Origin of the sequence: Sphaerisporangium aureirubrum (genome assembly GCF_042658925.1) — a bacterium.
In the GTDB taxonomy this organism is placed as follows: Bacteria; Actinomycetota; Actinomycetes; order Streptosporangiales; family Streptosporangiaceae; genus Sphaerisporangium; species Sphaerisporangium aureirubrum.
Map to the genome: position 1 here is coordinate 1 of NZ_JBHSRF010000058.1, position 56,747 is coordinate 56,747.

At 71.8% G+C, this 56,747-nt stretch carries 51 protein-coding genes (1 of these 51 running past the window's edge); 22 read left to right on the top strand and 29 right to left on the bottom strand.

Annotated elements, in window-relative coordinates:
- The 8 genes from ACFP1K_RS28995 to ACFP1K_RS29030 all read right to left on the bottom strand — a co-directional run.
- Window positions 1–322 (bottom strand): Clp protease N-terminal domain-containing protein (locus ACFP1K_RS28995; RefSeq protein ID WP_380759148.1); only part of this gene is annotated, 322 nt, incomplete at its 3' end.
- A 31-nt stretch (window positions 323–353) separates the two neighbouring features.
- Window positions 354–1,418 (bottom strand): SRPBCC domain-containing protein, encoded by a 1,065-nt coding sequence (locus ACFP1K_RS29000; protein ID WP_380759150.1) that lies wholly within the window; start codon window positions 1,416–1,418, stop codon window positions 354–356.
- 135 nt (window positions 1,419–1,553) lie between these two features.
- A complete protein-coding gene (locus ACFP1K_RS29005; protein WP_380759152.1) occupies window positions 1,554–2,198 on the bottom strand; it encodes a DUF6073 family protein in 645 nt (214 codons plus the stop codon).
- Between the two features lie 33 nt (window positions 2,199–2,231).
- Window positions 2,232–3,563, bottom strand: coding sequence for a HEAT repeat domain-containing protein (locus ACFP1K_RS29010; protein WP_380759154.1), 1,332 nt, complete (start codon window positions 3,561–3,563; stop codon window positions 2,232–2,234).
- A gap of 252 nt (window positions 3,564–3,815) precedes the next feature.
- Window positions 3,816–4,676 carry a helix-turn-helix transcriptional regulator gene (locus ACFP1K_RS29015; RefSeq protein ID WP_380759156.1) on the bottom strand — a complete coding sequence of 287 codons (861 nt, stop codon included), beginning with the start codon at window positions 4,674–4,676 and terminating at the stop codon, window positions 3,816–3,818.
- The gene (locus ACFP1K_RS29020) at window positions 4,673–5,506 is read right to left on the bottom strand and encodes an SRPBCC family protein (protein ID WP_380759158.1); all 834 of its coding nucleotides are present in this window, start codon (window positions 5,504–5,506) and stop codon (window positions 4,673–4,675) included. Before ACFP1K_RS29020 ends, ACFP1K_RS29015 begins: the two co-directional genes overlap by 4 nt.
- Window positions 5,493–6,812 carry an SDR family NAD(P)-dependent oxidoreductase gene (locus ACFP1K_RS29025; RefSeq protein ID WP_380759160.1) on the bottom strand — a complete coding sequence of 440 codons (1,320 nt, stop codon included), beginning with the start codon at window positions 6,810–6,812 and terminating at the stop codon, window positions 5,493–5,495. The genes ACFP1K_RS29020 and ACFP1K_RS29025 overlap by 14 nt, the downstream gene beginning before the upstream one ends.
- 47 nt (window positions 6,813–6,859) lie before the next feature.
- Entirely contained in the window at window positions 6,860–7,654 is a 795-nt protein-coding gene (locus ACFP1K_RS29030; RefSeq protein ID WP_380759163.1) for an AfsR/SARP family transcriptional regulator, read from the bottom strand.
- Between the two features lie 274 nt (window positions 7,655–7,928).
- On the opposite strand from ACFP1K_RS29030, the gene ACFP1K_RS29035 reads away from it, so the two are divergent.
- Complete coding sequence (locus tag ACFP1K_RS29035) at window positions 7,929–9,263, top strand: MFS transporter (protein WP_380759165.1); 1,335 nt, start codon at window positions 7,929–7,931, stop codon at window positions 9,261–9,263.
- Between the two features lie 80 nt (window positions 9,264–9,343).
- On the opposite strand, the gene ACFP1K_RS29040 is transcribed toward ACFP1K_RS29035, so the two are convergent.
- The 4 genes from ACFP1K_RS29040 to ACFP1K_RS29055 are packed head-to-tail and all read right to left on the bottom strand — an operon-like array spanning window position 9,344 to window position 12,634.
- Window positions 9,344–10,192 carry a class I SAM-dependent methyltransferase gene (locus tag ACFP1K_RS29040; RefSeq protein WP_380759167.1) on the bottom strand — a complete coding sequence of 283 codons (849 nt, stop codon included), beginning with the start codon at window positions 10,190–10,192 and terminating at the stop codon, window positions 9,344–9,346.
- Complete coding sequence (locus ACFP1K_RS29045; RefSeq protein ID WP_380759169.1) at window positions 10,189–10,821, bottom strand: hypothetical protein; 633 nt, start codon at window positions 10,819–10,821, stop codon at window positions 10,189–10,191. Before ACFP1K_RS29045 ends, ACFP1K_RS29040 begins: the two co-directional genes overlap by 4 nt.
- A complete protein-coding gene (locus tag ACFP1K_RS29050; protein WP_380759171.1) occupies window positions 10,818–11,585 on the bottom strand; it encodes a DUF6182 family protein in 768 nt (255 codons plus the stop codon). The genes ACFP1K_RS29045 and ACFP1K_RS29050 overlap by 4 nt, the downstream gene beginning before the upstream one ends.
- On the bottom strand, window positions 11,582–12,634 hold the full coding sequence (locus ACFP1K_RS29055; protein ID WP_380759172.1) for a hypothetical protein: 1,053 nt from the start codon (window positions 12,632–12,634) through the stop codon (window positions 11,582–11,584). The genes ACFP1K_RS29050 and ACFP1K_RS29055 overlap by 4 nt, the downstream gene beginning before the upstream one ends.
- A 675-nt stretch (window positions 12,635–13,309) precedes the next feature.
- Between ACFP1K_RS29055 and ACFP1K_RS29060 the strand changes: the two genes are divergently transcribed.
- From ACFP1K_RS29060 to ACFP1K_RS29070, 3 genes are all read left to right on the top strand, one after another.
- Window positions 13,310–14,395, top strand: a complete 1,086-nt coding sequence (locus tag ACFP1K_RS29060) for a sensor histidine kinase (protein WP_380759174.1) — start codon at window positions 13,310–13,312, stop codon at window positions 14,393–14,395.
- A gap of 61 nt (window positions 14,396–14,456) precedes the next feature.
- On the top strand, window positions 14,457–15,143 hold the full coding sequence (locus ACFP1K_RS29065; protein ID WP_380759176.1) for a response regulator transcription factor: 687 nt from the start codon (window positions 14,457–14,459) through the stop codon (window positions 15,141–15,143).
- Between the two features lie 1,126 nt (window positions 15,144–16,269).
- Complete coding sequence (locus tag ACFP1K_RS29070; RefSeq protein ID WP_380759179.1) at window positions 16,270–16,611, top strand: VOC family protein; 342 nt, start codon at window positions 16,270–16,272, stop codon at window positions 16,609–16,611.
- Between the two features lie 317 nt (window positions 16,612–16,928).
- Here the strand turns inward: ACFP1K_RS29070 and ACFP1K_RS29075 are convergent, their stop codons facing one another.
- Window positions 16,929–17,852 carry an aldo/keto reductase gene (locus ACFP1K_RS29075; protein WP_380759181.1) on the bottom strand — a complete coding sequence of 308 codons (924 nt, stop codon included), beginning with the start codon at window positions 17,850–17,852 and terminating at the stop codon, window positions 16,929–16,931.
- A gap of 289 nt (window positions 17,853–18,141) precedes the next feature.
- On the opposite strand from ACFP1K_RS29075, the gene ACFP1K_RS29080 reads away from it, so the two are divergent.
- Entirely contained in the window at window positions 18,142–18,867 is a 726-nt protein-coding gene (locus ACFP1K_RS29080; RefSeq protein WP_380759184.1) for an SIR2 family NAD-dependent protein deacylase, read from the top strand.
- A 126-nt stretch (window positions 18,868–18,993) separates the two neighbouring features.
- Window positions 18,994–19,308, top strand: coding sequence for a WhiB family transcriptional regulator (locus ACFP1K_RS29085; RefSeq protein ID WP_380759187.1), 315 nt, complete (start codon window positions 18,994–18,996; stop codon window positions 19,306–19,308).
- A 378-nt stretch (window positions 19,309–19,686) separates the two neighbouring features.
- Here ACFP1K_RS29085 and ACFP1K_RS29090 read toward each other — a convergent pair whose 3' ends face one another.
- Window positions 19,687–19,971, bottom strand: a complete 285-nt coding sequence (locus ACFP1K_RS29090; protein WP_380759189.1) for a MoaD/ThiS family protein — start codon at window positions 19,969–19,971, stop codon at window positions 19,687–19,689.
- 952 nt (window positions 19,972–20,923) lie between these two features.
- Complete coding sequence (locus tag ACFP1K_RS29095; protein ID WP_380759191.1) at window positions 20,924–22,015, bottom strand: WD40/YVTN/BNR-like repeat-containing protein; 1,092 nt, start codon at window positions 22,013–22,015, stop codon at window positions 20,924–20,926.
- Between the two features lie 292 nt (window positions 22,016–22,307).
- On the opposite strand from ACFP1K_RS29095, the gene ACFP1K_RS29100 reads away from it, so the two are divergent.
- From ACFP1K_RS29100 to ACFP1K_RS29115, 4 genes are read left to right on the top strand one after another with little or no spacing between them, the layout of a single operon-like run.
- The gene (locus ACFP1K_RS29100) at window positions 22,308–23,363 is read left to right on the top strand and encodes a polyprenyl synthetase family protein (RefSeq protein ID WP_380759194.1); all 1,056 of its coding nucleotides are present in this window, start codon (window positions 22,308–22,310) and stop codon (window positions 23,361–23,363) included.
- Window positions 23,363–24,832 carry a phytoene desaturase family protein gene (locus tag ACFP1K_RS29105; RefSeq protein ID WP_380759196.1) on the top strand — a complete coding sequence of 490 codons (1,470 nt, stop codon included), beginning with the start codon at window positions 23,363–23,365 and terminating at the stop codon, window positions 24,830–24,832. The genes ACFP1K_RS29100 and ACFP1K_RS29105 overlap by 1 nt, the downstream gene beginning before the upstream one ends.
- On the top strand, window positions 24,829–25,728 hold the full coding sequence (locus ACFP1K_RS29110) for a phytoene/squalene synthase family protein (protein ID WP_380759198.1): 900 nt from the start codon (window positions 24,829–24,831) through the stop codon (window positions 25,726–25,728). Before ACFP1K_RS29105 ends, ACFP1K_RS29110 begins: the two co-directional genes overlap by 4 nt.
- On the top strand, window positions 25,725–26,759 hold the full coding sequence (locus tag ACFP1K_RS29115; RefSeq protein WP_380759200.1) for a phosphate acyltransferase: 1,035 nt from the start codon (window positions 25,725–25,727) through the stop codon (window positions 26,757–26,759). The genes ACFP1K_RS29110 and ACFP1K_RS29115 overlap by 4 nt, the downstream gene beginning before the upstream one ends.
- A 5-nt stretch (window positions 26,760–26,764) precedes the next feature.
- On the opposite strand, the gene ACFP1K_RS29120 is transcribed toward ACFP1K_RS29115, so the two are convergent.
- A complete protein-coding gene (locus ACFP1K_RS29120; RefSeq protein ID WP_380759202.1) occupies window positions 26,765–27,505 on the bottom strand; it encodes a spheroidene monooxygenase in 741 nt (246 codons plus the stop codon).
- On the opposite strand from ACFP1K_RS29120, the gene ACFP1K_RS29125 reads away from it, so the two are divergent.
- Entirely contained in the window at window positions 27,480–28,076 is a 597-nt protein-coding gene (locus ACFP1K_RS29125) for a glycerol-3-phosphate acyltransferase (protein ID WP_380759204.1), read from the top strand. The genes ACFP1K_RS29120 and ACFP1K_RS29125 overlap by 26 nt on opposite strands.
- Before the next feature lie 7 nt (window positions 28,077–28,083).
- Here the strand turns inward: ACFP1K_RS29125 and ACFP1K_RS29130 are convergent, their stop codons facing one another.
- Genes ACFP1K_RS29130 through ACFP1K_RS29140 form a run of 3 tightly spaced genes read right to left on the bottom strand, consistent with a single transcriptional unit; the run spans window position 28,084 to window position 31,509 of the window.
- Window positions 28,084–29,232 carry a glycosyltransferase gene (locus ACFP1K_RS29130; protein ID WP_380759206.1) on the bottom strand — a complete coding sequence of 383 codons (1,149 nt, stop codon included), beginning with the start codon at window positions 29,230–29,232 and terminating at the stop codon, window positions 28,084–28,086.
- Entirely contained in the window at window positions 29,229–30,695 is a 1,467-nt protein-coding gene (locus ACFP1K_RS29135; protein WP_380759209.1) for a phytoene desaturase family protein, read from the bottom strand. Before ACFP1K_RS29135 ends, ACFP1K_RS29130 begins: the two co-directional genes overlap by 4 nt.
- A 34-nt stretch (window positions 30,696–30,729) precedes the next feature.
- Window positions 30,730–31,509, bottom strand: a complete 780-nt coding sequence (locus ACFP1K_RS29140; RefSeq protein ID WP_380759211.1) for a carotenoid biosynthesis protein — start codon at window positions 31,507–31,509, stop codon at window positions 30,730–30,732.
- Between the two features lie 223 nt (window positions 31,510–31,732).
- Here ACFP1K_RS29140 and ACFP1K_RS29145 point away from each other — a divergent pair, with 223 nt between their 5' ends.
- From ACFP1K_RS29145 to ACFP1K_RS29155, 3 genes are all read left to right on the top strand, one after another.
- Window positions 31,733–32,383 (top strand): ABC transporter permease subunit, encoded by a 651-nt coding sequence (locus ACFP1K_RS29145; protein WP_380759213.1) that lies wholly within the window; start codon window positions 31,733–31,735, stop codon window positions 32,381–32,383.
- 96 nt (window positions 32,384–32,479) lie between these two features.
- Window positions 32,480–34,465, top strand: coding sequence for a cellulase family glycosylhydrolase (locus tag ACFP1K_RS29150; RefSeq protein WP_380759215.1), 1,986 nt, complete (start codon window positions 32,480–32,482; stop codon window positions 34,463–34,465).
- Between the two features lie 1,969 nt (window positions 34,466–36,434).
- On the top strand, window positions 36,435–37,508 hold the full coding sequence (locus ACFP1K_RS29155) for a low temperature requirement protein A (RefSeq protein WP_380759217.1): 1,074 nt from the start codon (window positions 36,435–36,437) through the stop codon (window positions 37,506–37,508).
- Here ACFP1K_RS29155 and ACFP1K_RS29160 read toward each other — a convergent pair.
- The 3 genes from ACFP1K_RS29160 to ACFP1K_RS29170 all read right to left on the bottom strand — a co-directional run bounded on the left by ACFP1K_RS29160 (window position 37,468) and on the right by ACFP1K_RS29170 (window position 39,723).
- Window positions 37,468–38,595 (bottom strand): sensor histidine kinase, encoded by a 1,128-nt coding sequence (locus ACFP1K_RS29160; protein WP_380759219.1) that lies wholly within the window; start codon window positions 38,593–38,595, stop codon window positions 37,468–37,470. The two genes, ACFP1K_RS29155 and ACFP1K_RS29160, sit on opposite strands and share 41 nt — an antisense overlap.
- Window positions 38,592–39,254, bottom strand: a complete 663-nt coding sequence (locus tag ACFP1K_RS29165) for a response regulator transcription factor (RefSeq protein WP_380759221.1) — start codon at window positions 39,252–39,254, stop codon at window positions 38,592–38,594. The genes ACFP1K_RS29160 and ACFP1K_RS29165 overlap by 4 nt, the downstream gene beginning before the upstream one ends.
- A 61-nt stretch (window positions 39,255–39,315) precedes the next feature.
- Complete coding sequence (locus ACFP1K_RS29170) at window positions 39,316–39,723, bottom strand: winged helix-turn-helix transcriptional regulator (RefSeq protein WP_380759223.1); 408 nt, start codon at window positions 39,721–39,723, stop codon at window positions 39,316–39,318.
- A gap of 86 nt (window positions 39,724–39,809) precedes the next feature.
- Between ACFP1K_RS29170 and ACFP1K_RS29175 the strand changes: the two genes are divergently transcribed.
- Both ACFP1K_RS29175 and ACFP1K_RS29180 read left to right on the top strand, forming a co-directional pair.
- Complete coding sequence (locus tag ACFP1K_RS29175; RefSeq protein WP_380759225.1) at window positions 39,810–40,625, top strand: NAD(P)H-binding protein; 816 nt, start codon at window positions 39,810–39,812, stop codon at window positions 40,623–40,625.
- A gap of 70 nt (window positions 40,626–40,695) precedes the next feature.
- Window positions 40,696–41,046: a hypothetical protein gene (locus tag ACFP1K_RS29180; RefSeq protein WP_380759227.1), complete on the top strand. Its 351-nt coding sequence runs from the start codon at window positions 40,696–40,698 to the stop codon at window positions 41,044–41,046.
- A gap of 54 nt (window positions 41,047–41,100) precedes the next feature.
- Here ACFP1K_RS29180 and ACFP1K_RS29185 read toward each other — a convergent pair whose 3' ends face one another.
- The 7 genes from ACFP1K_RS29185 to ACFP1K_RS29215 form a co-directional block, all read right to left on the bottom strand.
- Window positions 41,101–41,676: a dihydrofolate reductase family protein gene (locus ACFP1K_RS29185; protein ID WP_380759229.1), complete on the bottom strand. Its 576-nt coding sequence runs from the start codon at window positions 41,674–41,676 to the stop codon at window positions 41,101–41,103.
- A 159-nt stretch (window positions 41,677–41,835) separates the two neighbouring features.
- Window positions 41,836–42,783 (bottom strand): DNA polymerase domain-containing protein, encoded by a 948-nt coding sequence (locus ACFP1K_RS29190; RefSeq protein WP_380759231.1) that lies wholly within the window; start codon window positions 42,781–42,783, stop codon window positions 41,836–41,838.
- Window positions 42,784–42,864: 81 nt separating this feature from the next.
- Window positions 42,865–44,076 carry a globin domain-containing protein gene (locus ACFP1K_RS29195; protein WP_380759233.1) on the bottom strand — a complete coding sequence of 404 codons (1,212 nt, stop codon included), beginning with the start codon at window positions 44,074–44,076 and terminating at the stop codon, window positions 42,865–42,867.
- Window positions 44,077–44,106: 30 nt separating this feature from the next.
- Window positions 44,107–44,535 carry an RrF2 family transcriptional regulator gene (locus ACFP1K_RS29200; RefSeq protein WP_380759235.1) on the bottom strand — a complete coding sequence of 143 codons (429 nt, stop codon included), beginning with the start codon at window positions 44,533–44,535 and terminating at the stop codon, window positions 44,107–44,109.
- 168 nt (window positions 44,536–44,703) lie between these two features.
- Entirely contained in the window at window positions 44,704–45,858 is a 1,155-nt protein-coding gene (locus ACFP1K_RS29205; protein WP_380759237.1) for an endo-1,4-beta-xylanase, read from the bottom strand.
- Window positions 45,859–46,111: 253 nt separating this feature from the next.
- Window positions 46,112–46,768 (bottom strand): M15 family metallopeptidase, encoded by a 657-nt coding sequence (locus tag ACFP1K_RS29210; protein ID WP_380759239.1) that lies wholly within the window; start codon window positions 46,766–46,768, stop codon window positions 46,112–46,114.
- Window positions 46,769–46,843: 75 nt separating this feature from the next.
- Complete coding sequence (locus ACFP1K_RS29215) at window positions 46,844–49,846, bottom strand: AfsR/SARP family transcriptional regulator (RefSeq protein ID WP_380759241.1); 3,003 nt, start codon at window positions 49,844–49,846, stop codon at window positions 46,844–46,846.
- 155 nt (window positions 49,847–50,001) lie between these two features.
- Here ACFP1K_RS29215 and ACFP1K_RS29220 point away from each other — a divergent pair, with 155 nt between their 5' ends.
- From ACFP1K_RS29220 to ACFP1K_RS29245, 6 genes are all read left to right on the top strand, one after another.
- A complete protein-coding gene (locus tag ACFP1K_RS29220; protein WP_380759243.1) occupies window positions 50,002–51,408 on the top strand; it encodes a CHAP domain-containing protein in 1,407 nt (468 codons plus the stop codon).
- A gap of 243 nt (window positions 51,409–51,651) precedes the next feature.
- Window positions 51,652–52,008 carry a hypothetical protein gene (locus tag ACFP1K_RS29225; protein WP_380759245.1) on the top strand — a complete coding sequence of 119 codons (357 nt, stop codon included), beginning with the start codon at window positions 51,652–51,654 and terminating at the stop codon, window positions 52,006–52,008.
- A gap of 437 nt (window positions 52,009–52,445) precedes the next feature.
- Complete coding sequence (locus ACFP1K_RS29230) at window positions 52,446–53,051, top strand: DUF4956 domain-containing protein (protein ID WP_380759247.1); 606 nt, start codon at window positions 52,446–52,448, stop codon at window positions 53,049–53,051.
- Window positions 53,048–53,878 (top strand): polyphosphate polymerase domain-containing protein, encoded by an 831-nt coding sequence (locus tag ACFP1K_RS29235; RefSeq protein WP_380759249.1) that lies wholly within the window; start codon window positions 53,048–53,050, stop codon window positions 53,876–53,878. The genes ACFP1K_RS29230 and ACFP1K_RS29235 overlap by 4 nt, the downstream gene beginning before the upstream one ends.
- Window positions 53,869–55,932: a CotH kinase family protein gene (locus ACFP1K_RS29240; RefSeq protein WP_380759251.1), complete on the top strand. Its 2,064-nt coding sequence runs from the start codon at window positions 53,869–53,871 to the stop codon at window positions 55,930–55,932. Before ACFP1K_RS29235 ends, ACFP1K_RS29240 begins: the two co-directional genes overlap by 10 nt.
- Before the next feature lie 97 nt (window positions 55,933–56,029).
- Window positions 56,030–56,747, top strand: the 5' portion of a protein-coding gene (locus tag ACFP1K_RS29245; RefSeq protein WP_380759253.1) for a protein NO VEIN domain-containing protein. 812 nt of this gene lie beyond the right edge of the window; only the first 718 of its 1,530 coding nucleotides appear in the window; it begins with the start codon at window positions 56,030–56,032; its stop codon lies off the right edge, out of view.

Sequence of the window (56,747 nt, forward strand, 5' to 3'; positions counted from 1 at the left end):
TGTGCTCGGTGCCGATGTAGTTGTGACCCAGCTGCAAAGCCTCACGAAGCGACAGCTCAAGGACCTTCTTGGCCCGCGGGGTGAACGGAATGTGCCCGGACGCCGCCGACTGCCCCTGGCCGATGATCTCCTCGACCTGCTGCCGCACACCGCCCAGACTGATCCCAAGACTCTCCAGGGCCCTGGCCGCGACGCCCTCCCCCTCGTGGATCAACCCGAGGAGGATGTGCTCGGTACCGATGTAGTTGTGGTTGAGCATCCGGGCCTCCTCCTGGGCCAGGACGACAACCCGCCGCGCGCGGTCGGTGAACCTCTCGAACATCTCGTCGCTCCGGCCCAGGCCGCATGCCCGCTCAGGTGGACCAGCCGTGCGGCCCCATGGGCGCGCCGGCCGGGGGACCGAACATCGACTGGGCGCGGCGGAACGCCAGCACCCAGAAGTTGGTGAGCAACCGCCGTTCCGGCAGCGGCTCGGCGATGCGCAGGCCCTCCCAGGAGTGGTGGAAGACCTGAAGGAGGCTGCGCCCGAGTCCCGCGGGCTCGATCCACAGCCGCCCGCCCAGTTCCTCCGACCACGACGGCCGGGCCAGCGTGAACTCGATGTAGGGCATGTAGGACGGGAACTCCTGCGCCGCGTCCACCGACTTGGTGACGGTGACGCGCACCGTGCCGCTGGCGTCGCCCATGACCACCGTCATCGTGTCGCCGACGGTCAGCGAGCCCGCCGAGCGCTGCAGCCAGTGCTTGACCGCCCCGGGGTTGGTCAGCGCCTCCCACGCCTCGAAGGCGGGGATCGGCAGCTCGGCCTGGAGGTAGGGGCCCATCCGCCGCCACGTCCACCGGTTGTCGGTGCCGCTGCGCAGGTACGCCGCGAGCTGCTCCAGGATGCCCGGCCACCCCATGCCGTTCCAGGAGCGCCAGTCGGACGGCGGGTTGACGGCCTCCTCGGTCACCATCACCGTGGTCGCCCCCGGGCCGCGGTCGCGCACCTCCCAGGTGACCGACGTGGCGGGCCCGATGCCCACCCAGCGCCACAGGTAGCGCAGGGTGCCCGCCCTGCCCCCGGACGGCGCGGTGACGGTCTCCGCGCCGCACAGGAAGAACTCGCCGTCCTCGAAGTCGAGGATCGACTCCTTGCCCGCCTTGGCCCAGCGTCCGTTGGGCTTGGCCAGCCACTTGCCGAGGGCCTTGGGGTCGGTGAGCGCGGTCCACACCTCGTCCACGGGGTGCGGCACCGTCACCTCGCTGACCAGCCGTTCCCAGCGGTCCTGGGCGACGGGGCGGGCCGTCACGCTGTGCAGCGGGGGGAGCGCGGCGCCGCTGATGTCGGGCATGGCGAACCACACCGCCTGGGGCGGCGCGGAGGCGGGCGCGTGCCGTCCGTTGGGGCCGGACTGCGTGGTCGGTGGGGCGGGCATCACATCGTCCAATCGTCAGGCCGCGACGGCGCGGCGGGGGGCGGCGGGCGGATGAGGCGGCGGCCGGCGCGCGGTCGCGGGTCGCGGGCGGGCCGGGCGTTGGTGGGTCGCCCGGCCCTCCAGCGATGGCGGGTGTTACATGCTCTCCTTGTCCAGGTATCCGCCCATGTTGAAGCGGAGGCTGGTCAGGTAGGCCACCGGCTCCCGCTCGGGGTGCGCCATGTCGGACAGCGGCAACATGCGGTAGATCTGCCCCTTGCCCGGGGCGCCCGCCGGCGGGATGGACCGCACGTCGTCGATCGTCAGGATGATCGGCTCCTTGTTGAAGAGCTTCATGCCCATCTTCGGCACGTCGAAGATGCATCCCACCGCCATACGGCACGCCTTGGCCGACGGCCCCTCGCCCGCGTACGGGTCGAACGGCGTCCGGATCTGCCCGGCCGACAGGCAGGTCGGGTTGAGGGTCACGGTGATGGTGCCGAGCTCCTCGGAGTGGCCGACCATCTTCATCTCGATCAGGTTGGTGTAGACCTCGGCGCCCGCCCACTCGGAGTCGGTCGGCTCGGACCGCACCACGCGGACCCAGCCGTCGAAGGCGACGGTGTACTCGCCCACGCCCGGCACCGCGAAGGTGTCGATGGAGTTGATGCCGAGGTTGTCGATGCCGGGCTCGGGGGGCGTCCATGGGACGACCGGCGTGCCGGCGTACTTGTTGGGGACGCCGTCGAGGTTGACCTTGGGGCCGTAGACGATCGTGGGTTCGCTGGTTGCCGCAGACATGGTGATTCCTTCTATGTCAGAGCTCTGGGGGACTCACGGAAGCTGGTGCTTGGTGTGGTCGCAGCAGGTCAGCCCTGCCACGTCCGGCACACCGTCCATGTCGGTGTCGATCTCGCCCTCGGTGGTCGAGAAGACGTCACGGGAGTTCAGGTCGATCTTGCCGTCGCCGTCCCAGTCGTTCAGCTTGCCCTTGAAGGTGCCGAGGATGAACGCGTTCGTCATCGGCCCGACCTCGGGGTCGTGCAGGGTCGACAGGACGCCGTTGCCGGGGAGCAGGATCTCCTCCAGCGACTTGCCGGCCACCCGGGCGAGGTTCACGTAGCCCCAGCCCTGGAAACGGCCGCGCACGTAGCGGATCGCGGGCGACTCCCTGATCTGGAAGGTCGGCTCCAGGTACCACGTGCCGTGGCGGGCGAAGCCGATGTTCGCCTGGCGGATGCCCTCGGAGGGGTCGTCCGCGTGCCCGGACTTGAAGAACGGCCGGGGCACCAGCGACTCGAAGAAGAAGTTGCCGCGGTCGCGGCGGGTCCGGTCGGTGAAGCCGCGGAACAGGTAGTTGTCCACGTGCGGCGAGCCGTCGGGGTGCAGGCCCTCGATCGTCTTGGCGATGACGAGCTTGCGCTCGCGGGTCTCCACGTTCGGGCAGGCGTGCGCCTGGCCGTAGATCCGCGCCAGGCCCTGGGGGGCGAGGGAGATCTTGCCCCAGTGCTGGTTGGAGTCGTCCAGCCGGACGTACAGGTCGCAGTGGATCAGCAGGAAGATGGTCTCGTCGAAGGTCCGGCCCGGGGTGAGCACCGCGGAGCGGCCGTCGAACGTCGGGTCACCGGTCTGCAGTTCGCTGATGAACAGCTTGGACCACTCGGCGATCTCGGGGTCCGAGTCCTTGAGGAACCCGGCCAGCGCGGAGACGGCCTGGGGGCCGCCCAGCTTCTCGATCGCCCACAGCGCGTCCCAGCGGACCTGCCGGTCGGTGTCGTGCTTCACGGCCTCGACGAGCAGCTCGATCGCGTCCGGGTGGTCGCGGTCGGCGTACTCGAACAGGGCCTGCTCCCGCAGCGCGGGGTCGGGGTGCTTGAGTGCCTGCTCGCGCAGCACCGCGTTGGTGCGGTTGTCCAGGCGGACGGCGACGCGGTCGAGCGCGTACCCGAAGTCGCTGGACCACGCCGCCGGGTCGCCGGCCACAAAGCGCGGGTCGACGTTGCTCAGGGTCGCCCGGTAGGCGAAGTTGAGCGCCTTGCTCTGCTCGTTCTCGAGGTCGTCGAGCAGGATAGGCGGAGTGCTGGACGACGTGAGGGCATCGCTCCACGTTCCCGGCGCATTCTCCGCCAGCGTGGCAGGCGATTTGTTGCACAGGTCGATCGCCATCGCACGTCCTTCCCTTCTAATTGCTGACCATGTGCTCTTCACACTAAAAGCCCTGCGCCCACGCGACTTCTCACGATTTGCGGCTTATTTGTGCTGTGATCAGCAATCTGGAAGAAGAAAGCTCGAAATGAGATTGCTAGAAGTGGTAATCGGTGGAGTATGCCGTCGAGAAACACATCCCGAATAGGCATGCGTTAATCCACCTTTCCCGCGTCGCGGCCGGTGTTCTCACGGAACCGGAGGCCGCCTTCTTCAGGAGATGCGTCGGTGCGACGAGCGCGGCGCCCCGCCGGTTCCCGCCAGCAGCGGGAAGGCGGTGAGCACCGAGGGGTCGGTGATGCGCTTCTCGCGCAGCGCGATGAAGAACTCGTCGGGAGGGGTCCCGCCGCGGATCTGGACCGGCTCGGGCGCCGCCCCGACGTACAGCCCGGCGGACGCGCTCTCGGTCAGCACCTCGAACACCGTGGCGTCGGCGTCCACGCTCACCGCGAGGGCCGCGTACGACCCCTTGCGGGCCACCGGGGGCAGCACGATACGCCCCGGCGGGGCGATGACCGCGCACGACTTCGGGATCTCCTGGGCGATCGCGGAGGTGAACAGCCCGACCACCGCGATGCCCGCGGAGTGGTCGGGGCGGCTGCTCAGCCACCCGCACACCCCCCGGCCGTCCGGCTCGGGCTTGGGGAGCTGGTCGAGCAGGACCCGCACCGGCACGTCCGCCAGCGGCGCCGCGCACGTGCGGAACCGGCCGGGCGGCATGCCGACCAGGCGGTTGAACTGGCTGGTGAAGGTGCCGAAACTGGAGTATCCGACGGTGATGCTGATCTCTGTGGCGCTGAGGTCCGTCTCCAGGAGCAGTCGTTTGGCCTCGGACATGCGCATGGCCGTGAGGAATCGTCCCGGCGTCGCTGCTGTCATCATTCGGAACACCCGGTGGAAGTGGAACGGACTCATGAGCGCGGCCCGCGCGGCGTCGTTGAGCTCCTGGGGCTCGCCGAGATGTTCGCGCATGGCGACGATGGCCGACTTGATGGAACGTGCCCTGATCTGTGCCGTCGTCTCCGGCGGCGGAGCGCTTGGTGCGGTGGGGGACGTCGCCTGCGAGTGGATCATCGGGCCCTTTCCGTCTCCTTGTCGAGGTTGCCCATGGTGGCCGCCCAGGTCGCGGCGAACCGTGCGCGCAGGCCGCGGGCCCGCTCGTCCGACAGCCCGAGCCCGCGCCACCCGGTGTGGCTGAAGCCGAGACGCTGCACGTCACCGGCCGTGCGCAACCGGACCGCGCAGTCGGTGCGCCCGCCGCTGCCGGGCACCAGGACCTGGAAGGTCAGCTCCTGCTCGCCGTCGTTGTGCCAGTCGGCGATCTCGAACCGGCGCGGGCCCTCGTCGTCCACGATGAAGAACCAGCGGGGGCCGAAGCCGTCGGTGGCCACGGGCAGCCATCGCTGCACGTTGCGCGGGGCCAGCAGGTTCCGGCCGAGCGGAAGGTCCACCGAGCCGTCGATGTCGCCCCGCCAGTCGTACCGGCTCTCCGCGCCGGTGGTGAGGTGGACGCGCAGCCGGCTGAAGAAGTCGCACCAGCCCTCGACCAGCTCGAGGACCCCGGCGTCGTCGCGCCGCGGCTCGTGGTCGGTCACGGTGATCTCGCACCCGGTGCCGGTCCTGCGGACCTCCCACCGCACCTGGCTCTCCGGCCCGGTGCCGAGGAAACGCCACCGGAACTCCACCACTTTGTTCGCGACCAGGCGCTCGGTGTGGATGACGAAGTAGTCGCCGTCCCCGAAGTCGACCCTGGTCACCTCGCCCGGCCGCAGCGGGGCGTCGGCGGCGCCGAACCACTTGCCGAGTCCGGCGGGCTCGGTGATCGCGGCCCAGGCCGCCTCCACCGGGCGGTCCACGCGGACGCTGACCACGGCCGTCCCGCGGCCCTGTTCACGCTCGCTCATGACGGCTCTCCTTTCTCGACGTGATGGCGTCCGGAGACTCCTCGCTGATCAGTACGTTGGTGCCGGGGCCGCGCCAGGCGAGCAGCCGCTCGACCGCCGCCAGCCCCTCGGCCAGCCTGATGGGTGCGTACCCGGCCTGCCGGGCGACGGCGACCGCCCCGCTCTCCGCGGCCACGCCCGCCCCGTCCCAGATCGACCACTCCGCGGTGAGGTACCGCGGGCCGGGCGCGGTCGCCGCCAGGCGGTCGACCTCACGCCGCAGCAGTTCGTTGGCCAGGGCGTACGCCCCGGCGTTGCCGTGCGGGACCCGGGCCAGGATCGACCCGAAGGCCAGCACGACCTTCAGCCGCCGCGGGTCGGCGGCGCTCAGCACGGCCCGCAGGCCCTCCACCTTGGGGGCCGCGACGCGCATGAGGTCGGGCAGCTCGATGCCCCGCACCGGGCCGCCCTCGATGGTGCCGGCGCAGTGCACGATCGCCGAGATCGGCCTGCTGCGGGTGACCCCGCGCAGCACCGCGCGCACGGCCTCGGGGTCGGTCACGTCGACCGGCAGGTGGACGAACGGCAGGCCGCTGGTGCGCAGGCCCGCCAGCCGGCCCTGGGCCTGCGGCGTGGTGGGGTCGACGTGGTCGAGCAGCACGGGCTGGACGCCGAGCCGTTCGGCGAGGCGCCGGGCCACGGTGCGGCCGAGGCCGCCGAGGCCGCCGGTCACCACCACCAGGTCGCCCTCGTCCAGCGGCGGCCGGTCCTTGGGGAACGCCTTCTCGGTCCACGAGGTGGTCCAGGCCAGGCCGTCGGCGTCGATGTCCACCTCGTGCAGGCCCGCGTGCCCCGCCGCGGCGGCGGCCATGGCCAGGTCGCGGGCGGCGAACGCGGCGGCGCCGGACGCCCCGGGGGGCATCTCGACGGTGAGAAGGTCCAGCCCGCGCGACTCGCGCCGCAGCGTGCGCAGCAGGCTTCCCCCGCCGGCGCCGCGGTGCAGCAGCACCAGCGGGCCCGCGCCGGGGAAGACCTGCCGCGTGGCGGCCAGCAGGGTGGCCGCGCCGTGCCTGGTGAGCCGGTCGGGCAGGACGAGGGCGATGCCGCCCGCGGGGGAGCCCCAGCCCGTCAGGGCCGCGGCCAGGGGGTCGTCCAGGGGAAGGTCGGGCGGGGCGAGGCGGGTCCACGGCCGCCGGCGGCCGAGGACCGGCATGTGGCCGGGGAGCCGGACCGGGACCCGCGCGGGCGCCCACATGCGGAGCCTGCGTACCCCGTGATGGTCACCGGCCGCCCCCGGCGGGCGGAGTGGCGAGGCGAGCAGCCGCATCGCGCCTCCAGCGTCGACCTTGTCTTGTCAGAGAATGACCTACGCGGTTAGCGGATGCTTAGCGGCAGGTCGGCACGGTCTCCGTGGCCGTTCGCGCTGAGAACCTCGGCCTGTAGCCGCTCGGCCTCCGCGGAAGGTTCCAGGCCGAGCTCGCGCTTCAGGATCGCCCGCAGGTTCTGGTACGCCTGGAGCGCCTCGCTGCGCCGGCCGGCCCGTCCGAGCGCGGTGATCAGCTGGTTGTGCAGCCACTCGTTGAGGGGATGGGCCGACACCAGGGACCGCAGCTCGCCGATCATCTCCCGGTGCAGCCCGAGGGCCAGATCGGCGGAGATGCGCAGTTCGAGGGCCCGCAACCGGTCCTCCTCCAGCAGCGCGACGTGCGCCTGGAGCATGGAGCCGTGCCGGACGTTGGCGAGCGGCGGGCCGCCCCACAGGTCCAGGCCGCACCGCAGCGACCGCGCCGCGTCGGCGAACCGGCCCTGCTCCAGGTGGGTGCGGCCCTGCAGGACCAGCCGCTGGAACACGTCCGCGTCCAGCGCGCCGGGCTCGACCCGCAGGACGTAGCCGTGCGCCACGGTGGGCAGGGTCGCCTGCCCGGACGCGCCGAGCGACTTCTGCAGGACGTTGGTGCGCAGCCGGTAAATGTAGGTCTGAACGGTGGTCACCGCCGTTTTCGGCGGTGCGTCGTTCCAGAGCTCTTCGAGAAGCAGATCGAGGGGGACCACCTGATTGGCCCGCATGAGGAGGAGAGCGAGAATTTGTCGCACCCGTGGCGCCGTCGGAGTGCAGACTCGATTTCCGGTCTTCATCTCCAAGGCCCCGAGCGCCCTGAATTCGATCATTTTGATTCTCCGTTGACGGCGAATCTCAAGGGGCGTTTGCTCCGTCGGGCTCGCAGGTGATTTCGAGGCTAGTCAGCCGCGAAGTAGTGGACAAGGCAACATACGATAAATGACTCCAAAGTCCGGCCCCGATGATCGAATGTTCCGCCTTGGGTATCGAAGGGATGATCGGCGTATCGAAAGTTGTATTTCTCCGCGCTTCCCGGGGTGAGTGACTGTTGAGGTCCGAAACACCAGTCCCGGCCGGCCGCCGGGTAAGCACCAAGGAGCCCCCATGTCGCTGAGGGGTCACCGTGCCGGAAACGTGATCGAAGCCCCCGCACCGCGGGACGGCGCCCGGTGGGGGCGTGTGGAGGCCGCGGGGGTGGTGGGCACCGTCGTGGAGTCCTACGACTTCGCGTTGTTCGGGCTGGGCGCGGCCCTGCTGTTCGGCGACCTGTTCTTCCCGGCCGCGAGCCCGGGGACGGGGCTGCTGGCGTCGCTGGCCACCTTCGCCGTCGGCTTCTTCGTACGGCCGCTCGGCGCGTTCGTGCTCGGCAACCTCGGCGACCGGGTGGGCCGCGCGCCGATGATGGTGCTCACCCTCGTGCTGATGGGCCTCGCCACCGTCTGCATCGGGCTGCTGCCCACCTACGAGTCGGCGGGCCTGCTGGCACCCGCGCTGCTGGTGTTCCTGCGGCTGGTTCAGGGGTTCGGCGCCGGGGCCGAGTACGTCGGCGCGATCCTCGTGGTGGCCGAGTCGGGCGGCGCCCGGTCGCGCGGGCTGCGGGCCAGCCTGCCCGGGACCGGGTTCTTCGTCGGCGTGCTGCTGGCGACGCTCGCGTTCACCCTCGTGTCGCTGATGCCGGCGGCGGAGTTCGCCGCGTGGGGGTGGCGGCTGCCGTTCCTCGCCAGCGTCGTCACGGTGCTCGTCGGGCTGTACTTCCGGCTGTCCATCGGGGAGACCCAGGCTTACCGGGAGTTCCGCGCGGCGGACCGGCCGCCGCGGTTCCCCATCTGGGAGGTGCTGCGCCGCCGGCCGCGCAGCGTGCTCGTCGCGACGTTCGCCAACGGGCCCATGGTGGCGTTGTACTACCTGGTCCAGGTGTTCGTGTTGTCGTACCTCACGCAGGTGCTGAAGATGCCGTCCGCGCTGGGGCTCACCGCCAACATCGTGGCGACCGTCGTGGCCATCGTGACGGTGCCGCTGTTCGGCGCGCTGTCGGACCGGGTGGGACGGCGGCCGGTGTGGTTCGGCGGCTCCGCGCTGCTGGTCGTGTTCGCGTTCCCGCTGTTCGGGCTCGTGCAGACCCGTGAGCCGGTCCTGGTGGTGGGGGCGCTGGCGCTGGTGGCCGCCGGGGTCGCCGCGATGGTCGCCGCGCAGTCGGCCCTGTTCGCGGAGCTGTTCGAGACGCGGTACCGGTTCAGCGGGTTCGCGCTCGCCAGGGAGTCCAGCGCCGCGCTCATCGCGGGCCCGGCGCCGTTCGTCGCCGCCGCGCTGCTCCAGCGCTCCGGCGGCGCCACCTGGCCGATCGCGGTCATGGTCGTCGTGCTCGGCGCGGTGGGCTTCGCCGCCATCCTCTTCGCCCCGGAGACCCGCCACGTCAGCCTGACGCGGCCGGCGGGCTGACGCGGCCGGCGGGCCGACGCGCCTCGCGGGCCGGCCGCGGGCCGCACGCCGGGGCGGTGCGGTGTGCGCGGCCGTCCGGGTCAGGTGCGGGTGCCGTCCACGAACAGCAGGCGGACGGTGCGGGACGCCGTCTCGTCGGCGTCGCTCCAGCGGCCGAAGTGCGCGCCGGGCTGCCCGGGGCGGATCACCTCGGCCTGGAAGCCGTACTCGGCCCAGAGCGCGGCCGGGTCGTCCACGCCGAACACCCACGGCGCGCCCCAGCCGCGGAACACCCCGAGCAGCGGCTGGAGCGCCGGGGCCCGCAGCGTCGAGGCGGCGGCCACGTTTGCCGCCATCGTGGCGCCGGTCGCGGTCAGCGTGGAGATCCGCCGCAGCAGCGCCCGCACGTCCACCTCGTCCAGGTAGTACAGCAGGCCCTCCAGCACCCACGCGGACGGCCCGCCGGGGTCGTACCCGGCCGCGAGCAGCCGGTCGCCCCAGTCGTGCTCGGCGAGGTCCGCGCCCACCAGGTGGTGCCCCGCGCAGCGCGGCGCGGCGCCGAGCCGGGCGAGCACCTGGTCCTTGGCGGCCAGCACCTCGGGGTAGTCCACCTCGTACACCTGGATGCCGGGCGGCCACCCGAGCCGGTACGCCCGGGTGTCCATGCCTGCCGCGCAGATCACCACCTGCCGGGCACCCTCCCGGGTCCGGGCGAGCAGCCGGTCGTCGAAGAAGCGCGTGCGGATCGCGTTGAACGCCGAGAGCCTGGGCACCCCGGCGCTGCGCCGGAAGAACGCGCCCATCTCGTCGGCCAGCGCGGCCCCGTCCACGCCCGCCAGGTGCTCGGCGTACGGGTCGGTGTAGAGCCGGTCCGCCCGCTGGGTCTCGGCGGCGCGCAGCGCGGCGGTGACCAGCGACGTCCGCGAGACGTCGCGCAGCGCGTCGCTCATACCGGCTGCTCCGCCCGCACACCCGCCTTCAACGCCGCCTCCACCTCGTCCACCATCGAGGCGAGGCCCGCGGTGGCGTCCACCATCGTCAGCGGCACGCCGGCCGCCGCGGTGAGCAGGTGCTCGCGCAGGTCACGCTGGTAGCGCACGAACGAGGCGCGCGTCGCCCGCCTGCCGTAGTGCTCCAGGGGGTTGAGGTCCGCGCCGTTGTGCGTCCGCTCCCACGTGTGCTCGGGCTCGGCGTCCAGGAACACCACGCGGGCCGGGCGGGGGAGCTCCAGCCACGAGGACAGGATGTCCAGCGTCAGCAGGTCCGCCATCTGGAGCTTCGCCATCAGCTTGTAGTAGTAGGAGTCGACGACCACCGGGCCGCCGTTCGCCGCCAGCAGCTCCACCTGGTCGCGCAGATGCACGATCAGGGGGTTCAGCACGGCCATGGCCATGGTGCGCGAGTAGCGGCACCCGAGTTCGGGCAGCACCTCGCCGAGCCACAGCAGGCGCAGCGCGCCGAGCACGGGGAACCGTTCGTCGTCGCTGGCCACCACGTTCCAGCCGCGCGCCGACAACGCGTGCAGCACCGTGGACTTCCCGGCGTAGTCCGCGCCGAGGAGAACGTTGAACTCCGTCATGCCGCCCTGCCTTTCCGAGCGTGTGCGGGGGCCGTGCCGCGAGCGGGGTCGGCTCCCTGGGGGTGTGCGGAACGCACGGATGGGGACGGGACGGACGCGGTTTCCTCGCGGGTGAGCCAGGTCGCCGGGCGCAGGTGGTCGCCCGCGTCCGCGGCGGCCACCACCCGGGCGTACTCCGGCAGGCCGGTCAGTTCCTCGATGCCGGTGACGTGCCGCAGGCGCAGCCGGTCGCCCGGTCGCAGGATGCCGCGCAGCACGGCCTCGGCCAGGGTGTGGTGGACGTCGACCAGGTAGCGGTCGACGCTGCCGGTCGCGGGCACGTACAGGCGGTGCGCCGTGCCGGTCGGCGGGCCGCCGGGCACGTCCAGGTCGACGAGCCCCGGCAGGCCGGGCGGGGTGGTGCCGCTGAACGCCCGCAGCAGGCGCCGCAGGCCGACGTGCGCGGCCGGGTCGCCCGGTGCGGTCCAGGCCAGGCGGCCGTCCGGGCTGACGTGCTGGAACGCGAACCGCTCGCGCAGGTTCGCCGGGTTGCCCGCCAGGAAGACGGTGCGGGTGTACGTCCGCATCCAGGTGTCCGCCTGCCGCCGGTCCAGGCCGGTGACGAAGCGCAGGGCGCCGGTGACGAACGCCGCCGGGTCCAGCGCGGACAGCACCACGATCACCGACAGGTCCGGCACGGCGGGCAGCCCGCTGGTGCACGCGGTGAGCCGCTCGTCGCGCAGGCGGCGCAACAGCGCCTGGCATTCCTCGTGGACGACGGTCATGTGTACACCGTGCCGAGCAGGTCCCGCAGCGGTACGGGACGGTGGCGGGCGAGCAGCGAGCTGGTCAGCCGGTACGGGTCCACGTAGCCGTCCATTCCGGCCAGGCCACGCAGGAAGACGCGCAGCTCGGGCGACGAACCGGGGGAGGGCGGCCCGGCCTGGTCGAGCATGCGCGCGGCACGGTTCAGCTGCCGTCGCAGGTGGTCGGGGTCGAACGACTGCTCGCTGCCCTTGCCGAGGCCGGCGATCAGGTACAGCCGCATGCCGAGCCGGAACGCGGGCACGCCGAACTCGGGCACGAACCGGTCGATCAGCGCGCCGAGCGTGCAGCCCTCCCAGCCTCCGTGGCGGGTGGAGCGCGACAGCCCGGCGATCGGCACCCGGGTGACGGCGATACGGCTGACCCGGACCCCGAAGCGGTCCAGCGTGCGGGCCAGCAGCCGGTAGTCGGGGGCCATCTCGGCGTCGGAGGCCAGGATGACGTGGTCGTGCCGCTCGGCCACCAGCAGCAGCTCGCGCAGCGCGCACATCAGGAAGTTGGGCCGTCCCTGCGCGTCGACGATCTGCCGCAGCGGCAGGCCGTTCGCCGACAGGTCCAGATAGACCGGGCCGCCCCACGGCCGCAGGTCCAGGCCGATGCCGGCGTCCAGGAGCCGCGCCACCACGTCCTCCTGCGGCAGCGAGCCGGCCTTGTGACGGCCGAGCCTCTGGTCGAGTAGCCCGATGACGCGGTACTGGTCCTCCCACAGGCTCAGAAGGCGCAGGGTGACAGGGTGAAGCCAGCCCTCTCTCTCGACCCGCTCGGCGTACGGCCGCAGGGACTGCGCGGTCGCGGTCGACGGAGCGGCGTGGGAGCGGACGTAGAGCGCGCCGATCTCCCCCTCGGTCATGCCGTCGTAGGAGGTGCCGGGGACGACCCGGTCCAGGAACTCCCAGAAGCCGAGGACCTGCTGGGTCAGCGCGAACGTGCGGTGACTGTACAGGCAGGTCACCTCGCCGAGGCAGGCGGTGGCGCGCTGGAGGACGTCCATCCAGAGGAGGAACTTCACGTGGCTAGGCGTCAGCGGCTTCGTCGGCGTGACGGTGACGGGTGCGAGGAGCGTAGATGAGCGCTTGGCCGGGGAGGGAGAGGAGCGGTCCGGGGCCACCGGAGAACGCCTGAGACCCTCGGCCAGGGCAGGTCGCATAATGACCTCCCGATTGACGATGTGTCGATTCCAACGGTCAATGGGAATTGGCCAGGAGTTTTTCGGTGTCCTGGCCGTTTCCCGGACCGTTCGGTGGGACTCGGCGCTGGCGAGGTCAGAATTGTGGGACGTCCTACTTTCCCTCGCCGGACGCCGCAATATTGGGTTCTATCGGAAGACCGAAAATCGAGTCCGGCGCTGTCTGGGCTATGGTGTCAGAGCACGGAAGCGCAGGTCGTGGGGGCGCCTGGCCAGGGCGTACACCCAGCGATATTCGATCTATTTGGGGCTAAACTCACGGTATTGATCCACAAAGGCCGTTTCAAGGCGGGTCATCCGAAGGTGTGCGCTGGGATATCGAAAGATGTACTGATGTATCTTGATCGTGCCAACTGTCTGGATCGTTGGCACCTGTTGTATGGTGTCGCAGGGTGGGTTGGCAAGCAGTCTACGGCCGTGTGGTATGTACCCCTTTCTGGCGTGACATGCCCGGATTACTGTGGGGAGTAAGTGTCACGCGCTTCGCGGAGGGGACCCGTGGCCGAAGGATCTCGACGAGGGGCGGACGCCGCGCACGCTCTCGCGGCGTGTCTTGAGTCCCAGCGTGCGGCGATCCTGGCCGGATACGAACGTGACCTCCCCGCCATGAGCAACATCATCGCCGGCGACCCGCTCGCGGCCCAGCAGGTGATGACCCACGCCGACCAGATACTGACCGACGTCGTGGAGAGCCTGCGCTGCGGTGAGGTCCGGCTGGACGACAGCCACAAGCGCATGTCCTACGAGAGCGGCGTCACCCGGGCCGCCAGCGGCATGCACCCCCGCGAGTCCCTGCGTACCGCGGCGGGGTTCTTCACCGCCGTCGTGAACGCCGTCAACCGCAACATCGAGGACGACGAGCACACCGCCGCCCTGTTCAGCCTGGTCTCCCTCGCCCTCAACGAGAGCACCCTCATGCGCCTCGGCGGGGGCCTGACCACCTACTCCGGCTACCTCCTCAACAAGATCCACGAGTCGCACATCGAAGAGCGGCGCCGGATCGCCCGCGAGCTGCACGACCGGGTCGGCCTCGGTCTCAGCGTCGCGCAGCGCCAGCTGGAGGCGTACGAGTTCTACGAGGACAAAGAGTCCGCCCAGGCGCTGAACCGCATCACCACCGCCCAGCAGGGGGTGCGCGAGGCCATGCAGAGCCTGCGTGCCGTCACCTCGGACCTGCGCCTGCAGGAGCCGTTGAAGAGCCTTGAGAAGGCCCTGCTCAACTACCTCGAGACACTGCCGCCGGGCATCGGGTACCGGCTGTACGTCAACGGGGACGAGACGTGGGCGCCCGCGTCGGTCCGGGACGAGTCGTTCCTCGTCATCCGGGAGGCCATCCGCAACGCGGTCGCGCACGGCGAGGCCGAGATGATCCTGGTCAGCATGGAGATCGCGCCGCACGAGCTGCGCGCCGCCGTGGACGACAACGGCACCGGGTTCGACGTCGACCAGGCGCCCGGCTCCGGCGGCATGGGCCTGTCCACCATGCGGGAGCGCGCGGAACTGATGGGAGGCACAGTAACGATCATGTCCCGGCCCGGCCGGGGCACCCACGCGGAACTCGTCATACCTCTTCCAGGACGCTGAACATGAACGATTCGGATGGCCGCACCACCGTCCTCGCCATGCCTGTCCCGGGACGCTGAACATGAACGATCCGGAAGGGCCAACCACTGTCCTCGTGGTCGACGACCACGCCCTCGTCCGCGAGGGACTGAAGGAGATCCTCGACGCCCAGAGCGACATGGTCGTCGTGGGCGAGGCCGGCACCAGCCACACCGCGGTCGCCCTGGCCGTGGAACGGCAGCCGCACGTCGTGCTGCTGGACATCGAGATCCCCGGCGACGAGGTGACCACCACCGTCACCCGCATCCGCCAGCTCTGCCCCGGCGCCCAGGTGATCATCCTCAGCATGTACGACGGCCCCCACCTGCTGAAGAGCCTCCTCACCGTGGGGATCCGCGGCTACCTCCTCAAGAGCGTCTCCCGCGAGGAGCTGCTCTCCGCCATCCGCAGCGTCCGCTGCGACGACGGCCGCGTGGTCCTGGCCGTCTCCCGCGAAAGCCTCGCCCAGGTGGAAGGCCAGACCACCACCGTCCTCTCCGACCGAGAACGCCAGGTCCTGGAGCTGACCGCCCAAGCCCTCAGCAACACCCAGATAGCCGCCCGCCTCTCCCTCACCGAAGCCACAGTCAAACGCCACCTCCGCAACATCTTCGTCAAACTAGGCGCCGTCTCCCGAATAGACGCCGTAAACAAAGCCGTAAGCGCCTCCTTGATCAAACCCCAAGACCGAATCCCCATCCCCCACCGCCACCGCCCCCCCGACCGCTAACCCCCCACCCCTCAACCACCGCCACCCCCTCCCACCCGAGACCCTCAACCGTCGTCCTCAACCGTCGTCCTCAACCTCGGCCCCGACGGCCGCGCCCGACCGCCGCCTCCAATCTCCACCCCCGACCACCGTCGCCCAACCGCCCCTCTAGACCACCGTCTCCCCAGCCGCCACCTACCTCACCGTCCGGCTACGGCGCCCCGTCACCACACGGCGCCCCTCCCGGGTAACGGAATTCGGCGCCGGGTCGGCGGGAAATGGTACGGCGAACCCGGCGCCGCCGTACGGCGGCCAAGCGAAGATGTGGCTCGCACACGGGCACGGTCCTCGCCGAGGGCGCGCTCCGCGCGAAAAGCCGCAAGGGCTGTTCCTTTGCGGGGGCCCGCCCCCACACCCCCGGCCCTGCCGGGCTCACCACACCCGCCGCCCATCGGCAGTGCCATGTCCACACACGGCACCGAACGATGTGCCACCGATGCCACGCCCTGACGACCTCGCATCCCGGACGGTGTCTCTCGTGAGGGTGTCTCTCGTGAGGGTGTCTCTCGTGAGGGTGTCTCTCGTGAGGGTGTCTCTCGTGAGGGTGCGTCCCCTGACGGTGCGTCCCTTGACGGTGCGTCCCCTGACGGTGCGTCCCCTGATGGTGCAACTTCTGACGGGCATCCACTCCCACTCGTCGACAGCGTCCCCAACCTGGCACCGTCCGACCGCCGATGTCCGGCGCCGGGTCGGCGGGAAGTGGTACGGCGAACCCGGCGCCGCCGTACGGCGGCCAAGCGAAGATGTGGCTCGCACACGGGGCACGGTCCTCGCGGGAGGGCGCGCTCCGCGCGAAAGCTGCAAGGGCTGTTCATTTGTGAGGGCCCGCCCCCACACCCGCCGCCCTGCCGGGCGCACCGCACCCACCGCCGTCCAGTACGGCAGTCGCCGTTCGCTAGCTGGCTGACGTCCCCTGGCCTGGGGGAATCTGTGGCGATCTTGATGAGGGTGCGCAGGTCTCACCCCTAGGTACCGGGAACGTCTTGCAGCTTTAGTTCGGGTACGGAGGCTCACCACGGCGGGACGCCACCGTTAGCTGAGCCCGGCGACGCGACCCAGAGCGGGAGGAAGTTCGTATGATCGCGGCATGGCCCTCTACTTGTTCGCAGGAATTCCGGTCTCCGGATTCGCGGAGGCCCTGAAGTGGTATGAGCAACTGCTGGGCTCCCCGCCGACGTTCTTCCCGAACGACACGGAGGCCGTGTGGGAGCTCGCGGAACATCGGTCCATGTACATCGAGCACCTGCCCGAGCGCGCCGGTCACGCCATGCACACGATCATCGTCGACGACTTCGACGCGACCATCGCGCGGATCGCCGAGCGGGGACTCGACCCCGTGACACGGGAGACCTACTCCAACGGCGTACGCAAGGCCATATACCGCGACCCGGACGGCAACGAGGTCGGTTTCGGCGGCGTTCCCGCGTAGCCGCCCGGGCTGCGGTGGGGTGGGCGGCCGAGGAGACGCTCAGCCCGCGGCGTTCCCTCGTAGTAGGCAGGGCTGCCACGGCAGCCCACGGGCTGCTTCCGCCCTACGGGTCGACCTTCACCGGGACCTGCGGATGGCGTCCGCCGACCCACGGGCGTTGGTCGAATCATGGACGTTGGTCGAACGGCCACGGGCGCGACCCACTGGCCACGGGTATGACCCACTGGCGTCGGCCGAATCACTGGCGCGGGCGAATCACTGGCGGCCGCCGAATCACTGGCCACTGCCGAACCACCTCGGGTCGGACCGTCGTGCCGCTAGTGCGTGACCGAGTGGTCGGGGAAGGCGGCGGCCAGGGCGTCGCCTATTTCGGGGGGGAGGTGGACGTTGGTGGCGGCGGCGTTCATTTCGAGGTGGATTCGGGAGCGGGTGCTGGGCAGGACCACCACGTCGTCGCCGCGGCTGAGGAGCCAGGCCAGGGCCAGGCGGCTCAGGCCTACGTTGAGCTGGGCGGCGTAGGTTTCGGCGGTGGGGAGGAGTCTCAGGTTTCTGGCGAGGCTCTCGGTGTGGAAGCGGGGGTCGGTCAGGCGGTGGTCGCCGGCTTCGAACTGGGCGGGGGAGAGGATGCGGCCGCTGAGGAAGCCGCGGCCCAGGGGGCGGCAGGCGGTCAGGGCGACGCCTAGTTCACGGGCGGCGGGGAGCAGGCGTTCCTCCACGCGGCGGTTCCAGAGGGAGTACTCCGAGAAGACCAGGGAGATGGGGTGGATGGCGTGGGCGCGGCGTAGCTGGGTGGGGGAGGGCGCGCACAGGCCGACGCGCCGTACCTTGCCGTCCGCCACCAGGCCTGCCAGGCGGCCGATCGCCTCCTCGACCCGGGCCTGGCCCGCCAGGTGCAGGGAGTAGACGTCGATCCGGTCGGTGCGCAGCCGGCGCAGCGACGCCTCCACCGAGCGCTCCGGGCGGTCCGGCCGGCCGCAGGACACGAGGAGCACCTCGTCCCGCCGGCCGTTCACCGCCTTGCCCACCATGCGTTCGACCGTGTTGCGTCTGCTCTCCAGGCCGGGCACTGAGATATCGATCATGCTCACGCCGAGTTCCACGGCGTGCTTGATCGTCCGGAAGGACTCCGCCGGGTCCGCCTTGCCGTACGCGCCTGCCAGGGCCAAGGAGCCAAGGCCGATAGGCGGCGAGACCAGCCCGCTTCCTCCGACCTTTTTGACCAGCATGTCCCAACGCCGCATCGCATCGCGCGGGGACGACGGCCCACAGCGGCCGCCGGCTCGGCGTGGCCGGCGAGCGTGCCCTCCGCGAAGCGGGCACGCGCGGCGCCTGGTCCCGATCGAACCACGTGACGTCCACCCGCGGCGGAAGCGGATATGCGGCGCTCCCGCCCCGTCGCCGCTTAAAAGTATTGAGCCCGCACCTCGCCGCCCGCTCGCGCAGCGCTAGCGCGTGGAGCCGTCCCGCACCACCGCGGCGCCCACGAGGTGAAACACCGCGAAACGCCGGTCCGGCACTAAACTCGGCGGGGTGAGTGTGACGGTGCTGACCGGTGCGGGGATCTCCACCGACTCCGGTATCCCCGACTTCCGCGGGCCGAACGGCCTGTGGCGCAGGAACCCCGGGCACGAGAAGCTCGTCACCTACGACATCTACATGTCCGATCCGGCGATCCGCCGCCGGTCGTGGCTGCACCGGCGGGACAACCCTGCGTGGCGGGCCGAGCCCAACGCCGCCCACCGTGCCCTGGCCGCGCTGCCCGGGGCGTGGATCATCACGCAGAACATCGACGGGCTGCACCAGCGCGCGGGTTCGCCGCCGGGGCGCGTCCTGGAACTGCACGGCAACATGTTCGGCGTGCTGTGCACCGACTGCGACGACCGCTCCACCACCCGCGAGGTGATCGGCCGGGTCGAGGCCGGTGAGGAGGACCCGCGCTGCCGGGCCTGCGGGGGAGTGCTGAAGACCACGACGGTGATGTTCGGGGAGTCCCTCGACCGGGACGTGTTGCGGGACGCGGTCACGGCGGCCGAGCGGTGTGCGGTTTTTCTTGTCATCGGGACGTCGTTGCAGGTGCAGCCGGCGGCGTCGCTGGCCTCGGTGGCCGCCCGGGGCGGGGCGCGGCTGATCATCGTCAACGCCGATCCGACGCCGTACGACCACCTGGCCGACGAGGTGATCCGCACCCCTATCGGGGAGGCCGTCCCCGCGCTGTGCGCCACCCTCGCGGAGGGAAAGCCGAGGTCAGCGGAGTGACAGTGGGGTGGGCAAATTGTCAGGAGCGCGGTAAAACGGCCCCATCTTTCGCCAAATATGGTGTTTAAACCGGCAGTAGAGGGCACGCGACTCTACCAACCGGTATCCCCGACCTCAGGGATGATCATGGCCTTCCAGACCTCTGTACTTCCGGCCGTCTCCTGGCTGCGCCGTGCCGCGTGCCGTACCGAGGACCCGGAGCTGTTCTTCCCCATCTCCGCCACCGGCCCCGGCCAAGCCCAACAGGACAGAGCCAAAGCCGTCTGCGCCCGCTGCCCCGTCCGCCCCGCCTGCCTCGACTACGCACTGACCACCGGCCAAGAACACGGCATCTGGGGCGGCACCGCCCCCGAAGAACGCCGCCCCACCCCCAACCGCCGCACCCCCCTCCACAGCACCCCCCGCCCCATGACCGCCCACGAACACCGCCACGCCGGTTGATCCACACCCGGTGACCCCGCCGGCGCGGCATCGGCTGCAGACGCGCCCGTGAGCACCTCCGGTCACGACACCCGGGCGCGCCGCCGGTGAGTACCCCCACAAGCGCGCTGCCGATTAGGCCCATGAGTGCGCCGCTGGTGTGGGTTCCCCTACGAGCGCGGTACGGGTTGGAACCCAGCGAGTGCGCCCCCCAAGCGCGGTACCGGTCAGGCCCGTGAGTGTGCCGCTGGTGTGGATCCTCTACAAGCGCGGTACGGGTAGAGGCTCGTGAGTGCGCCGCTTGTGGATACTCCCAGTCGCGCCGTACCGGTCAGGCCCGTGAGTGCGGCACTGGTGTGAATACCCCTGCGAGCGCGGTGCCGGTGGTCGTCCGGAAGGTCAGCCGCCCGCCACCGAGGGGATGATGTGGATCTCGGTGCCGGGGGCGACGGGGGTGGCGGGGCCACTTAGACGGCGGCATTCCTCACCGGAGACGTAGAAGTTCACATACCGCCGCAACTGGCGGCGCTCGTCCCGTAACCGGCGGTCGAGCAGGGGGTGGCGCGCGGCCAACGCGTCCAGCACGGCGGTGAGCGTGGCTCCCTCGTCCACGTTGACGTCCAGCCGTGAACACCCGTCGGCTTCGGCCCGTAGCACGCCTGGTAGCAGTACGGTCACCAGCATCGCCCCTCCTCGTTGCCTCGACTACGAATCTGCGTACGGCCCTCCGGCCGTGACGAAGGACCACCACGCGGGCCGCCGTGGTACGGCGCCGAATTCGCCGTACCACTCCCCGCCGACCCGGCGCCGGTCGAAGGGCCATACCCAGCACGGCCCGGATCCGGTGCCCTCGTGCGGAGCCCGACCCGGCGGCGCTCGTCGCGTAACCGGCGGTCGAGCAGGAGGTGGCGCGCGGCCAACGCGTCCAATACGGCGGTGAGCGTGGCTCCCTCGTCCACGTTGACGTCCAGCCGGGGACACGTGCTGGCTCCCGTCCGCAGCACGCCCGGTAGCAGTACGGTCACCAGCATCGCCCCTCCTCGTTGCCTCGACTACGAATCTGCGTACGGCCCTCTGGCCGTGACGAAGGACCACCACGCGGGCCGCCGTGGTACGGCGCCGAATTCGCCGTACCACTCCCCCCCGACCCGGCGCCGGTCGAAGGGCCATACCCAGCACGGCCCGGATCCGGAGCCCTCGTGCGGAGCCCGATCCGGTGCCGGTTGAGAACGCCATGCCCAGCGCGGCCCGGGCACGGGGCTGGGTCCGGTGTATCCGGGTGCGGAGTCCTCGTGCGGTGTCCTCGTGCGGTGTCCTCGTGCGGTGTCCTCGTGCGGTGTCCTCGTGCGGTGTCCTCGTGCGGTGTCCTCGTGCGGTGTCCTCGTGCGGTGTCCTCGTGCGGTGTCCTCGTGCAGTGCCGGTTGAGAACGCCGTGCCCAGTGCGGCCCGGGCACGGGCTGGGGCCGGAGTCCCCGGGGGCGGTGCCCTCGTGCGGACGCCGACCCGGTGCCGGTTGAGGACGCCATGCCTAGCGCGGCCCGGGCACGGGCTGGGTCCGGAGTCCCCGGTGCGGAGTCCTGGTGCGGAGTCCTTGTGCAGGCTGGGTGCGGAGCCACTGTGGGGGGTGGGGGGTTGATTAGGTGATTGTGGCGGCGCGGAGGGAGAGGATGTCGGGGAGGTGGGTTAGTAGGGGGTGCCAGGTGTCGCCGTCGTCGGGGCTGGTGTAGAGCTCGCCGGAGCGGGAGCCGAAGTAGAGGCCGGTGGGGGTGGCGTCGTCGGCGCATAGGGCGTCTCGGAGGACGGTGGACCAGAAGCCGGTGGGGAGGCCTTTGGTCAAAGGGGTCCAGGTGGTGCCGGCGTCTTCGGAGCGGTAGACGCGGCAGCGGCCGTCCGGGGGGAAGCGGGTGTGGTCGGCGGTCAAGGGGAAGGTGTAGACGACGCCGGGGCGGCGGGGGTGGACCAGGATGGGGAAGCCGAAGTCGCTGGGCAGGCCGTCGGCGATGGACTGCCAGTGGGCGCCGAGGTCGTCGGTGCGGTAGACGCCGTGGTGGTTCTGGAGGAAGAGCTGGGCGGGGCGGTCGGGGTGCTGGGCGATCTTGTGGACGCACTGGCCGAACTCGGGGTACGGGTCGGGCAGGAAGTGGGCCTGGACGCCGGAGTTGGCGGCCTCCCAGGTGCTCCCGCCGTCGGCGGTGCGGTATACCCCGCCGGTGGACATCGCGACCGTGACGTGTTTGTCGTCCACCGGGTGCGGGAGCACCGAGTGGACGGCCATGCCCCCGCCGCCGGGGGTCCAGCGCTCACGGTGCGGGTGGTCCCACAGGCCCCGCACCAGCTCGTAGGTGACGCCGCCATCGGTTGACCGGAACAGCGCGGACGGCTCGGTCCCGGCGTAGACGACGTCGGGCAGCCCGGCGGGGCCGGGCGCGATCTGCCACACCCGGGTGAGCGCGGTCCCGGTGTCCTCGGGGAAGGCGACCGGCGCGCGGCCCGGCTCCCGCCAGGTGGCGCCGAGGTCGTCGCTGGTGACCACGCTCGGCCCGAAGTGCTCGCTGGTCACCGCGGCCAGCACCCGGGGCACGCCGCGCCGCGTGTCGATGGCGACGGCGTGGACGTCCGTCGTGTGGTGGTGCGGCCCCGACACCTCCCACGTCGCCTGCCCGGCGCCGCGGACCGCGAGCCACAGCCCCTTGCGCGTGCCGATGGCGAGGAGCACTTTCGGTGTCACTTCTGCCTCCTGACGTGCGATGTCGTCCCCCACCCCTCGCGGCGGGTGAGGCTGCGGAGGAACTATCGCAGAGCCCACCGACAGTTCCACGCGACCGCGCCACGGCCCCGCGACGACTTCCCGGCACGCCGTACCCAAGAATCCGTCAAACAGGCGCGGGCCCACTCCGGCCGGAAGCCGTCGCGGACGATCGTGGTGCTTGGGCGCGCCAGACGGCGATCCCTCCCGTATCGGTGCATCCGAGGCGTCACCGCCGCCGAAGGTGTGTACAGCGATCAAAGGAGCTGCGCCGATGGTGATGGCGACACGGGACGTGGTCGATTTGAGAGGGCTTGTGGACCGTCGGCTCGACGAGTTGCTCGACGGCGAGATGGCGCGCCTGGCCTTCCTGGGCGAGGACGACCGCGAGACGCTGCGCCGCCATCTGGTGGAGTTCGTCCGGGTGGGCGGGAAACGCCTGCGGCCGTCCTTCGTGTACTGGGGGCACCGCGCCGCGGGCGGCTCGCCGGACGACACGGACGCGGTGCTCGCCGCCGGGTGCGCGGTCGAGCTGCTGCACGCCAGCGCGATGATGCTCGACGACGTCATGGACGAGGCCGCCACCCGCCGCGGCCGCACGACCGCCCACCTGGCGCTGGCGGAGCGGCACCGGGGATCCGGCTGGTGGGGCGACCCGGCGCGGTACGGCGAGTCGGTGGCGATCCTGATGGCGATGCTGGCGTTCACCTGGGCGGACGCGGCGCTGCTGGACGGTGGGCCGGGGCTCGCCGAGGCGCTGGCGGTGTTCACCCAGCTGCGGGTGGAGATCATCGGCGGCCAGTACCTCGATCTCGCCTACACCGCCCGCGGCGTGAACGGCCTCGAAGCGGCGACCCGCGTGTCGACGTACAAGTCCGGTAAGTACACCGTGGAACGCCCCCTGCACCTCGGCCACGCCATCGCGGGCGGCGACCCCGCCCTGCGGGACGTGCTGAGCGCCTACGCGCTGCCGCTCGGGGAGGCGTTCCAGCTCAGGGACGACGTCCTCGGCGTCTTCGGCGACCCCGCGCGCACCGGCAAACCCGCCGGGGCCGACCTGCGGCAGCGCAAGCGGACGTACCTCACGGCCGAGACTCGCGAGCGCGCCGACGGGCACGGCATCGCGCTGCTGGACGGCGTCCACGACGAGGAGGACGTGACGGCGGCCCGCGAGCTGATCGTCACCACGGGCGCGCTGGACGCCGTGGAGCGGCGCATCTCCACCCTGGTCGCCACGTCGGTGACCGCCCTGGACGACCCGCGCGTGCCCGCCGACGCCAGGGCCGCCCTGGCGGACCTGGCGGGCGCGGCGACGAGCAGGACGTCCTGATGGGCGGACGCGGCCGGGTGGTGGTCGTCGGCGCCGGGCTCGGCGGGCTCGCCGCCGCGATCAGGCTCGCCGCGGCCGGGCGGGAGGTGACCGTGGTGGAGGCCTCGGACGGCCCCGGCGGCTGCTGCGGCACCGCCACGTTCGGAAGGTACCGCTTCGACACCGGGCCGTCGGTGCTCACCATGCCCGGCGTGCTCGCCGACACCTTCGGCGCCGCCGGGGAGGAGCTGCACCGCTGGCTCCCGCTGCGGCGCCTCGACCCCTACTACCGCTTCGCCTACCACGACGGCTCCGTCCTGGACGTGGTGCCGGGCCGGGAGGCGATGGCCGAGCGGGTGCGTGAGCTGTGCGGCCCCGCCGAGGCCGCCCGCTACCTGCGGTTCCGCGGCCTCCTGACCGAGCTCTTCGAGCTGGAGTGGCCCGCGTTCGTCGACCGCGACATGACCAGGCTGCGCGCCCTCGCCCGGCCGTACGCGCTGGCCCGGCTGGCCGCCCTCGGCGGCTTCCGCAGGCTGGACCGCCTGGTGCGCGCCCACCTCACCGACGAGCGGCTGATCAGGGCGCACACCTTCCAGGCGCTGTACCTCGGCCTGTCGCCCCGGCGGGCGCTCGGGATCTACGCGTCGGTGGCGCACATGGACACCGTCGGCGGGGTGTTCTTCCCCCGTGACGGCGGCATGCACGCCATCCCGCTGGCCATGGCCGCCGTCGCCGAGAAGGCGGGCGCCGTGATCAGGTACGGCGTGCGGGCCGCCGAGGTGGAGGCGGACGGCTCGGGTGTGACCGGCGTCCGTCTCGGCACCGGCGAGCGGCAGGCGGCCCGCGACGTGGTGGTGGCCTGCGACCTGCCCGCCGCGCACACGGGCCTGCTGCCCGCCGCCGCCGCGGACTGGCGGCTGCGCCGGCCCCGCTACTCGCCGTCCTGCCTGGTGCTGCACTTCGGCCTGGACCGGCGGCTGGCCGGGCAGGCGCACCACACCCTGCACCTCGGCGCGCAGTGGTCGTCCACGTTCGCGGCGCTGGAGGAGGGCAGGCCGCAGCCCGACCCGAGCCTGCTGGTCACCTATCCCGAGTCCGACACCGGCGCGGCCCCCGCCGGGCACGCCACCCTCACCGTCCTCGAACCGACCGCCAACCTGCGCGGCGACCTGGACTGGGACCGGCTCACCCCCCGCCTGGAGGCCCGCCTGCTGCACCGCCTCGACCGCCTCGGGTACGGCGACCTGGCCACGGCGCCGCGCCTCACCATCGACCCGCCCGGATGGCACCGCCGCGGCCACAGCGCGGGCACGCCGTTCGCCCTGGACCACCGCTTCACCCAGACCGCCTGGCTGCGCCCCTCCGGCCGCGCCCGCCGCGTGCCCGGCCTGCACTTCGCCGGCATGTACACCGCCCCGGGCGTCGGTGTGCCGCCGGTCCTCATCTCCGGCCGCCTGGCCGCGGAACGGATCCTGGAGAGCCGCCGATGACGCTGTCCGCCAGCTACGAACGGTGCCGCCGGTTGAACGCGCGGCACGGTCGCTCCTACTACCTCGCCACCCGCCTGCTGCCCGCGTGGAAACGCCCGCATGTGCACGCCCTGTACGGCTTCGCCCGGTACGCCGACGAGATCGTGGACTCGTTCGCCATGACCGGCGACCGGGAGAAGGCCCTGGACGTGCTGGCCGAACGGCTCGCCCAGGCGCTCGCCGGGGACCCGGTGGACGATCCGGTGCTCCCGGCGTTCACCCACACGGTGCGGTCCTTCGGCATCGACCACGGCGACATCGAGGCGTTCCTGCGCTCGATGCGCGCCGATCTCACCGTGGACCGGTACGCGACCTACGACGACCTGCTCGGCTACATGGAGGGCTCGGCCGCCGTCATCGGCACCATGATGCTGCCGGTGCTCGAACCCCTGCCCGGCGCGCACGACCGGGCCAGGGAGCCCGCCCGGCAGCTCGGGCTGGCGTTCCAGCTCACCAACTTCCTGCGGGACGTGACCGAGGACCTGGCCCGCGGCCGGGTGTACCTGCCGCTGGCGGACCTGGACGCGTTCGGCGTCACGGTGGCCGACCTGCGGGCGCCCCGGGCCGCCCCCGCCGTGCGGGAGCTGGTCGCGTTCGAGGCGCGGCGCGCCAGGGACCACTACCGGCTGGCGCTGGACGGCGTCGGCATGCTGGTCCCGTCCTCCCGGCCGTGCATCAGAGCCGCGCACGAGCTGTACGGCGGCATCCTGGCCGAGATCGAGGCCGCGGGCCACGACGTCCTCGCGGCCCGGGCCGCCGTCCCGGTCGCCCGCCGCCTCACGATCTTCGCCCGCCACCTCACCGCCGCCTCCGCCGCCACCCGCGCCGAGCGCCGCGTCCCGGCCGGGACGCCATGAGCGGACGGGAGGGGGCCGGTCCGGCCGGTGAGGAGGGCGGCGCGAAGGCGTCCGGCGAGGATCACCCGGGGGACGCCGCGCCTGTCGTGCTCGACGGGATGGGCGGGGACCACGGACCGGCCGAGACCGTGGCGGGCGCGGTGCTCGCGTGGCGGCGGTACGGCGTCCCGGTGATCCTCGCCGGGCGGGCAGGGGAGCTGCGCGGCGAACTGGCCCGGCACGGGGCCGCGGGCGAGATCGGGGTGGCGCACGCACCGGACGTCGTGCCGATGACCGAGCGCGGCTCGGGGGCGGTGACGGGCGCCGGGTCCAGCCTGGCCGTCGGGTGCGAGCTGGTGCGGCGGGGGACAGGCGGCGCGTTCGTCTCCGCGGGGTCCACGGGGGCCGTGGTCTCCTGCGCGGTGCGCTCGCTCGGGCGGGCGCCGGGCGTGCTGCGCCCGGCGCTGGCGGTGGCGCTGCCGACGGCGACGGGCGGCGCGACCGTCCTGGTGGACGCCGGGGCCACCTCCGACCCCACCCCGGAGATGGTCGCGCAGTTCGCGGTGCTCGGCGCGACGTACGCCGAGGTGGTGCTCGGGGTGGCCGCCCCGGTGGTGGGGCTGCTGTCCATCGGGTCCGAGCCCGGCAAGGGCAACCGCCTGGCCCGCCGGGCCGCGGAGCTGCTGCCCGGCCTGCCGTACCGGTTCCACGGGAACATCGAGGGCCACGACGTGCTGGCCGGAACCGTTGACGTGGTGGTGACCGACGGCTTCACCGGGAACGTCGTGCTCAAGAACGTGGAGGGGACGGTGCGGGCGGCGCTCGCCCAGGTGGCCGCGGCGGGCATCGCCGTCCCGGAAAGGCTCGCCGAGGTCGCCCGGCGCTACGACCCCAGCACCCACGGCGGCGCGGCCCTGCTCGGCCTGAACGGCACCGTGGTGGTGGCCCACGGCTCGTCTCGCGCGGCCACCGTCGCCCGAGCCTGCGCGGTCGCCCACGACCTGGCCCGGGGCAGGATGGCCACCCGCGTCCAGCCGCACCTCACCCCGTGAGCGGCTCAGGCGAGAGGGTCGGCACCGTCCCAGGTGCCTTCGCTGCCGTAGGGGACGAAGCGGGCGAACAACTCCTCGCCGTACCAGTCCTCGGCCCGCACCCGCTCGATCACCCGGCGGTGCGCCCGGCCCTCGTACGCGAAGGCCCGGACCGCCGCCGCGTCCGGCCAGAGCGAGAACGTCGCCTGCCGCACCAGCGGCAACTCACCCACCCCCACCGAGGCCAGGCAGCCGTGCCGCCGCAACTCCAGGTCCACGGCCGGGACGGAACGATGGAACGCCCACAACCGCCCCGGCCGGATCGCCGCCCGCGTCAGCACCGCCACCGGCCCGCCCTCACCGGAACCGTCCCCGCCCGGTCCGGTCACGCGGGGACCGGTCGCGGCCCCCTGGGACGCCGGGCCGAACGGCTCGGTGCCGTCCCAGCGGCCGTGCCACGACAGCGGGCGCAGCCGTACGTGCCACGCCTCCAGGGCCCGGGTGCGCCACCGGTCCGCGATGGGGGAGCGCAGCAGGAAATCCGTGAGGTCGGCCTCGTCGCGCCACACCGCGAGCAGGGCCCAGCGGCGGAGGTCGGCGCCGGCGGTCGTGGAGCGGCCCCGGCCGGTGCCGAGCAGCCGGTGGAACACCAGGCCGGGGGTGCGGCGCAGCACCGGGCGGTCGAAGGCCATGTACTTCACCGCGCCCCGGCCGGCGTACCTGATGAGATGGAAGGAAGCGATGGTTCCCCTGCTCGTCGCGGTCATCGGCGGCTACCTGCTCGGCTCGGTGCCGGTCGCGGTCCTGCTGGCCAGGGCGTACGGCTTCGACCCGCGGAACGTGGGCGACCGCAACCCCGGGTACTGGAACGTGAAGGAACGGCTCGGCCCGCGCGCCGCGCTCCCGGTGTTCGCCGGTGACACCCTCAAGGGCGCGCTCGCCGGGCTGCTCGGCCTGCTGGTGAGCGGCGCCCACACCACGGGCCTGGCCGTGGTGACCGGGCCGAGCGTGCTGCCCGCGTACGCCGGGGTGGCCGCCGCGATGGCCGGGCACGCCTGGCCGGTGTTCGCGGGCCTGCGCGGCGGCCGTTCCGTGCTGGCGTTCGCGGGCGGCGTCGCGGTGCTGTGCCCCCCGGCGTTCCTGGCCGCCGTCGCGCTGCTGGCGGTCACCGCCCTGGCCACCCGTTCGTTCGCCTTCGGCGCCCGTGCCGGGGTGTTCGCGGTCCCGCTGCTGCAGATCCCGTTCACCCCGCTCGCCCAAGTGGCCGCCACCGGGGCGCTGATGTGCCTCATCGGGCTGCGCTTCGCCCAGGCCGCGCTGACCGCCCGCCGGGGCTGAGCGGCGTTCACCGGGCCGCCGGCGGGTACGACCGGCCCCGCCAGGTGCGTGCCGGGCGCAGCGCCCCGAGGGTCAGCCGCAGCGCCGCGAGCGGGTCCAGCAGGGGCGACAGCAGCAGGCCGGGCCCCGGGCGGGAGTAGCCGCGCCACAGCGCGCCGACCAGCAGGAGACGTACGGCCAGCAGGGCGAGGTCGAGCCGGGTGGGGCGGCCGGCCAGCAGCCGCAGGACGGGCAGCCCGGCGGCGAGCCAGACGACGGCCAGGTCTCCCGCCATGCGCGGCGGGCCGGTGACGTCGGCCAGCGGCAGTGAGCGCCCCCACTCGCGCCACACCTCGGCCACCGACTCGTGCATGTCGACCTCGAGCAGCGCGCGGGCGTCCAGGAAGCGCACCTCCCACCCGTCGCCGGCCAGCGTGCGGGCCAGCGCCACGTCGTCGGTCAGGTGGCCGCGGGTCCGGACGAGGCCGCCCGAGGCCAGCATCGCGCGGCGCCGGAACGCCATGCACTGGCCGTTGGCGATCACCCGGTACGGCGGCGGGGGAGTCCTCGTGCCGATCGGGCCGTACCGGTAGACCAGGGTGGCGAGGAACGCGGCGTGCAGCGCCTGCTCGGCGGCCCTGTCGCAGACGAACCGGGGCCCCACGGTGAGCAGGTCGCACCCGTCCAGGGCCGCGGTCAGCGCGGCGAACAACCCCGGTTCCGGCCGCGCGTCGGCGTCCAGGGTGACCACCACGTCGCCGGTGGCCGCGGCGAGCCCCTGGTGCAGCGCCCACTGCTTGCCGACCCACCCGTCCGGCAGCGGCCGTCCCGCCACGACCCGCGCCCCCAGATCGGCGGCCAGCCGCGCCGTCCCGTCCTCCGACTCGTCGTCCACCACGATCACCTCGCCCACCAGCGGATCGGCGAGCACGGCCCGCAGGCAGGGCCCGATGCGTGCCTCCTCGTCCCGCGCGGGAACGATCACCGAGATGCCGCCGGGCGCCGCGCGGCCGTCCGCCGGGCGCGTGCCGGGACGATCGGACGTGTCGTCGCCGGAGGACGCGGTGTGGTCCGCCGGGGGACGGCGCAGCGGGGGCAGACGGTTCCGTCCCCGGGCCAGCCGTACCGCGACCACCAGGGCCGCCGCGGCCTGCGCGGCCGTCAGCAGCGCCCTCACGGCTTACGCCCGTGCGGGGGGAAGTCCTCGGAGACGAGCCCGGCGACCAGGCGTCCGCTCATCGCGACCAGCGGCAGGCCGCCTCCCGGGTGGGTGGTGCCGCCGGTCAGGTACAGGCCGCGGCGCGGGCCCCGGTTGGCGGGGCGGCGGAAGGGGGCGAGCATCCCGTGGTACGGCGTGCCGTAGATGGCGCCGCCCCAGGCGCCGTAGCGGTCGCGCAGGTCGGCGGGGGTGAACAGGTCGACGAAGCGCAACCGGCCCGCCAGGTCGTGGCCGCGCGCCGCCAGCCGCTCCAGCACCAGGTCGCGGTACGCCTCCGGCGTCATCGGCCACCGCGCGGGGTCGCGGGCGGGCACGTTGACCAGCATCACCCAGTTCTCCGTGCCGGGCGGCGCCTGCGTGGGATCGTCCACCGCCGAGCAGCCGATGTACACGGTCGGGTCCTCGGGCGGGCGTCCCCGCCGGAAGATGTCGGCGAACTCCCCGGGGTAGTCGCCGGAGAACACGACGGAGTGGTGCGGCAGCCCGTCGGTGCGGCCCTCCACCCCGGCGAGCATCAGGAACGCCGACGACGACCGCCCGAGCCCGGCGAGGCGCCGCAGCCGGGCCCGGTCGGGCAGCAGCCGCCCGTACAGCTGGGCGGCGTCGGCGTTCACCACGACCGCGTCGGCCCGCACGACCTCCCCGGACGCCAGCCGCACCCCGCCCACCCGTCCGTGCCCGTCCAGCACCCGGGCCACCTCGGTGCCGAGCCGCACCTCCACCCCGGCCTCGGCCAGCAGCCCGGCCAGGGCGTCCGCGATCCGGGGCAGCCCGCCGCGCACGTACCAGCCGCCGTCGCCGTGCTCGATGGCCGGGACGCAGCCGAGGGCGGCGGGCGCCCGGTAGGGGCTCGACCCGGCGTAGGTGGCGTAGCGGCCGACGTACTGACGCAGGCGCGGGTCGCGGAAGAAGCGCCGCGCCAGGCCGTCCAGGGTGCGGCCCGGGGCGATGGCCAGCAGGTCGCCGGGCCTGGCGTCGCGGGGCGGCCGGATCGGCGGGGCGGTGAAGAACGCCCGCCGGGACGCCGCCAGGCACTCGCGCGCCCACGCGTGGAACGCCAGCCAGCCGCGTCCCTCCCCTGGGGCGAGCCGGTCCACCTCGGCGGCCATCCGCCCGGGGTCGCGCGGCGCGGACAGCACCGAGCCGTCCGGGAAGCGGTAACGGCACAGCTCGGCCGGCTCCACCAGGTCGAGCCGGACCCCGAGGTCGTGGAACAACCCAGGCAGGGTGAGCAGCGACGGCCCCACCGAGAACGTGAACCCGTCCCGGCGATGCTCGGCCAGCTTCCCTCCGAGCCGCCCCAGCCGCTCGCACAACACGACCTGATGCCCGTCCCTGGCCAGCAGCAGCGCGCACACCATGCCCCCGGCCCCACCGCCGACAACGATCACCTCGGCCATGGGCACCGCCCGGCGCGGCACAGATCAAGATCCCCGTCCGCGGGCGCCGGCCGCGTCATCTCCGCCTCCGGCGCACCCAGCCCAGGACGGCGAACAGCCCCATGGCGGCCCCGCCCACGGCGGCGACCAGGATGTCGGGAGGGTCGAACACGGCGGCGAAGCCGATCGTCTCCATGACCGCCATCGCCGTGTAGAGCGCGGCCAGGCCGGTGCCCTCCCCGGCGGGCCCACGGCGGAACACTCCGCCGATCAATGCCATGACCAGGAAGGATACGACCAGCCACCCCGCGAGGTTGCTGAGCGGCACGCCGCGGTACGGCCCGGGATCCGCCCACTCCCACAGGCCGAGCCTCAGCATCTGCGGGTCGAGGAACAGGTCCCACGCGGTCAGCGCGAACGCCCCCGTGACGGCGGTGGGCAGGAACCGGCCCGAGCGCACCACCCGGGTCGCGACGGCGTGCGCGGCCAGTCCCATGCCGCCCCACGCCACCGCCACGACCAGCGGCACGTCCCCGGGCGCGGGCCACAGCACGCCGGTGTAGCGGTACTCGCCGAACGGCACGCCGGTCCGCACCCCGATCCACTCCGCCGCGTACCCGGCCCCGGCCGCCACCCCGAACGCCGCCGCCGCCCGCCCGGCCCCGCGCTCGGCCGCCGCGAAGGCCACCGCGGACCCCGCGAGCAGCAGCACCACCACGCCGGTCAGCCGCACCGGCGCGGGATGCGTGCCCGAGACCACCTGCGCGGCGAGCATCCCGCCGAGCAGCAGCGCGCCCACCGCGCCGCCCACCGCGCGCCTCGCCGCGGTCCGGTCCCGCTCGATCACCACGTCCACACGTACCCCTTCGCGCGATCACGGGCGCCGGATGCACCCACCTGACGCACGTGCCCGCTGATCGGGGCGGCGATGCCGTTCCAGGGGCGCGACGCCGTTCCCGTAACGGACACGGCATTTCGGTAACGCGGCGTTGACATCGTTGTCAGCATCGCCGTACGGTCACCGTACTTAAGCGGTTCATAAATGTGACCTCCCACCCCCTGACAGTCGGAGGAAGCCAGTGAACAAGCGTATGGTGATCGCGGTCGCCGCCATCGGCATGCTGGCCACGGCGTGTGTGACCGGCACCGCTCCGCCGCCCGGGCAACAGGCTTCCCAGGCCGGTCCGGTCACCATCACCTTCTGGAACACCGGCGCCGAGGACGAGGCGGCGATCCTGCAGAAGGCCGCCGACCTGTACACCAGGAGCCACCCGGACGTGAAGATCAAGATCTCGGCGATCAGCTGGGACGACGGCCACGCCAAGGAGCTCGCCGCCATCAGGGGACGGCGGGTGCTCTTCCTGGTGCAGTTCCTGCGCTCGGTCCCGGACGACCTCGTCGAGGCGGCCCGGATCGACGGCGCGGGGGAGTGGCGGATCTGGTGGCAGATCGTGCTGCCGCTGCTGCGCCCGGCGCTGGCCGCCATGTCGATCTTCGTGATGCTCGGCGAGTGGAACAACTTCCTCTGGCCGCTGATCATCGTGGAGACCGACCAGATGGCCAACATCCCGGTCGCGCTGGCCCGGCTGAACTCGGCGTTCACCGGCACCCAGCACATGGGCGTGCTGATGGTGGCGTCGCTGCTCGCGTCGCTGCCCACCGTGATCTTCTTCCTGCTGTTCCAGAAGCACTTCACCCGAGGTATCACGATGTCCGGCCTCAAGGGCTGACCCGGGCCCGCCGCCGTCCCCGGGGTCGCGGGGCCGGCGGCGGCGCGGCGTCCCCTCCGCCTCTGAGGCGAATTCCATCCCCCTGAGGAGCACACCTTGCCCGTCAAGCCCGGAAGATCGGGGAAACAGCTGATCACCCTGGTGATCGCACTACTGGCCGGACTGCTCGCCGTGCCCGGCACCGCGAGCGCCCACACCGGCGGCGACCACGGTTTCGTCACCCGTAAGGGCGCCGACCTCGTGCTGGACGGCAAACCGTTCCGGTTCGCCGGCACCAACAACTACTACCTGGGGTACCGGTCTGCCGCGATGGTGGACGACGTGTTCGCGCGGGCCAAAGCCGCCGACCTCCGCGTCATGCGCATCTGGGGTTTCCTGGACATCGGCAACCAGGACGGCAGCAACTCGGTCCACCACATCGAGAACGGCGTCTACTTCCAGTACTGGGACGGCACGCGGCCCGCGTACAACGACGGCGCCACCGGCCTGGAGCACCTCGACTACGTCCTGAAGAAGGCCAAGGAGTCCGGCATCAAGCTCGTGGTGCCGTTCGTCAACAACTGGGCGGACTTCGGGGGCATCGACCAGTACGTCCGCTGGGCCGGGGCCACCTACCACGACGACTTCTACACCGACGCCCGGATCCGCGGCTGGTACAAGGACTGGATCAGCCACCTGCTCAACCGCCGCAACACCCTGACCGGGGGGCTGTACAAGGACGACCCGACCGTGATGGCGTGGGAGCTCGGCAACGAGCCGCGCTGCAAGGGCTCGGGGGTCTACCCGACCTCCGCCACCTGTACCCCCGCCGTGCTCACCGCCTGGGCCGACGAGATGTCCCGGCACATCAAATCCGTGGACCGCAAGCACCTGGCCGCCGTCGGCGACGAGGGCTTCTACTGCGTCGCCGGGTCCGCCGACTGGACCGAGAACTGCAACGAGGGCGTGGACACCGTGGCGTTCGCCCGGCTCCCGAAGATCGACTACATGTCGATGCACCTGTACCCCGACGGCTGGGGCAAGGACGCAGCCTGGGGCACCGAGTGGATCCGGCGCCACAACGCCGACGCCCGGCGGATCGGCAAGCCTGTGGTGCTCGGCGAGTTCGGCTTCCGGGACAAGGCGGCCCGCAACCCGGTGTACCGCGAGTGGCTGGACGCCGTGGTCAGCGGGACCGACGGCTACATGTACTGGATGCTGGCGGGCACCCAGGACGACGGCACCCTGTACCCCGACTACGACGGGTTCACGGTGTACTGCCCGAGCCCCGTGTGCCAGACCATGACCAACGCCTCGTCGATGCTGCGCGGACGTCCCGCGTCGTTCCCGCCGGTCGCCGACAACGACCAGGCCACCACGACGTTCGGCGTCCCCGCCACCGTGACCGTCACCGCCAACGACATCGGCTACGGCGCTACGGTCCGCCCGGCCACGGTGGACCTCGACCCGGCCGCGGCCGGTAGGCAGGCCGAGCTGACCGTCGCGGCCGGCCGGTTCACGGCTGCGCCCACCGGCGCGGTGACCTTCACTCCCGCCGAGGGCTACAGCGGCCGGACCGTGGCGCGGTACACCGTGCGCGACAGCCGGAACCGCGTCTCCAACCTCGCCGACCTCACGGTGATCGTCCAGCCCGACCCCGGCGCCGCGATCAAGTTGTTCTCTTTCGAGGACGGTGTCCAGGGCTGGGCCCCCGGCAACTGGCAGACCGACCCCGGCACCGTCACCCAGTCCGACCAGAACCCCACCGACGGCACCCACAGCCTCCTGATCCACTCCACTGCCGGAGCCTGGTTCGGCACCACCTTCCCCGAACCCGTCAACCTCTCCGCCAAGGGCACCCTGAAATACGACCTCCGCACCGGCCCCGCAGGCACCTCCACCAGCATCGCTTTCCAGGTAGGCCCCGGCTACACCTGGTGCCAGTCCACCTGGGGCTGGCAGAACCCCGACACCACCGGCACCGTCGAGATCGACCTGACCTCCGCCCTGTCCTGCACGATCGAGGACCTCTCGGACGTCCGCGGCCTCATGGTCTGGTTCAGCACAGGCGACTTCCACATGGACAACCTGCGAGCCGAATGACCTGTTCACCGGAAGAGAACAAATACCTGAATCTTTCTGAAACCCCCTAAGTGAAAGTTTCATCGGGCGTGGCCGCCAGGACCGATTTCCAGCCGCCACCGCCCGCACCAATTTTCCCTACACATAGCATCATCGCTTAACTGTTTAAGTACCGAACAACCCCTCCCAAGCACTACCGCCACCCTCGGCCCGCCCCCACAGCACCCACTCCGGCACCGGTACAACGGGCCGTGGTACGACGAATCCGGCGCCGCCGTAGCGGACAACCCCGCGTGTGCGCGGCGCCGGTGAAATGGTCCTCGCGGAGGCCGCGCTCCGCGCGGAAGGCCGCGAGGGCTGTTCTCCTGCGGGGGACACCCCCGCACCCCCCGGCCTGCCGGGCTCGTGGTCCTCCGCTATGACGCGTCCCGGCGGACCGGTGTCCCGCCGTACCACTCCCGCAGCACCCACTCCGGCCCCGGAACAGCGGGCCGAGGGACGGCCAGTCCGGTGCCGTCGTATGGCGGACAACCCCGCGTGTGCGCGGCGCCGGTGAAATGGTCCTCGCGGAGGCCGCGCTCCGCGCGGAAGGCCGCGAGGGCTGTTCTCCTGCGGGGGACGCCCCCGCACCCCCCGGCCTGCCGGGCTCGTGGTCCTCCGCTATGACGCGTCCCGGCGGGCCGAGGGACGGCCGTTTCGTGCCGTCGTATGGCGGACAACCCCCGCGTGTGCGCGGCGCCGGTGAAATAGTCCTCGCGGAGGCCGCGCTCCGCGCGGAAGGCCGCGAGGGCTGTTTTCCTGCGGGGGACGCCCCCGCACCCCCGGGCCTGCCGGGCTCGTGGTCCTCCACCGCGACGCGTCCCGGTGAGCCGGTGTCCCGCCGTACGGCGGCGCCGGGTTCGCCGTGCCGCGTTCCCCCGTCGCGGCGCCGACCAAGGCGACCGCCGGGGCGGATGTCCGTTCGGGGCGGACAACCCGTGCGGGTAACGGAAGAGGGGCTAGGTCAACCGCCATCCGGCGGCGCCGGGATCGCCGTACCACGTCCCGCCGACTCGGCATCGGCTCGTGACCGGCAGGGCGGATGTCCGTTCGGGGTGGACAACCCCCGTGCGGGTAACGGAAGAGGGGCTAGGTCAACCGCCATCCGGCGGCGCCGACCAGGGCGACCGCCAGGGCGGATGTCCGTTCGGGGTGGACAACCCAGTGCGGGTAACGGAAGAGGGTGAGGTCAACCGCCGTCCGGCGGCGCCCGGTTCGCCGTATCGCGTTCCGCTGTCGCGGCGCCGGTACACAGAAGGCCACGGAGGGCGAGGAGTAGCGGTCCGCGCGGCTATGCGTGGAGCCGGGCGGGGAGGGTGAAGCCGGATCGGGGGCATGGACCGGGACCGGATCGGGGGATGGCGGGAACGGTGGGGATGGGCTCGAACAGTGGCATTGACTGGAATGTGTCGCGGTGGAGTGGGGTGAGCCCGGCAGGCTCGGGGGTGCGGGGGTGTCCCCCGTATGAGGACAGCCCTTGCGCCTTTCCGCGCGAAGCGCGTCCTCCGGCAAGGACCGTTTCACCTGGCGCCGCACGTATCGCGGGTTGACCGCCGTACGGCGGCGCCGGGTTCGCCGTACCACGTCCCGCCGACTCGGCGCCGGTAAGACGAGCCCGGACGGGGCGCCGGGGTGACGAGGCGGGGCGGCGGGGTGACGGGGCGGGGCGCCGGGGCGGCGGGGTGACGGGGCGGGGCGCCGGGGCGGCGGGGTGACGGGGCGGGGCGCCGGGGCGGCGGGGTGACGGGGGTTCTTGGATGGTGGGTTGGGTTGGGAGGTGGGGGGATTTGGGGTGGGACGAACGGTGCTTTACTCGACTGGCACCTGCACCTCTTGCTGGGAGAAGTCGAAGATGAGTGAGCCGTCCGTAGGCGTGCGTCGGCCGGTGTGGCGTAGTGCCATGGTGGGGCGGGATCCGGAGGAGGGGCATCGTGCCGCTACGCCGTTGGAGTTGTTGTTCGATCTCTGCTTCGTGGTGGCGGTGGCGCAGGCGGCGGTGAGTCTGCATCATGCGCTCGCTGAGGCGCACGTGGGGGCGGGGCTCGTCGGGTACGCGATGGTGTTCTTCGCCATCTGGTGGGCCTGGATGAACTTCACGTGGTTCGCCTCGGCCTACGACACCGACGACGTCCTCTACCGCCTGCTGGTCCTGGTCCAGATCTCGAGCGTGCTGATCCTCGCCGCGGGGGTGCCGCGCGCCTTCGAGTACAAGGACTTCGGCCTGGTGACCCTCGGCTACGTGGTCATGCGCCTGGCCATGGTGGCCCTGTGGCTGCGGGCCGCCCGGGAGGATCGGGCACGCAGGCGGGTGGCCCTGCGCTACGCGCTGGGCATCACCGTCGTCCAGGCCGGCTGGATAGCCCGCCTGGCCCTCCCCGAGTCCACCGGCCTGGCCTCGTTCCTGGTCCTGGTGGCCGCGGAACTGGCCACCCCCTTGTGGGCCGAGCGCTCACTCACCACCACGTGGCACTCCAGCCACATCGCCGAGCGCTACAGCCTGCTCACCATCATCGTGCTTGGCGAGTCCATCCTCTCCGCCACCGTAGCGGTCCAGGCCGGCCTGGACGGGGAGGCCCCCACCTCGACCATGCTCACCATCGCCCTCAGCGGCCTGGTGATCGTCTTCTCCATGTGGTGGCTCTACTTCGCCCACCCCGCGGAAAAGATCCTCACCTCGAACCGCGTCGCCTTCCCCTGGGGCTACGGCCACTACCTGATCTTCGCCTCGGCCGCCGCCGTAGGCGCGGGCCTCGCCGTCTCCGTCGACCACGCCTCAGGAAAATCCCACCTGGGCGACTTCGCCACCACCACCGCCCTGACCGCCCCCGTCGCCGTGTTCGTCCTCAGCCTCTGGCTCGTCCACGCCCGCCCGCACCACCCGGGCCCCCTGATCACCGCCGCTTTCCTCGCGGCCCCCGTCCTGATCCTCGCCACCCCCTTCACACCCTTCCCCCTTCCGCTGACCGCCCTGATCATGGCCGCTCTCACCGCCGCGTCGGGCCGGGGAACCGCACGCACACGGTGAGCCCTCCCTCGGGATTGGCGGTGGCGGTGAGCCCGGCCCCATGGGCCTGCGCGACCGCCCGGATGATCGCCATCCCCAGCCCCTGACCCGGCACCCCGTCCTGCTGAGTACGGGGACGCAGCCGCACGAACGGCTCGAACAGCTGCCCCACCGTCCCCGGCGCCACCGCCGCCCCCGTGTTGCTCACGGTGAGCGTGGCGGCCCCGCCGGAATCGACCGAAGAGACCTCGACCAGCCCACCCGGATGGTTGTGCCGCACCGCGTTGACCACCAGATTGTCCGCCAGCCGCCCGAGCAGTACCGGATCACCGTCGACCCGCGCGGCCCCAAGCCGCACCCGCACCGAAACCCCCCGCGCCTCGGCCTCCGCCCCGGCCCGTTCCACCGCTTCCCCCACCACCGCCGCCAGATCGACGTCACGCCGCTCCACACCCCCGTAATCCGCCCAGGCGAGTGTCAGCAACGCCTCCACGATCCGTTCCCCCCGCTCGTTAACGGCCAGCAACTTGCTCGTCAACTCGCTCATGTCGCACCGTTCCGGATGCGCCGCCGCCACCTCCAGGATCGCCCGGCTGGTGGCCAGCGGCGTGAGCAACTCGTGCGACGCGTTCGCCGCGAACCGCCGCTGCGCCTCGAACGCCGCCTCCAGCCGGGACAGCATGCCGTCCACGGTGTCCGCGAGCCGTTTGACGTCGTCGTCCGGCCCGGCCAGCCCCACCCGCTGATGCAGGTTGCCCGCCGCGATCCGGGCGGCGGTCGCGGTGACCCGGTTGACCGGCGCCAGCGCCCGCCCCGCCATGAGCCGTCCCGCCCCGAGGGCGATCACCCCGCACACCGCCAGCGCGATCGCGGACGCCTGGAACAGCCCGGACGCCGGTGACGCCGCCACCGGGGGCGGCCCCCCACCGGGCGCGACCGGCGCGACGGGCGGGGTGGCCAGGTTCCGCATCAGAAGGTACACACAGCTCAGCAGCGCGACCGCCACCACCAGGAACGACCCGAAGTAGATCAGCGTCAGCCGGGCCCGGATGGGCAGGGAAGGCGTCCCCACCCCGGCCCGCGGCCGTACCGCCGCCGGTGCCGTCATCGCGGGGCCATCCGGTATCCCACCCCGACCTCGGTGTGGATCACCGGCGGCTCGCCCAGCTTGCGCCGCAGCCCGTGCAGGGCGATCCGCACCGCCCCGGTGAACGGGTCGGCGTTCTCGTCCCACGCCTTCTCCAGAAGCCGTTCCGCGCTCACCACCCCGCCCCCCGCCGCCATGAGGATCTCCAGCACCGCGAACTCCTTACGGGTGAGCCGCACCTCCCGCCCGTCCCGCGCGACCTCCCGCAGATGCGGATCGAGCCGCACCCCCGCGTGCTCCAGCACCGGCGGCCGAGCGGGCCCCGTCCTCCGGTGCAGCGCCCGCACCCGCGCGATCAGCTCCGCCAGCCGGAACGGCTTGGTCACGTAGTCGTCGGCCCCCAGCCCGAAGCCCGCGAGGGTGTCCGGCAGGTCCCGCGCCGCCGTCAGCATCAGGATCCGGCACCCCGTCCCCGCCTCCACCATGGCCCGGCACACCTCGTCCCCGTGCACCACCGGCAGGTCCCGGTCGAGCACCACGACGTCGTACTCGTGCACCGTCACCCGCTCCAGCGCCGCCGCCCCGTCGTGCACCACGTCCACGGCCATCGCCTCGTGCCGCAACCCGGTCGCCACCGCCTCGGCCAGCAACCGCTCGTCCTCCACCACCAGCACCCGCACGCCGCCTCCTCGCGTCCACCCCCATGGTGACCGGCGCGGTGTTCGGTCGCCGTTACGTCCCTCAGTGGATTCCGGAGCCGGGGTTCGCCTCGTCCCATCGCTCGCGGGCCCGCGCGATGGCGTCCTGGTGCTCCGCCGACCAGTCGGCGAGCGCTTTGACCAGGTACGTAAGGCTGTGCCCCATCGCGGTGAGCTCGTAGTCGACCTGCGGCGGGACCATCGGATGGACGGTGCGGGTGATCAGCCCGTCGCGCTCCAGGCGCCGCACGGTGAGCGTCAGCATGCGCTGCGAGATGCCGGGGATCGCCCGCTGCAACTGACGGAAGCGGCGGACGCCCTGCGCCAGCTCGACCACCACGAGCACCGACCACTTGTCGCCGATCCGGTCGAGAACCCCGCGTATGCCACAGTCCTCGCCGCCACACGTGACGACGGGCTCGGTGGTTACCGCCGTGTGCCCCGCTGACATCGAAGTGCCTCCTTCCGCGCCGCGGAACGAGTCCGCAGCATGGTTGCGGTTACCGAAAAGAACCTACTCCCCGAGGGAGACCTCCGTTGATCCTCGTCACCGGCGCCACCGGCGCTCTCGGCACCCTGGTCGCCGAGCGGCTGTCCGGCCGCGACGACGTCCTGCTCGGCACCCGCGACCCCGGGCGCGCCCGCGGCCCGCTGCCGGTCCGCCGCACCGACTTCGACGCCCCCCGCGGCCTCGCCGAGGCGTTCGCGGGCGTGGACGTGCTGCTGCTGATCTCCGCGGGGTACGGCGAGGACGACACCGTCATCGCCCGCCACGGCGCCGCCCTCGCCGCCGCGCGGGAGGCGGGCGTGGGCCACGTCGTCTACACCAGCCTGAGCGCGGACGGCGACCATCTGCCGTACGCGCTGCCGCACCGCTGGACCGAGCGCCGGCTGCGGGAGAGCGGGCTGAACTGGACGATCCTGCGCAACGGCCTCTACGCGGAACTGCTGGCCTGGCTCGCCGCCCCGTCGCCGGACGGCACGATCACCGCGCCCCTGGCCGATGGGCGCCTCGCCGCCGTGGCCCGCGCCGACCTCGCCGACGCCGCCGTCCGGGTCGTCACCGGCGCGCCCGCCCACGCGGGCCGGGTGTACGAACTCGTCGGCGAACACGCCATCGGCGGCGCCGACCTGGCACAGGCGTACGGCCCGCACGTCACCTACGCGCCCGAGACCCTGGCCGAGGCCCGCACCCGCGTCGCCGCGTCCGGCGCCGAGCCGTTCCAGGTCCCGATGCTGGTCGGCACGTACTCGGCCATCGCCGCGGGTTTCCTGGACCGTACCGGCGGTGAGCTGCGCGAACTGCTCGGCCGGGCCCCTCGTCCCGCGCTGGAGGTCATCGGCGCCGCGTGAGGCCGGAAACACCCGCCAAACACCGCATCTGCCGCAATGGAGCCATGGACCCGCGAAAGGACACGCTCCCATGGCGAACCGCACTCTGATCATGACCGTCCTGCTGGCCGCCGGACTGCTCTCCGGCGGTGCCGTCTACGCCGCGACCCTGGACGACGGCGACTGCGGCACACCCCCCGCAAGCCTCACCAGGGCCCAACGCCCTCCGGTCGCACCGGCGGCTCCCAATGCCCCAGCCCCGGCCGTCCCCGTTGCTCCCGCTGCTCCAGGCGCGCCCAACGCCCCGGCCATGCCCAATGCCCCGGCCGCCCCCGTCGCGCCCGCCATGCCGGACATTCCCACCGTTCCGGACGCCTCCGCCGACGGCCCCCTCTGCGTCGCTCCCGCCGCTCCCGTGCCCCCCGTCCCTCCGATCCGATGACCCGGTGGCCGTGCGGCGGACACGTCCCGCCGTACGGCCACCCGGCCGTCAGGGCTACCCGCGTCCCCCGTCCGCGGGCCGGTACCGCGACACCACGGCCCTGCCGTCACAGACCTCCGACTCGACGAGCTCCAGGTGGATCCGCCCCTCCGGCCGGGGGAACAGCGGCTTCCCCCCGCCGAGCACGACGGGCTGCACCCCGATGTGGTACTCGTCGACGAGCCCGAGCGCCGTGAGGGACGCCGCCAGCCCGGAACCCCCCGTGAGCAGGAGATCCTTGCCGTCCTCCCGCTTCAGCGCCGTGATCTCCGCCGCGAGGTCCTTGCCGATCACGGTGGCCCCGTACGGGGCCGAGTCCAGGCTCCGCGACACCACGACCTTCCGCGTCTCCCGCCAGATCGGCGCGAACTTCAGATCGTGCTCGTGGTCCGACATCGACTCCGCCTGCGGCCAGTACGACGACATCATCTCCCACACCACCCGCCCGTACAGGAAGGTGTCCGACCTCTCGACCAGCCCGAACGAGTACGCCGACAACTCCGGCCCCATGCTCGTCCAGTCGAACTCCCCCTGAGGGCCCTCGATGAACCCGTCGAGCGACGTGTGCACCCAGTAAATGATCTTCCGCACGCCGAACTCCCTCCACAGGCCCTCTCACGGAGGACCCGTGCCCGTCCATGAGCCCCCTCGGGGACCCAGAGGCACCTCGATCGGCACTCTCACCGGACGGTCGGAGTCACCGGCGCGTCCTCGACATCCGCCCCGGAACCTTTTCGCCCTGCTTCCAGCTCAGCCGCGCCGTGCCCGCGCCCGCCGCTTCCCCTCGTGCATCGCCTGCACCCGCGCCACCGGAATCGTGTGCCCTTCCTCCACCAGATCCACCGGCAACTCCTGCGGCTCGGGCATGTGCTCGGCCCACGGATCCCCGTCGCCTAGCGCCTCAAGCGCCGTGTGGATCGTGAAGTCCCCCGGCGTCACGGAGCCGAGATCGTCCCACCCCACCGGGAACGACACCGGCGCCCCCGGCCGTATCCGCGGACTGTAGGCCGCCACGACCGTCGCCCCGCCCGCCCGCGTCGAGTCCAGGAACACCTTCCCCCCGCGGTCCTCCCGGATGAACGCCGTCGTCGCCAGCGCCGGATCGATCCGCTCCGCCCGCGCCGCCACCGCCCGGGTGGCCGCCGCCACATCCTCGATCGCCGAGGCCGCCACGGGCACGAACACGTGCACCCCCTTGGCTCCCGACGTCTTGACGGCCCCCGCCAGCCCCGACTCCTCCAGTGCCTGCCTGATCAGGTGAGCCGCCCGCACCACCACCCCGAACGCCTCCCCCTCCGGCGGGTCGAGATCGAGCACCATGTACGTGACCCGATCCGGCCGCTCCGCCATCGCCAGCCCCACGTGATACTCGACGGCCCGCTGGTTCGCGAACCACAGCAACGACCGCCGATCATCACACAACGCGTAGGAGACCTCCCGCCGCGAGGACTCGGCCCACACCGTGACCGTCCGCAACCACTCCGGCGCGTACTTGGGCACGTTCTTCTGCATGAACGGCTCCTGCCCCTCCCGCACCCGCACGACCGACAACGGCCGCCCCCGCAGCACCGGCAGGATCCGCTCCCGCACCCCGTCCAGATAGTCGACCAGATCTTTCTTGGTGGCCCCCGCCCCGTCGAACAGCGGCTTCCCGAGATTCGTCAGCGAGACCCCGTCCCGCACCTCATCACTGCCCATACCCCACCATCCCACGGCCCCCGTCCCCGCCGCAGTGCCCCCGAGGGCGCGCCGGGGCGGGGACCTGGAGGGCTCGCCCGATCAGGAACCGGCCGCCGCCGTCGCTGGCCGCCGCCACTGCTCGGACCCGAAGACCTCGTAGCGGATCCGCTCGTCGGGCAGGCCGCGCCTGTGCAGGCCGGCCCGGACCGCCTGCATGAACTGGATCGGGCCGCAGAGGTAGACGTCGGCCTCGGGGTGCAGGGGGATCACGTCGGTGTCGATGCGCCCGGTGAACGCGCCGGGGGCGCCCTGCTCGTACCAGACGAGGCTGCGGAAGGACCGCAGACGGGAGCCGCTGGCGTGCATGTCGGCGCGCAGGGGGTGGCGGTCGGGGCTGCGGTCGGCGTGTACCGCGGTGACGTCGCGGCTCGGCTGGGCGCGGGCGACGTGGTCGAGGATCGCGGCCATCGGGGTGATGCCGACGCCCGCGCTGACCAGTACCAGGGGTGCCTCGCCGTCGCGCAGGGTGAGCGCGCCGTAGGGGTGGCTCAGCCGAAGGCGCCGCCCGATGGCGACGTGGTCGTGCAGGAAGCCGGAGACCTCGCCGTCCGGGGTGCCCTCCGCGCCGCGCACCCGGCGCACGGTGATCCGCAGCGCGCCGGCGGCGGGTGCCTGGGAGAGCGTGTACTGCCGCAGCTGCCGGGTGTCGCCGGGCAGGTCGGCGGCCACGGTGACGTACTGGCCCGGCAGGAAGCCGGGTGCGGCGCCGCCGTCGGACGGGACGAGGATGAACGACACGGTCTCGTCCGCCTCGGCGATCTTGTTGGCCACCGTGTACTCGCGCCACGGGTCGGCACCGTCCACCCCGGCCTCGGCGTAGAGCCGCGCCTCGCGCCCGATCAGCCGGGCCGCGAACAGCCAGTACACCTCGTCCCACGCGGCGGCGACCCGCGGCGTGACCGCCTCGCCGAGCACGGTCCCGACCGCCCCCAGCAGGTACCTGCCGACCACGGTGTACTGCTCGGGCCGGATGCCGAGGGCGCAGTGCCGCTGCGCGACCCGCTCCGCGATCTGGTCGATCACCGGGGCGTCCGCCCCCGTTCCCACCAGATGCGCCGCGAACGCCGCGACCGCGCCGGCCAGCGCGTACTTCTGCTCCCCGGTGGCCTGCGCGCTCCGGCTGAACAGGTCCAGCAGCTCAGGGTTCTCGCCGAGCATCGTCTCGTAGAAGACCCCGGAGATGGCGTCGAGGTGTTCCCCCACGACGGGCAGGGTCGCCCGGACGATCGGAACGCTGGTAGCGGAGAGCATCGTTTTCCCCCAGAGAAAAGCAGTTGGATTTCAGTGGCGCCCGAGTTCGAGCAGCACCTGCCGCGTCGGCGGCGCCGTGAGATCCCCGACCGTGATCGGATCGAGGCTGGCGTAGAACGCCTCCTGTGCCCGCCGCAGAGCCCCCCGCAGCAGACACCCCCGATTCAGCGGACAGGGCGGGTCCCCCTCGCAGTCGACGACCTCGGTCGCCCCTTCGAGTTCCCGCACCAGCCCTCCCACCGAGGCCGTCCGGGCCGAGGCGGCGAGCCGCACCCCTCCGCTCCGCCCTCGCACGGTCTCCAGCACGCCGAGGTGCTGGAGCCGCTGGACGACCTTGGCCAGGTGATGCCGCGGCACGACCAGCGACTCGGCCATCTCGTCGATGGTGAGCAGCCGGTCGCGGGCCGCGCCGAGCATGAGGACCCGGAGACCGATGTCGGTGGACCGATTGAGACGCACAGGCCGAACCTAACATAAAGAGGACTCTCAGAGTCCTCTTTATGACGCATGTCACCCCACCCGGACGAGTACGCCCCGGCCTGCGCCGATGAACGCCGAAGAGCCACACGGGGTCTCGCCCCGTGTGGCCGATGAAGATCTACCGGCGCCGTGCCGCCAGGGGAACCGTCACCTGCCCCGCCGGGCCGCGGCGAGGGCCGACTGGAGGGCGTGGTAGGCGGGCTTGGGACGGTAGTCGTCCCACAGGATGGTGGCCTGGCCCTGGTCGGGGAAGAAGATCGGGACCCAGGAGTACTTCTCGATGGTGCCCCAGACGGTGAAGGACTTGCAGCGCTTGACGCTCAGGCACGCGTCCAGCGCCTGGCGGAAGTAGTCGGCCTGGGTCCGCAGCTGCTCCTCGGTCGGCGCGGCGCCGCCGGGCAGCGGCATCCGCACGTCCACCTCGGTGACGGCGGTCTCGAAGCCGGCGTCCTCGAAGCGCTTGAGGTTGGCGGCCATGGTGGCGGGGAAGGCGTTCGGCAGGCTCAGGTGCCCTTGCACGGCGAAACCGTGGACCGGCACGCCGGCGGCCCGCAACTCCTGCGCGAGCCGCAGGTAGGCGTCGCTCTTCGCGTTGATCCCGTCGGCCCCGAAGTCGTTCAGGAACAGCTTCGCCTTGGGGTCGGCCTGGTGGGCCCAGCGGAACGCGTCGGCGATGACACCCGGGCCGAGCGTCCGCAGCCAGATGTTCTCCGACGTGCGCAGGTTGCCGCTGCCGTCGAAGATCTCGTTGGTGACGTCCCACTGGTAGATCTTGCCCTTGTAGCGTCCCACCACCGTGCGGATGTGGTCCCGCAGGATCCCGCGCAGCTCGTCGGCCGTGAAGTTCCCCTCCGTCAGCCACGCCGGGTTCTGGCTGTGCCAGAGCAACGTGTGCCCCCGCACTCCTTGGTCGTGCTCGCGGGCGAACCTCACGATCGCGTCCGCCGCGCGGAATTCGTACCGGTTCCGCTCCGGGTGGACGAACTCCCATTTCAGCTGGTTCTCCGGCGTCAGGGAGTTGAAATGCACGTCCAGCGCCCGGCGGTACACACGGTCAAAGGTGAAGGGATCCGGATAATCCTGCTCCAGATGGTGCCCCCCGCCGGCCGCCGCGGCCCCGACGCGGAACCCCTTGGGCGCCACCCGGCGCAGCGGCGCCTTGGCCCACCCGTGCGACACGGCACCGGTGGCCTGCTCGGCCGCCACGGCGTCCCCCGGCGACGTGGTCGTGGCCTGCGACGCTCCCGGGATCAGCAAGGCCGACATCCCGGCCAGGACCACGATCGTACGGGCCACCCTCATCGCTGACTCCTTCACGCGGGGGTCGGGGAGGTGCCATGTCAGCTGTTCATAAATATCTCCGGATCATTACTTAGGGTGTCTAAAGACGTCAAGGCCGAAAATACCGGGAAATTCCATCAGTTCACCGGAAGATGCCTGACCTGGTGATTCGCATGCGCCCCTGTGGCATGTGAACCGTACTTACAGGACTGGCGAGGTAAGTTTCCTGATTTGCGGAAATTCCCAAACATCACCGGAGACGGCGCCCCCGCGCTCACCCGGCGAAGTCGGCCGGCCCGTACCGGGCGTGGGGCGCCCTCATGACGAACGCCCAGTAGCGGTCGCCGTAGGACCAGTGCCACCACTCGGTGGGGTAGTTCACGAATCCCGTCGCCGTCATGGCGGCGATCAGGACCTGCCGGTTCCCCTTCGCCTCCGCCGAGATCTCCGGCGACCCCGTGTAGCACTCGGTGCCGTACTCCGGAGGTGTCGCGTTGACCTCCGTGCCCATCGGCAGCTCGGTCCCGTCCACGGTGCACAGTGTGACGTCGACCGCCCCGCCGGCCACGTGCGGCGCCACCTCGGGCGGCGAGACGTACTTGCCCGCCTCGGCGCGCAGCCGGTCCGGCGTCCAGCCGGGATGCGCCCGCCGCATCCTGGTCAGGCAGTTCGCGAAGTAGCGTTCCTGTAGTGCGTACGGTCGATATCCCTCCACGAGGAGCAGCCGCAGGCCGCGGGGGAGCTGGGTCTGCGCGGCCGTCAGACGGTCGGCGACGCCGAGCCGGACCTGCGCGTGGGCGCCCAAAAGATCGGCCAGCCGGAGGTCCACCCGGATGACCTCGTCGTTCCGGAGATCGATGAGAGGCTCGCCGGACTCCTTCACCGGCATGGCGGCGATTCGCGGGTCGGACAGAAGAACGTGCTGCGCCATGAAGCCCTCCGTGGGCGGATCGGGGAGGCATGACGCAGCATCGGCCCGGCCGCTACAAGTCCGCTGTAATCCGGGTTACAGCGACAACTCGCCGTACTCCCTGGAGCCGTGCAGCCGGAAGACCTCCACGGCCTCGGCCCGGGTCGTCTCGGCGGTGGCGGCGTCGCCGAGCGCCTCGTGCACGCCGGCCAGATCGCGGAGGGTACGGGCCCGGAACAAAGCGGCGCGCAGGCGTTCCCAGATCCGCAGCGACTCCTCCAGGCACTCCTTGGCCTGGTACAGCCGCCCCTCGGCCAGGTGCAGCTCGCCGAGCGTGCGCAACGTGCACGCCTCGCCGAACGAGTCCTGCAGCGTGCGCAGCAGCGTGAGGGATTCCCGCAACGGCTCCCTGGCCTCGTCGAACCTGCCCTGACGCAGCAGCGCCTTGGCCAGCGCGCGCACGCAGTACGCCTCCATCATGCGGTCGTCGGCCGCCTGGAAGACGGCCAGCGCGCGCCGGGCGAGCTCCTCGGCCCGGCCCGCCTCGCCCCTGGCGCGGTGGTAGAGCGACATGCTGCGCAACGTCAGGCCCTGGCCGCGGCGGGACCCCGCGGCGGTGAACAGCGCCAGCGCCTCCTCCAGATCGGACCACGCGGCCGGGTAGTCCCCAATCTCCAGCCGCACGGTGCCGGCTAATCGCCGCACGTGGCCGAGCGCCGAGGCGTCGTCGTGGCCGGTCAGCAGCTCCCGTGCCCGGTCCAGGAAGTGCAGCGCCTCCGGCAGGTACCCCTGTTCCCGGCAGGCGGCGCCGAGCGCGGCGAGCGCGGCGCCCTCGCCGCGGCTGTCCTTGGCCGCGCGGAACATCGACAGCGCCTGGCTGAGGTAGGCACGCGACTCGGCGAACAGGTCCCGCTCGTAGTGCAGCTGCCCGAGGCCCGCGAGCAGGGTCGCCTCGCCGAGGGCGTTGTCCATGCGGCGGGCCGCGGACAGCGCCGCCTCGTGCGTCCGGTGCCAGCTCGCGAACGGGTCGTCGAAGACGTACTGGTGCCCGCCGAACGCCGTGCACGCCAGCGCGGCGGTCAGCTCCACGGCGAGGTCGTCCAGGTTCGACGCCGCCGCGAGCTCGACCCCGGCGATCAGCGCCTCCTGCTCGCCGCGGAACCAGGCGTGCGGATCGGCCACCACCAGTCGCATGACCTCGTCGTCCACCGGGCGGGCCAGCCGGTAGGAGGCGGGCACCGAGATGAGATACGGCGGCGCCGCCTCGTTGATGCGCTCGACCAGCCAGATCCACCCGCCGAGCACCCTGGCGACGACGGCGTTGCGGGCCGCCGCGTCGTCCTCCGCCAGGGCGCGCTCCTTGGCGAACAGCCGGATCAGGTCGTGCAGCCGGTAACGGAGCTGCCCGATCGGGTCGACGCCCTCGACGTCGACGAGCGAGACGTCCACGAGGTCTTCCAGGATCCGCTCGGCCTCGTCCACGTCCGTCTCCAGCGCGGACGCGGCCACCCATGCGGGAAAGGACGGCAGGCCCAGCAGGCCGAGGCGGCGCAGCGCCGTCCGCGCCCGGGGCGGCAGCAACGCGTAGCTCAGGCTGATGCCGGCCCGCACCTGCTGGTCGCCGACGGTCAGCTCGTCCAGCCTGCGCCGCTCGTCGGCCAGCCGGTTGAGCAGCCGCGCCAGCGGCCACTGGCGGCGCGAGGCCAGCCGGGCGCCCGCGATGCGGATGGCCAGCGGCAGCCGCCCGCACAGCCTCACGATGGCGTCCGCGGCCTCGTGCTCGGCCGCCACCCTGCCCTCACCCGCGATCCGCGCGAACAGGTCGACCGCCGTATCCGAGGGCAGGACGCCGAGCTCCACGAACGTGGCACCCGCCAGCCCCACGAGCCGATTGCGCGAGGTGACGAGGACCGCGCTGCCGGACCCGCCGGGCAGCAGCGGCCGCACCTGCGCCTCGGTCGCGGCGTCGTCCAGGACCACCAGTTTGCGCTGGTTGGCCAGCAGCGTGCGGTAACGGCCGGCCCGGTCCTCCAGCGTCGCGGGCAGCCGCGTCGTGGCGGGATCGAGCTCCCGCAGCAGCCTCCCGAGCACCTCCTCGGGCCCGGCCGGGGCGTCGCTCGTGCCGCGCAGCTCGACGTGCAGCTGGCCGTCCGGGAACAGCCCGGCGACCTCGTGGGCCACCCGGAGCGCGAGGGCCGACTTGCCCATGCCGCCGGCGCCGGAGATCACGCAGATCGGCATCGCCTCCGGCCGGAGCAGCGCCGCGCGCAGCGTCGCGATCTCGTCCTCCCTGCCGATGAAGTCGGCCGGCGGCGGGGGCAACTGCCGGGGCCGCCTGCCCCGGGCGGGCGTCAGCAGGGCCGGATCGGACCGCAGGATCGCCTCGTGCGCCTGCCGCAGCTCGGGCCCCGGCTCGATCCCGAGCTCCTCGACCAGCACCTGCCTGCCCTCGCGGTACACGGTCAGCGCGTCCGCCTGCCGGTTCGCCCGGTAGAGCGCCACCATGAGGTCGCGGCGCAGCCGTTCACGGGCGGGATGGAGCGCCACCAGCGCGGCCAGCTCGTCGAGAAGTTCCTCGCCCTGGCCCATCGCCAGCTCGGCCGTGACCCGCTCCTCGACGACGGTCAGCCTGAACTCGTCCAGCCGCACGGCCTCGGCACGCAGGAACGAGTCGCCGATCCCGCCGAGGGCCGGGCCCCGCCACAGCGCCAGGGCGGCACGAAAACTCTCCCGCGCCTGCGCGTGACGGCCCTCCTGCACGGCCAGCCGTCCCTCGTCCACCCGCCGCTCGAAGACCAGCAGGTCGAGCGCGTCCGCCGGCACCTCGGCGAGATAGCCGACGCGATGCGAGACGATCACGGGGGTCATGCCCGCGCCCTCCAGCGACCGGCGCAGCGACGCGACATAGGTCTGCAGCACGGCACGCGCGGTGGGCGGCGGGTTCTCGCCCCAGACCACTTCCATGAGCCGCTCGACCGCCACGATCCGGCCGCGGTCGAGCAGCAGCGCGGTGAGCAGCGCCCGCGGCTTGGCTCCGCCGAGATGCGCCTGCCGTCCCCCGTTCCACGCCTCGACCGGGCCGAGAAGCCGGAACTCCATGCGTCCTCCCCAAGGACGAGGGCTTCGCTGCACAGAGACTAAGGGGCCTATTACGGGACGCACCAGGCTCAACCACCATCTACAGCGAAGTTGCAGGAGGGTCACTCACTCTCTCGGTGTCCGATCAGGACGACTAAGAGAGATGAGGGATCACGATGAGTGAGATCCGCGCCGCCGGCAGGCGGCTCACCGCGGGACTGGCCGCCGCGCTGGTGGTGGCCACCGGCCTCACGGCCGTCATGTCCTCGCCCGCTTTCGCGGTGAGCAGGGCCGCGATCGTTTCCGCCGCGCAGAGCGAGCTGGACAACGGCACCCGCAACCACGAGAGCCCGATGGGCAGCGGGTGCAACTACTACACCGGTTTCTTCCGCCCGTGGAAGCCGTCGGCCGGTTGCCCGAGCTCCGGTGGCGTGCAGTGGCGTGACAGCGACTGGTGTGCCGACTTCGCCAAGTACGTCTGGCGCAAGGCCGGCGTGAAGCATGCCGACGTCCCCGAGGGCAGCGGCGGCGTCCTCGACGGCTGGGCCGCCTCGTTCAAGAACTACGGCGTCGCGTACGGGACCTGGCACACCCGGGGGAGCGGCTACACCCCGCAGCCCGGGGACGCGGTCGTCTTCGACTGGGACCAGAGCGGCGACATCGACCACGTCGGCATCGTGAAGAGCGCGACGAGCAGCACGGTCCACACGATCGAGGGCAACAGCGGCGACAGGGTCCAGTCCAACTCGTACTCCCGCACGAACCCCGACATCGTCGGCTACAGCGCCCCCGTCAACGGCTCGTCCACCCCCGAGCCGCCCCAGGAGGGCCGCGACTCCACGGGCTACTACAACCCGGCCGACGGGACCTTCCACTTACGCGACAGCCTCGACGACGGCGCCTCCAACCACGCGTGGGACACCAACCTCGAGACCATCCCCGGGGCCGTCGTCCTGACCGGCGACTGGAACGGCGACGGCAGCGACTCCACCGGGTACTACAACCCGGCTGACGGCACCTTCCACCTGCGCAACCCCCTCGGTGAGGGAACCTCCAGCTACGGCTGGGACACCGGCCTGGAGTCCATGCCCGGCGCCGTGATCGTGACGGGTGACTGGAACGGCGACGGCAAGGACTCCACCGGCTACTACAACCCTTCCGACGGCACCTTCCACCTGCGGGACAACCTCGACGCGGGCGGCTCCAACCACGCGTGGGACACCGACCTCGAGACCATCCCCGGGGCCGTGATCCTCACCGGTGACTGGAACGGCGACGGCAAGGACTCGCTCGGCTACTTCAACCCCGCCGACGGCACCTACCACCTGCGGGACACGCTCGACGCGGGCGGCTCCAACCACGCGTGGGACACCGCCCTGGAGACCGACGTCCCCGGCGCCGTCATCGTCACCGGCGACTGGAACGGCGACGGCAAGGACTCCGTCGGCTACTACGACCGCCGCGACGGCACCTTCCACCTCCGCGACGCGCTCGGCGACGGCGCCTCCGACTACGCCTGGGGCACCGCCCTGGAGACCCTCCCGGCTGCCGTCATCCTCACCGGCGACTGGAACGGCGCCTGACGGAACCCTTGATGTACCTGGCACCTCGAAGCATGGCGACCGGGACGGGCTCCCGGTCGTCATGCTTCCGCCGGCGCGCGGCCGCATCCGCTCCCCGCCGGACATCCTCACCGGGCAACGTCCCCGCGTGTGATCCCCGCTGGACCAGCACGACGGCCCGGGTTATCGTCAGATCAGCTCACGGCCACACCCCAGCGCCATGCTCGTGCCCTTCGTCACCGCGAACCCACCTCGGGGTGAGTCATGACCTCCAAACTGGTCACCCGGATCCTCCTGGCCCTGTGCCTCCCCGTCGCCCTGCTGGCGACGGCCGCCCCCGCCCAGGCGGCCGGGCCGTACTGCATCCCCGAGGCCCCCGTGTGCGCGGGCCTGAGCGGCGGCACCTTCGTCTTCACCATCAAGCCGCCACCCCTCGGCACCTTCATGTTCAGCGCCACGGTCAACGGAGCCCGCGCCAACGGTTCGATGTCCGCCTTCACCGTGCCCGGCTACATGCAGGGCTGGTTCTACCCGAGCCCGCCCCTGGTCTCCGGCGACGTCTTCTGCATGACGTTCCACGCCTACGGCGTCCCCCCGGGCCCGTACTGCGGCACCGCCTGACGGCAGGCGCGTCTGTCTTCACCCCAGCCGCGCCATGCTCGACCTCATCGGCGAGCGCTGTCACGCCTCGGTGACACAGCCGCGCGCGGATCACGCACCTTCTGACAGGGGACAGCGAACGTTTCAATCCCGGGTGGCGTGGGCGCACCGTTGTACGTGTCGCCTTTCGCGCCGGCCGGATGGCGGTGGTTCTGGCATGTCATCCAGGTTGACCAGGGAGAACTTCTATTCCCGAGTCGCGGCCGGGTGATCGACCATTCGCAGTGCGTAATGTCAAGTTCATTGACTGCACGCTTGTCATTCACTTATTGTTCCGCTCGGGCTCCCGAAAGTTTATTGCAAATCTCTGAAAGTTTCGGCGATCGTTCCCGCGGGACCCCCTGCCCAGAGGCGGGCGGTGCCCAGCCAACCCCGGCGGCGGCTCAGGAGGAACAAACGTGATCTCTCAGCTCGTCCTGTTCGCGATCGACATCTGCGCGGTGGCGTTGCTCGTCTTCGGGCTCTACTTTCCCCGTCACCGCCGTCGCGACCTGGTCGTCGCCTACCTGGGCGTCAACATCGGCGTCCTCGCCGTGGCCAGCGCGCTGAGCGCCAGCAACGTCGGAGCCGGGCTCGGGCTGGGGCTCGCGTTGTTCGGCGTGCTGTCCATCATCCGCCTGCGCTCGACGGAACTCGACCAGCACGAGGTCGCGTACTACTTCTCCGCGCTCGCCCTCGGCATCCTCGGCGCGCTGAGCACCACCTCGGTGTACCTCAGCGGCGGCCTGATGGGGCTCATCCTCGTGGTGATGTTCCTCGGCGACCACCGGCGGCTGCTCCGGAACTACCGCCACCAGATCCTGGTGCTCGACTCGGCCATCACCGACCACTACGTGCTCGTCGCGCACCTGGAACAACTGCTCAACGCCCGCGTGCACGCCGTCACCGTCCAGCGGCTCGACATGGTCAACGAGACCACCGTGGTCGACGTCCGATACGCGATGAGCGAAGGCGGCCTGACCGCCGAACCCGCCACGCCCGCGCATTCCGGAGCGCACCGATGACCACGGCACTCATCGCGCCGGCCCTGACACGGCTGGCCCCCGTCGGGCTCGCCGAGCTGATCGACCGCGCCGCGCTGCAGACCAGGGTGGACCGCAAGTACCTCGTCCCGGCGGAGGCGCTGCCCCACCTGCTGGAGCGCCTCACGCCGTACGCCCAGGCGCTGGACATCGACGGCGAGCGCAACTTCCGCTACAAGTCGGTGTACTTCGACACCCCGCGGCTGACCAGCTACTACGGCGCGGCGTACCGCAGGCGCCGGCGCTTCAAGGTGCGCACCCGCACCTACGTCGACTCCGCCCAGTGCTGGCTCGAGGTCAAGATCAGCGGCGGGCGCGAGAGCATCACCAAGCACCGGCTGCCGTACCACCCGGACGACTGCGACAACGTGCACCCGGGGCGCGCGTTCGTCGACGAGGCGCTCACCCGCGAGTCCATCGGTCCCGCCGCCGGAAACTCCTTCGACCCGGTCCTGGTCACCGAATACCACCGCGCCACCCTGCTGCTGCCGGACACCGCGAGCCGGGTCACCCTCGACACCGAACTCGCCTGGCGGCTCGGCGACTCGACGCTGCGACTCCCCGGCCTCGCCGTGGTCGAGACCAAGACCACCTCGGCCGCCACGCCGGTCGACCGCATGTTGTGGCAGACGGGGATGAGACCCGTACGCATCTCCAAGTACGCCACCGGTCTGGCCGCTCTCCGCCAGGACCTCCCCGACGTGCCGTGGCGGCGGACGCTGCGCCGCCACTTCCATGGCGCCACCTGGTCGATGGACCCGGCGCCGGCCATCTCCCATCGACCCGAACAGGAGGCATCGTGCGTCTGATCTTCCGCGGCACCGGCGCCGTGGCCGCCGCCGTGCTTCTCGCCGGAATCCTCTCCCCACCTCCGTTATCGGCCAGCGCCGAACCGTCCGGCACCCGTCCGGCCGATCGCGTCTCAAGCATCGCGGCCGCCGCCGCGGCGGACGACCTGACCGGCGACATCGTCTTCTCCGTGCCGAGCGGCACCTTCCAAAACCAGGTGGCGGTGTCGCTGAGCACCGCGATCACCGGAGCACAGATCCGCTACACCACCGACGGACAGCTCCCCACCGCGCAGTCGCCTCTCTACCAGGCACCGCTCCAGTTCACCCGCACCACCCAGCTGCGCGCTCAAGCCTTCGTCAGCGGGGCGGCGTCCGGCGCACCCGGCACCGCCATGTACGCCGCCCGCAGCACCACCACCGCCCACGACCTCCCCGTGATCATGATCGACTCCTACGGCGCCGGCAAGCCCGCCCGGGAGTACTTCAACGCCACCACCATGATCTTCCAACCCCCCGCCGGCGGCACGACCTCACTGGCCGCCGCCCCCGCGGTCGCCACCCGCTCCGGCTTCCACCTGCGCGGACAGTCGTCGGCCACGTTCGAGAAGACCCCGTACCGCCTCGAGTTCTGGGACAACGACAACGACGACGCCGACTACCCCGTCCTCGGCATGCCCGCCGACTCCGACTGGGTACTGCGCGGCCCGTTCACCGACAAGGCGCTGATCCGCGAGGCCTTCATCTACGACCTGGGCAGGGAGATGGGCCTGAAGGCCCCACGCTACGCCTTCGCCGAGTTCTACCTCAACACCGACGCCACCCCCGTGGGCGCCAACGACTACATGGGCGTCTACATGATCGTCGAAACGATCAAGAACTCCAAGGACCGTCTCGACCTCAAGCAGCTGGACGAGGAAGACATCACCCTGCCGAAGCTCACCGGCGGCTACATCTGGAAGTTCGAGTGGATGGCCGCCGAGGAACCGACGCTCCCATGCACCGGCCCCACCTCCACCTGCTGGAACTACCTGGAGGTAGTCGACCCGTCCCCTCTCCAGCCCGAACAGCGTGAATGGCTCCGCGCTTACCTCCAGGAGTTCCACAACGTCCTACGCGCCCCGAACTTCGCCGACCCGGCCACCGGCTACCCCGCGTACATCGACGTCGGCTCCTTCATCGACCACATGATCATCAACGAGCTGAGCCGCGGAATGGACGCCTATCTCCGCAGCGCCCACTTCTACAAGGACCGAGGCGGCAAGATCTTCGCCGGCCCGCTCTGGGACTTCGACCTCACCTTCGGCGTAGGCGGCTTCTTCCAGAACGACCAGGTAGCCGGCTGGCAATACCAGCAAACCCGTCAGCCCCAGGCCAACGACTGGTACGCCCAACTCCTCCGCGACCCAGCCTTCGTCAACCAGCTCAAGTCCCGCTGGCAAACCCTCCGCCGCGGCCTGTTCTCCGACACCGCCCTCCAAGCCAGAATCGACAACCTGACCCGCCCCCTCCCCAACGCCGCCCAACGCAACTTCCAACGCTGGCCCAACCTCTCCACCCGCATGATCGGCTTCTTCAACACCCCCACCGCCCCCACCTGGCAAGGCCAGGTCCAAGCGATGCGCGACTGGATGCTCCGCCGCACCGCCTGGCTGGACTCAACAGCCGGCTGGGGCGGCCCCACCACCACCCCCACCGTGACACCGACCGTCACTCCCACCGTGACACCGACCGTCACCCCCACCCCGACCCGAACCCCCACCCCGACCCCCACGGCATCCGGCGCCTGCTCCGCAGCGCTCCGAGTGACAAACTCCTGGCCCGGCGGCTTCCAGGCCGAGGTCACCGTCCGCGCCGGCAACACCCAAATCAACGGCTGGACCACAAACTGGACCTGGCCCGGCACCCAGACCATCACCCAGTTGTGGGGAGGCATCCGCTCCGGCACCGGCGCAGCCGTAACAGTCCGCAACGAAACCTGGAACGCCTCCCTCACCCCCAACGCCACCACAACCTTCGGCTTCACCGCCAACGGCACCTCAGCCACCCCAACCCCCACCTGCACCAGCCCCTGACCCCCGACTAACCACGACGAACGGGCCCGTGGCGCACCGACACCGCCAACGCACCACGGGCCCACCCCAAAAGGGCGTTTCATGCCAAGGTTGGGTCATGCGGACGATGGACGATGAAGGGCAGGTGCTGGACGCCGAGTACTCGGTGGAGGCAGAGCCAGCCGGCCAGTTGCTGTCGTTGGTGATGGAAAGCAGTTCGGGCAGCAGGACTTCGACCGGCCGCGCACCAAGGAATGTCGATTACCGGCGGGCGCTGGAAGTGTTGTTAAGGCGGCTGAAGGCTCGGCGAGCCGTACTGCTGGATGGCGTGGTCGATTCGCGCATCACCAGTTCACTACCTGAAGAAAAACGTCGGCTCTTTGCGCAGCCGATCATATTGAAGGACGCGGACGACATCGCCGCGCTGCGGCGCCGCCTCTGCACGGCTCAGTCCCTGATCGGCCAGGTCCCCGAAGCGACAAAGGCCGGCAACGGCACGAAGCGCATTCGGCTCCGACTATCAGTCCCCGGCTACAGCACCGCGGACGCCGCTCTTCTGGCCGGCGAACTCGCGCGTCCGGCATCCGCCGAGCTACCCGAACAGGATGCATTCACGCCGCCCCGTAAGCCTCTTGATGAATGGTGGGCGGACGATCCCACAGAGCGGTACTGGATGGAGATTACAACCCGACCGGACTTGGGCAGCAACCTCATCGCCCCACGCCTGGACGGCAGCGGCGCAGAGTATTGGTCATACAGCCTCGTGACAGCAGTACGCCCGGGGGACATCGTGTTCCACTGGCACAAGGGCCTCAACACCGCCCCGGGCATCGTGG

Bases quoted from the DNA above. Each gene is read 5' to 3' on its own strand.
- ACFP1K_RS29115 (WP_380759200.1), top strand. From the start codon at position 25,725: ATGAGCGGACGGGAGGGGGCCGGTCCGGCCGGTGAGGAGGGCGGCGCG.
- ACFP1K_RS29100 (WP_380759194.1), top strand. From the start codon at position 22,308: ATGGTGATGGCGACACGGGACGTGGTCGATTTGAGAGGGCTTGTGGAC.
- ACFP1K_RS29120 (WP_380759202.1), bottom strand. From the start codon at position 27,505: ATGACCGCGACGAGCAGGGGAACCATCGCTTCCTTCCATCTCATCAGG.
- ACFP1K_RS29125 (WP_380759204.1), top strand. From the start codon at position 27,480: ATGGTTCCCCTGCTCGTCGCGGTCATCGGCGGCTACCTGCTCGGCTCG.
- ACFP1K_RS29215 (WP_380759241.1), bottom strand. From the start codon at position 49,846: ATGGAGTTCCGGCTTCTCGGCCCGGTCGAGGCGTGGAACGGGGGACGG.
- ACFP1K_RS29235 (WP_380759249.1), top strand. From the start codon at position 53,048: ATGACCACGGCACTCATCGCGCCGGCCCTGACACGGCTGGCCCCCGTC.
- ACFP1K_RS29190 (WP_380759231.1), bottom strand. From the start codon at position 42,783: ATGGGCAGTGATGAGGTGCGGGACGGGGTCTCGCTGACGAATCTCGGG.
- ACFP1K_RS29220 (WP_380759243.1), top strand. From the start codon at position 50,002: ATGAGTGAGATCCGCGCCGCCGGCAGGCGGCTCACCGCGGGACTGGCC.
- ACFP1K_RS29025 (WP_380759160.1), bottom strand. From the start codon at position 6,812: ATGCGGCTGCTCGCCTCGCCACTCCGCCCGCCGGGGGCGGCCGGTGAC.
- ACFP1K_RS29065 (WP_380759176.1), top strand. From the start codon at position 14,457: ATGAACGATCCGGAAGGGCCAACCACTGTCCTCGTGGTCGACGACCAC.
- ACFP1K_RS29000 (WP_380759150.1), bottom strand. From the start codon at position 1,418: ATGCCCGCCCCACCGACCACGCAGTCCGGCCCCAACGGACGGCACGCG.
- ACFP1K_RS29205 (WP_380759237.1), bottom strand. From the start codon at position 45,858: ATGAGGGTGGCCCGTACGATCGTGGTCCTGGCCGGGATGTCGGCCTTG.
- ACFP1K_RS29020 (WP_380759158.1), bottom strand. From the start codon at position 5,506: ATGAGCGAGCGTGAACAGGGCCGCGGGACGGCCGTGGTCAGCGTCCGC.
- ACFP1K_RS29210 (WP_380759239.1), bottom strand. From the start codon at position 46,768: ATGGCGCAGCACGTTCTTCTGTCCGACCCGCGAATCGCCGCCATGCCG.
- ACFP1K_RS29180 (WP_380759227.1), top strand. From the start codon at position 40,696: ATGGCGAACCGCACTCTGATCATGACCGTCCTGCTGGCCGCCGGACTG.
- ACFP1K_RS29090 (WP_380759189.1), bottom strand. From the start codon at position 19,971: ATGCTGGTGACCGTACTGCTACCAGGCGTGCTACGGGCCGAAGCCGAC.
- ACFP1K_RS29110 (WP_380759198.1), top strand. From the start codon at position 24,829: ATGACGCTGTCCGCCAGCTACGAACGGTGCCGCCGGTTGAACGCGCGG.
- ACFP1K_RS29105 (WP_380759196.1), top strand. From the start codon at position 23,363: ATGGGCGGACGCGGCCGGGTGGTGGTCGTCGGCGCCGGGCTCGGCGGG.
- ACFP1K_RS29005 (WP_380759152.1), bottom strand. From the start codon at position 2,198: ATGTCTGCGGCAACCAGCGAACCCACGATCGTCTACGGCCCCAAGGTC.
- ACFP1K_RS29035 (WP_380759165.1), top strand. From the start codon at position 7,929: ATGTCGCTGAGGGGTCACCGTGCCGGAAACGTGATCGAAGCCCCCGCA.
- ACFP1K_RS29010 (WP_380759154.1), bottom strand. From the start codon at position 3,563: ATGGCGATCGACCTGTGCAACAAATCGCCTGCCACGCTGGCGGAGAAT.
- ACFP1K_RS29045 (WP_380759169.1), bottom strand. From the start codon at position 10,821: ATGACGGAGTTCAACGTTCTCCTCGGCGCGGACTACGCCGGGAAGTCC.
- ACFP1K_RS29195 (WP_380759233.1), bottom strand. From the start codon at position 44,076: ATGCTCTCCGCTACCAGCGTTCCGATCGTCCGGGCGACCCTGCCCGTC.
- ACFP1K_RS29085 (WP_380759187.1), top strand. From the start codon at position 18,994: ATGGCCTTCCAGACCTCTGTACTTCCGGCCGTCTCCTGGCTGCGCCGT.
- ACFP1K_RS29040 (WP_380759167.1), bottom strand. From the start codon at position 10,192: ATGAGCGACGCGCTGCGCGACGTCTCGCGGACGTCGCTGGTCACCGCC.
- ACFP1K_RS29050 (WP_380759171.1), bottom strand. From the start codon at position 11,585: ATGACCGTCGTCCACGAGGAATGCCAGGCGCTGTTGCGCCGCCTGCGC.
- ACFP1K_RS29160 (WP_380759219.1), bottom strand. From the start codon at position 38,595: ATGACGGCACCGGCGGCGGTACGGCCGCGGGCCGGGGTGGGGACGCCT.
- ACFP1K_RS29170 (WP_380759223.1), bottom strand. From the start codon at position 39,723: ATGTCAGCGGGGCACACGGCGGTAACCACCGAGCCCGTCGTCACGTGT.
- ACFP1K_RS29030 (WP_380759163.1), bottom strand. From the start codon at position 7,654: ATGATCGAATTCAGGGCGCTCGGGGCCTTGGAGATGAAGACCGGAAAT.
- ACFP1K_RS29070 (WP_380759179.1), top strand. From the start codon at position 16,270: ATGGCCCTCTACTTGTTCGCAGGAATTCCGGTCTCCGGATTCGCGGAG.
- ACFP1K_RS29225 (WP_380759245.1), top strand. From the start codon at position 51,652: ATGACCTCCAAACTGGTCACCCGGATCCTCCTGGCCCTGTGCCTCCCC.
- ACFP1K_RS29075 (WP_380759181.1), bottom strand. From the start codon at position 17,852: ATGCGGCGTTGGGACATGCTGGTCAAAAAGGTCGGAGGAAGCGGGCTG.
- ACFP1K_RS29015 (WP_380759156.1), bottom strand. From the start codon at position 4,676: ATGATCCACTCGCAGGCGACGTCCCCCACCGCACCAAGCGCTCCGCCG.